The organism is Celeribacter arenosi, assembly GCF_039539485.1.
Lineage (GTDB): Bacteria > Pseudomonadota > Alphaproteobacteria > Rhodobacterales > Rhodobacteraceae > Celeribacter > Celeribacter arenosi.
The window spans coordinates 1,314,998-1,372,054 of sequence record NZ_BAABDF010000007.1 but is presented as its reverse complement, the minus strand read 5'-3'; the positions used below and the strand labels follow the sequence as shown (position 1 = coordinate 1,372,054).

At 60.7% G+C, this 57,057-nt stretch carries 53 protein-coding genes and 1 riboswitch (2 of these 54 only partly in view); of the genes, 21 read left to right on the top strand and 32 right to left on the bottom strand.

Translation table 11 applies throughout. The features are described from left to right. Positions 1 to 919, bottom strand: the 5' portion of a protein-coding gene (locus ABD815_RS14375; protein WP_344848221.1) for a bifunctional 2-C-methyl-D-erythritol 4-phosphate cytidylyltransferase/2-C-methyl-D-erythritol 2,4-cyclodiphosphate synthase. 221 nt of this gene lie to the left of the window's left edge; only the first 919 of its 1,140 coding nucleotides appear in the window; its start codon is at positions 917 to 919; its stop codon lies beyond the left edge, outside the window. A gap of 168 nt (positions 920 to 1,087) precedes the next feature. Between ABD815_RS14375 and dusB the strand changes: the two genes are divergently transcribed. The 9 genes from dusB to hflX all read left to right on the top strand — a co-directional run bounded on the left by dusB (position 1,088) and on the right by hflX (position 13,159). Continuing rightward, entirely contained in the window at positions 1,088 to 2,065 is a 978-nt protein-coding gene (dusB, locus tag ABD815_RS14370; protein ID WP_425549863.1) for a tRNA dihydrouridine synthase DusB, read from the top strand. Beyond that, positions 2,062 to 3,153 (top strand): two-component system sensor histidine kinase NtrB, encoded by a 1,092-nt coding sequence (locus ABD815_RS14365; RefSeq protein ID WP_344848219.1) that lies wholly within the window; start codon positions 2,062 to 2,064, stop codon positions 3,151 to 3,153. The genes dusB and ABD815_RS14365 overlap by 4 nt, the downstream gene beginning before the upstream one ends. A gap of 70 nt (positions 3,154 to 3,223) precedes the next feature. Beyond that, on the top strand, positions 3,224 to 4,600 hold the full coding sequence (locus ABD815_RS14360; RefSeq protein WP_344848217.1) for a response regulator: 1,377 nt from the start codon (positions 3,224 to 3,226) through the stop codon (positions 4,598 to 4,600). 231 nt (positions 4,601 to 4,831) lie between these two features. Then, entirely contained in the window at positions 4,832 to 7,015 is a 2,184-nt protein-coding gene (locus tag ABD815_RS14355) for a sensor histidine kinase NtrY-like (RefSeq protein WP_344848215.1), read from the top strand. Between the two features lie 19 nt (positions 7,016 to 7,034). Beyond that, positions 7,035 to 8,438 (top strand): nitrogen assimilation response regulator NtrX, encoded by a 1,404-nt coding sequence (gene ntrX / locus ABD815_RS14350; protein WP_344848213.1) that lies wholly within the window; start codon positions 7,035 to 7,037, stop codon positions 8,436 to 8,438. A 112-nt stretch (positions 8,439 to 8,550) separates the two neighbouring features. Then, the gene (trkA, locus tag ABD815_RS14345) at positions 8,551 to 9,927 is read left to right on the top strand and encodes a Trk system potassium transporter TrkA (protein ID WP_344848211.1); all 1,377 of its coding nucleotides are present in this window, start codon (positions 8,551 to 8,553) and stop codon (positions 9,925 to 9,927) included. A 17-nt stretch (positions 9,928 to 9,944) separates the two neighbouring features. Further along, positions 9,945 to 11,480: a TrkH family potassium uptake protein gene (locus ABD815_RS14340; protein WP_344848210.1), complete on the top strand. Its 1,536-nt coding sequence runs from the start codon at positions 9,945 to 9,947 to the stop codon at positions 11,478 to 11,480. A 155-nt stretch (positions 11,481 to 11,635) separates the two neighbouring features. Then, complete coding sequence (gene hfq, locus ABD815_RS14335; RefSeq protein WP_319251118.1) at positions 11,636 to 11,872, top strand: RNA chaperone Hfq; 237 nt, start codon at positions 11,636 to 11,638, stop codon at positions 11,870 to 11,872. Next, entirely contained in the window at positions 11,873 to 13,159 is a 1,287-nt protein-coding gene (hflX, locus tag ABD815_RS14330; protein ID WP_344848204.1) for a GTPase HflX, read from the top strand. It abuts the gene before it with no gap. A 6-nt stretch (positions 13,160 to 13,165) separates the two neighbouring features. Here the strand turns inward: hflX and ABD815_RS14325 are convergent, their stop codons facing one another. Next, on the bottom strand, positions 13,166 to 13,693 hold the full coding sequence (locus ABD815_RS14325) for a sugar O-acetyltransferase (protein WP_425549873.1): 528 nt from the start codon (positions 13,691 to 13,693) through the stop codon (positions 13,166 to 13,168). 26 nt (positions 13,694 to 13,719) lie between these two features. Continuing rightward, complete coding sequence (locus ABD815_RS14320; RefSeq protein WP_344848199.1) at positions 13,720 to 14,148, bottom strand: RbsD/FucU family protein; 429 nt, start codon at positions 14,146 to 14,148, stop codon at positions 13,720 to 13,722. A 125-nt stretch (positions 14,149 to 14,273) separates the two neighbouring features. On the opposite strand from ABD815_RS14320, the gene ABD815_RS14315 reads away from it, so the two are divergent. After that, a complete protein-coding gene (locus ABD815_RS14315; protein WP_344848197.1) occupies positions 14,274 to 14,663 on the top strand; it encodes a hypothetical protein in 390 nt (129 codons plus the stop codon). A gap of 42 nt (positions 14,664 to 14,705) precedes the next feature. Here ABD815_RS14315 and ABD815_RS14310 read toward each other — a convergent pair whose 3' ends face one another. Beyond that, positions 14,706 to 17,165: a penicillin acylase family protein gene (locus ABD815_RS14310; RefSeq protein ID WP_344848195.1), complete on the bottom strand. Its 2,460-nt coding sequence runs from the start codon at positions 17,163 to 17,165 to the stop codon at positions 14,706 to 14,708. Positions 17,166 to 17,250: 85 nt separating this feature from the next. Between ABD815_RS14310 and ABD815_RS14305 the strand changes: the two genes are divergently transcribed. The 3 genes from ABD815_RS14305 (at position 17,251) to ABD815_RS14295 (ending at position 19,603) form a co-directional block, all read left to right on the top strand. Beyond that, positions 17,251 to 18,123, top strand: coding sequence for an NAD(P)-dependent oxidoreductase (locus ABD815_RS14305; RefSeq protein ID WP_344848193.1), 873 nt, complete (start codon positions 17,251 to 17,253; stop codon positions 18,121 to 18,123). 205 nt (positions 18,124 to 18,328) lie between these two features. Continuing rightward, positions 18,329 to 19,033, top strand: coding sequence for an RlmE family RNA methyltransferase (locus ABD815_RS14300; protein WP_344848191.1), 705 nt, complete (start codon positions 18,329 to 18,331; stop codon positions 19,031 to 19,033). A 93-nt stretch (positions 19,034 to 19,126) separates the two neighbouring features. Then, positions 19,127 to 19,603 carry an RrF2 family transcriptional regulator gene (locus ABD815_RS14295; RefSeq protein ID WP_344848190.1) on the top strand — a complete coding sequence of 159 codons (477 nt, stop codon included), beginning with the start codon at positions 19,127 to 19,129 and terminating at the stop codon, positions 19,601 to 19,603. 12 nt (positions 19,604 to 19,615) lie between these two features. Here the strand turns inward: ABD815_RS14295 and ABD815_RS14290 are convergent, their stop codons facing one another. Continuing rightward, positions 19,616 to 20,470 (bottom strand): helix-turn-helix domain-containing protein, encoded by an 855-nt coding sequence (locus tag ABD815_RS14290; protein WP_344848188.1) that lies wholly within the window; start codon positions 20,468 to 20,470, stop codon positions 19,616 to 19,618. Between the two features lie 90 nt (positions 20,471 to 20,560). On the opposite strand from ABD815_RS14290, the gene pobA reads away from it, so the two are divergent. Further along, complete coding sequence (gene pobA, locus ABD815_RS14285; RefSeq protein WP_344848185.1) at positions 20,561 to 21,739, top strand: 4-hydroxybenzoate 3-monooxygenase; 1,179 nt, start codon at positions 20,561 to 20,563, stop codon at positions 21,737 to 21,739. Here the strand turns inward: pobA and ABD815_RS14280 are convergent. The 5 genes from ABD815_RS14280 to pcaD all read right to left on the bottom strand — a co-directional run bounded on the left by ABD815_RS14280 (position 21,736) and on the right by pcaD (position 25,339). Continuing rightward, on the bottom strand, positions 21,736 to 22,788 hold the full coding sequence (locus ABD815_RS14280; protein WP_344848183.1) for a 3-carboxy-cis,cis-muconate cycloisomerase: 1,053 nt from the start codon (positions 22,786 to 22,788) through the stop codon (positions 21,736 to 21,738). The two genes, pobA and ABD815_RS14280, sit on opposite strands and share 4 nt — an antisense overlap. A gap of 63 nt (positions 22,789 to 22,851) precedes the next feature. Continuing rightward, the gene (gene pcaG / locus ABD815_RS14275; RefSeq protein WP_344848181.1) at positions 22,852 to 23,451 is read right to left on the bottom strand and encodes a protocatechuate 3,4-dioxygenase subunit alpha; all 600 of its coding nucleotides are present in this window, start codon (positions 23,449 to 23,451) and stop codon (positions 22,852 to 22,854) included. A 1-nt stretch (position 23,452) separates the two neighbouring features. Continuing rightward, positions 23,453 to 24,181, bottom strand: a complete 729-nt coding sequence (pcaH, locus tag ABD815_RS14270) for a protocatechuate 3,4-dioxygenase subunit beta (RefSeq protein WP_344848179.1) — start codon at positions 24,179 to 24,181, stop codon at positions 23,453 to 23,455. Next, positions 24,174 to 24,560, bottom strand: a complete 387-nt coding sequence (gene pcaC / locus ABD815_RS14265; RefSeq protein WP_344848177.1) for a 4-carboxymuconolactone decarboxylase — start codon at positions 24,558 to 24,560, stop codon at positions 24,174 to 24,176. The genes pcaH and pcaC overlap by 8 nt, the downstream gene beginning before the upstream one ends. Further along, on the bottom strand, positions 24,557 to 25,339 hold the full coding sequence (pcaD, locus tag ABD815_RS14260) for a 3-oxoadipate enol-lactonase (protein WP_344848176.1): 783 nt from the start codon (positions 25,337 to 25,339) through the stop codon (positions 24,557 to 24,559). The genes pcaC and pcaD overlap by 4 nt, the downstream gene beginning before the upstream one ends. 74 nt (positions 25,340 to 25,413) lie before the next feature. Between pcaD and ABD815_RS14255 the strand changes: the two genes are divergently transcribed. Then, positions 25,414 to 26,328: a LysR substrate-binding domain-containing protein gene (locus ABD815_RS14255; RefSeq protein WP_344848175.1), complete on the top strand. Its 915-nt coding sequence runs from the start codon at positions 25,414 to 25,416 to the stop codon at positions 26,326 to 26,328. Positions 26,329 to 26,333: 5 nt separating this feature from the next. Here ABD815_RS14255 and pcaF read toward each other — a convergent pair whose 3' ends face one another. The 3 genes from pcaF to ABD815_RS14240 are packed head-to-tail and all read right to left on the bottom strand — an operon-like array spanning position 26,334 to position 28,935. After that, on the bottom strand, positions 26,334 to 27,533 hold the full coding sequence (gene pcaF / locus ABD815_RS14250; RefSeq protein ID WP_344848173.1) for a 3-oxoadipyl-CoA thiolase: 1,200 nt from the start codon (positions 27,531 to 27,533) through the stop codon (positions 26,334 to 26,336). Positions 27,534 to 27,538: 5 nt separating this feature from the next. Beyond that, a complete protein-coding gene (locus tag ABD815_RS14245) occupies positions 27,539 to 28,219 on the bottom strand; it encodes a 3-oxoacid CoA-transferase subunit B (RefSeq protein ID WP_344848171.1) in 681 nt (226 codons plus the stop codon). Further along, positions 28,216 to 28,935, bottom strand: a complete 720-nt coding sequence (locus ABD815_RS14240) for a 3-oxoacid CoA-transferase subunit A (protein ID WP_344848169.1) — start codon at positions 28,933 to 28,935, stop codon at positions 28,216 to 28,218. Before ABD815_RS14240 ends, ABD815_RS14245 begins: the two co-directional genes overlap by 4 nt. A gap of 131 nt (positions 28,936 to 29,066) precedes the next feature. Between ABD815_RS14240 and ABD815_RS14235 the strand changes: the two genes are divergently transcribed. Next, on the top strand, positions 29,067 to 29,825 hold the full coding sequence (locus ABD815_RS14235) for an IclR family transcriptional regulator domain-containing protein (protein ID WP_344848167.1): 759 nt from the start codon (positions 29,067 to 29,069) through the stop codon (positions 29,823 to 29,825). Positions 29,826 to 29,830: 5 nt separating this feature from the next. Here ABD815_RS14235 and ABD815_RS14230 read toward each other — a convergent pair whose 3' ends face one another. From ABD815_RS14230 to ABD815_RS14155, 16 genes are all read right to left on the bottom strand, one after another. Then, positions 29,831 to 30,754 carry an AfsR/SARP family transcriptional regulator gene (locus tag ABD815_RS14230; protein ID WP_344848165.1) on the bottom strand — a complete coding sequence of 308 codons (924 nt, stop codon included), beginning with the start codon at positions 30,752 to 30,754 and terminating at the stop codon, positions 29,831 to 29,833. A 187-nt stretch (positions 30,755 to 30,941) separates the two neighbouring features. Then, positions 30,942 to 31,766, bottom strand: a complete 825-nt coding sequence (locus ABD815_RS14225; RefSeq protein WP_344848163.1) for a hypothetical protein — start codon at positions 31,764 to 31,766, stop codon at positions 30,942 to 30,944. Beyond that, complete coding sequence (locus ABD815_RS14220) at positions 31,763 to 34,642, bottom strand: trypsin-like serine peptidase (protein ID WP_344848160.1); 2,880 nt, start codon at positions 34,640 to 34,642, stop codon at positions 31,763 to 31,765. The genes ABD815_RS14225 and ABD815_RS14220 overlap by 4 nt, the downstream gene beginning before the upstream one ends. Positions 34,643 to 34,702: 60 nt before the next feature. After that, positions 34,703 to 35,971 (bottom strand): hypothetical protein, encoded by a 1,269-nt coding sequence (locus ABD815_RS14215; RefSeq protein ID WP_344848157.1) that lies wholly within the window; start codon positions 35,969 to 35,971, stop codon positions 34,703 to 34,705. Continuing rightward, entirely contained in the window at positions 35,968 to 37,347 is a 1,380-nt protein-coding gene (locus ABD815_RS14210; RefSeq protein WP_344848155.1) for a hypothetical protein, read from the bottom strand. The genes ABD815_RS14215 and ABD815_RS14210 overlap by 4 nt, the downstream gene beginning before the upstream one ends. Then, positions 37,344 to 38,348 carry a hypothetical protein gene (locus ABD815_RS14205; RefSeq protein WP_344848152.1) on the bottom strand — a complete coding sequence of 335 codons (1,005 nt, stop codon included), beginning with the start codon at positions 38,346 to 38,348 and terminating at the stop codon, positions 37,344 to 37,346. The genes ABD815_RS14210 and ABD815_RS14205 overlap by 4 nt, the downstream gene beginning before the upstream one ends. Beyond that, entirely contained in the window at positions 38,345 to 39,610 is a 1,266-nt protein-coding gene (locus tag ABD815_RS14200; protein WP_344848149.1) for a hypothetical protein, read from the bottom strand. The genes ABD815_RS14205 and ABD815_RS14200 overlap by 4 nt, the downstream gene beginning before the upstream one ends. 12 nt (positions 39,611 to 39,622) lie before the next feature. Continuing rightward, a complete protein-coding gene (locus ABD815_RS14195; RefSeq protein WP_344848146.1) occupies positions 39,623 to 40,708 on the bottom strand; it encodes a hypothetical protein in 1,086 nt (361 codons plus the stop codon). A gap of 27 nt (positions 40,709 to 40,735) precedes the next feature. Further along, entirely contained in the window at positions 40,736 to 42,889 is a 2,154-nt protein-coding gene (locus ABD815_RS14190) for a hypothetical protein (protein ID WP_344848143.1), read from the bottom strand. Continuing rightward, positions 42,886 to 44,256 (bottom strand): S8 family peptidase, encoded by a 1,371-nt coding sequence (locus tag ABD815_RS14185; protein ID WP_344848140.1) that lies wholly within the window; start codon positions 44,254 to 44,256, stop codon positions 42,886 to 42,888. The genes ABD815_RS14190 and ABD815_RS14185 overlap by 4 nt, the downstream gene beginning before the upstream one ends. After that, entirely contained in the window at positions 44,253 to 45,212 is a 960-nt protein-coding gene (locus ABD815_RS14180; RefSeq protein WP_344848137.1) for a hypothetical protein, read from the bottom strand. The genes ABD815_RS14185 and ABD815_RS14180 overlap by 4 nt, the downstream gene beginning before the upstream one ends. Before the next feature lie 3 nt (positions 45,213 to 45,215). Then, complete coding sequence (locus ABD815_RS14175) at positions 45,216 to 45,506, bottom strand: hypothetical protein (RefSeq protein WP_344848134.1); 291 nt, start codon at positions 45,504 to 45,506, stop codon at positions 45,216 to 45,218. Beyond that, positions 45,506 to 46,714: a hypothetical protein gene (locus ABD815_RS14170; protein ID WP_344848131.1), complete on the bottom strand. Its 1,209-nt coding sequence runs from the start codon at positions 46,712 to 46,714 to the stop codon at positions 45,506 to 45,508. Before ABD815_RS14170 ends, ABD815_RS14175 begins: the two co-directional genes overlap by 1 nt. A gap of 3 nt (positions 46,715 to 46,717) precedes the next feature. Continuing rightward, on the bottom strand, positions 46,718 to 48,682 hold the full coding sequence (locus tag ABD815_RS14165) for a hypothetical protein (RefSeq protein ID WP_344848129.1): 1,965 nt from the start codon (positions 48,680 to 48,682) through the stop codon (positions 46,718 to 46,720). Then, on the bottom strand, positions 48,679 to 48,945 hold the full coding sequence (locus ABD815_RS14160; protein ID WP_344848126.1) for a hypothetical protein: 267 nt from the start codon (positions 48,943 to 48,945) through the stop codon (positions 48,679 to 48,681). Before ABD815_RS14160 ends, ABD815_RS14165 begins: the two co-directional genes overlap by 4 nt. A 254-nt stretch (positions 48,946 to 49,199) precedes the next feature. Beyond that, positions 49,200 to 49,379, bottom strand: coding sequence for a hypothetical protein (locus ABD815_RS14155; RefSeq protein WP_344848124.1), 180 nt, complete (start codon positions 49,377 to 49,379; stop codon positions 49,200 to 49,202). A gap of 99 nt (positions 49,380 to 49,478) precedes the next feature. On the opposite strand from ABD815_RS14155, the gene ABD815_RS14150 reads away from it, so the two are divergent. The 3 genes from ABD815_RS14150 to ABD815_RS14140 are packed head-to-tail and all read left to right on the top strand — an operon-like array spanning position 49,479 to position 52,655. Next, positions 49,479 to 50,732 (top strand): efflux RND transporter periplasmic adaptor subunit, encoded by a 1,254-nt coding sequence (locus tag ABD815_RS14150; RefSeq protein WP_344848121.1) that lies wholly within the window; start codon positions 49,479 to 49,481, stop codon positions 50,730 to 50,732. A gap of 1 nt (position 50,733) precedes the next feature. Continuing rightward, complete coding sequence (locus ABD815_RS14145) at positions 50,734 to 51,450, top strand: ABC transporter ATP-binding protein (protein ID WP_344848118.1); 717 nt, start codon at positions 50,734 to 50,736, stop codon at positions 51,448 to 51,450. Then, the gene (locus ABD815_RS14140; protein WP_344848115.1) at positions 51,447 to 52,655 is read left to right on the top strand and encodes an ABC transporter permease; all 1,209 of its coding nucleotides are present in this window, start codon (positions 51,447 to 51,449) and stop codon (positions 52,653 to 52,655) included. The genes ABD815_RS14145 and ABD815_RS14140 overlap by 4 nt, the downstream gene beginning before the upstream one ends. A gap of 34 nt (positions 52,656 to 52,689) precedes the next feature. Here the strand turns inward: ABD815_RS14140 and ABD815_RS14135 are convergent, their stop codons facing one another. Both ABD815_RS14135 and ABD815_RS14130 read right to left on the bottom strand, forming a co-directional pair. Beyond that, on the bottom strand, positions 52,690 to 53,124 hold the full coding sequence (locus ABD815_RS14135; RefSeq protein WP_344848112.1) for a c-type cytochrome: 435 nt from the start codon (positions 53,122 to 53,124) through the stop codon (positions 52,690 to 52,692). Between the two features lie 11 nt (positions 53,125 to 53,135). Beyond that, positions 53,136 to 53,567: a c-type cytochrome gene (locus ABD815_RS14130; RefSeq protein ID WP_344848109.1), complete on the bottom strand. Its 432-nt coding sequence runs from the start codon at positions 53,565 to 53,567 to the stop codon at positions 53,136 to 53,138. A gap of 600 nt (positions 53,568 to 54,167) precedes the next feature. On the opposite strand from ABD815_RS14130, the gene ABD815_RS14125 reads away from it, so the two are divergent. Continuing rightward, on the top strand, positions 54,168 to 55,958 hold the full coding sequence (locus ABD815_RS14125; protein ID WP_344848106.1) for an SLC13 family permease: 1,791 nt from the start codon (positions 54,168 to 54,170) through the stop codon (positions 55,956 to 55,958). 113 nt (positions 55,959 to 56,071) lie between these two features. Here the strand turns inward: ABD815_RS14125 and ABD815_RS14120 are convergent, their stop codons facing one another. Further along, positions 56,072 to 56,293 (bottom strand): hypothetical protein, encoded by a 222-nt coding sequence (locus ABD815_RS14120; RefSeq protein ID WP_344848677.1) that lies wholly within the window; start codon positions 56,291 to 56,293, stop codon positions 56,072 to 56,074. A gap of 186 nt (positions 56,294 to 56,479) precedes the next feature. After that, a riboswitch (guanidine-I (ykkC/yxkD leader) is annotated at positions 56,480 to 56,591 on the top strand. Between the two features lie 93 nt (positions 56,592 to 56,684). Here ABD815_RS14120 and ABD815_RS14115 point away from each other — a divergent pair. After that, positions 56,685 to 57,057, top strand: partial view of a putative urea ABC transporter substrate-binding protein gene (locus tag ABD815_RS14115; protein ID WP_344848103.1) — the 5' portion only. It continues 695 nt past the right edge of the window; only the first 373 of its 1,068 coding nucleotides appear in the window; it begins with the start codon at positions 56,685 to 56,687; its stop codon lies beyond the right edge, outside the window.

Below are 57,057 nucleotides of genomic sequence, written 5' to 3'. Positions count from 1 at the left end.
CATTGTCTCGCGCCAATTCGATGGCATGGCGCAGAAAGATATGGCTTTGCGCGCCTTTCCATTGCGGATCCGAGGGCGGGAAGTGTTGACCGATGTCGCCCATGGCCAGCGCGCCATAGATGGCATCGCTCAGGGCATGCATGCCAACATCGGCGTCGGAATGCCCCTGAAGCGTGCGCCCAAAGGGGATTTTGACCCCACAAAGCCAAAGGTGATCGCCGGGTCCAAATCGGTGAACATCGTACCCGTTGCCAATCCTAATTTTCATGGCGTCCTTTCCCCTCTGCAGATGCGCAGTTGCGCGCGTAAAGTCATCTGCATGTGTAATCTTGAAATTCTCTTCGGCGCCCTTGGTGATTGCCACCTCGATGCCTGCAGCGCGTGCAACCTCGACATCATCGGCGGCCTCACCGTCGAAGGCGGCATGGGCGGCCGTAATCGCGGGCAGGGCAAAACCCTGTGGCGTCTGGGCGCGAAACAAACCGTCCCGTTTCGCTGTGCCACTCACGTGACCGTCGGAAGTGGTCCAGAGCGCATCCGTCACCGCGAGGCCGGGTGCGGCCCCGTCATGGGATTCGAGCGCGTGGATCACATCGTCGATGACGTGGGGCGGGCAAAGTGCGCGCGCCGCATCATGGATCAGGACATGTGTGATATCCGGGGCGAGCGCGTCGAGTCCGGCTCTGACCGATGCGCTACGTGTGCTGCATCCATGGACGAGCACAACATCATCGAGGTCGCAGCAGAACTCCGCGTCATCGGGATGATGCACGACGACGATCTGACAGGCCTTGTCGCGAAAGGCGGCGATGGCGTGGTCAATCACCCTTTTGGTGCCAAGGGGACGCCATTGTTTGGGCAATCCTTCCCCTGCGCGGGTTCCGCGTCCTGCGGCGACGATGAGGGCTGCGACTTTCATGACGCATCCGATAGACTCTGAAGCGCGCCCTGGCAACGGGGGCGTGGCCTCCAAAGTAGCGCCTAATTTATGGGCATTGCGCATTTTGCGCCCCTTTTTTGCGCCGAACCCTTTGCAGCTACCGCTCTAGGCCGCTAGGCATGGCCTATATGCACAAGGATTAATCGCTTGCCCGTTCAACTGGCAGATACCTTTTTGGACCCACCTGTCTTTCTCGCACCGATGGCCGGAATCACCGATTTGCCGTTTCGCAATCTGGTGTCGTCTTTTGGCGCGGGCCTGGTGGTGAGCGAAATGGTGGCGAGCCATGACATGTTGAACGCGCGCCCCGGGAGCCGCGAGAAGGCAGAGCTCGGGTTCGGTGTCGAAAACACCGCCGTTCAATTGGCGGGCCGCGAAGCGGGGCCGATGGGCGAAGCGGCGAAAATGGCCGAAGGCAATGGCGCGCGGATTATCGACATCAATATGGGTTGTCCGGCGAAAAAGGTTGTGTCGGGCTACTCCGGTTCTGCGCTGATGCGCGATCTCGACCATGCGCTGACCCTCATCGATGCGGTTGTGGGGGCCGTTGATCTGCCTGTGACGCTGAAAACCCGATTGGGCTGGGACGACAATCTGATGAATGCACCCGAGTTGGCGCGCCGCGCACAGGACGCGGGCATTCAAATGATTACCATTCATGGTCGTACGCGGTGCCAGTTCTACAAAGGCCGCGCCGACTGGGCCGCCATTCGCGCGGTGAAGGATGCGGTCGATATTCCGGTGATCGCCAATGGAGACATTGTTAGCGCGCAGGCCGCGCGTGAGGCCCTGACGGCCTCGGGCGCCGATGGCGTGATGATCGGTCGCGGGGCGCAGGGGCGGCCATGGATTTTGTCCCAAATCGCCGCGAACCTCGTCGGCGCACCCGTGCCTCAGGCGCCTTCCACGGCAGAGTTCGCCGCGATGGTCGGGGCGCATTATGAGGCGGGCCTATCGTTTTACGGCGTCGATCTCGGCGCGCGCGTGATGCGAAAACATCTAGGCTGGTACATGGATGTCGCCGATACCCCCGCAGAGTTGCGCCGTGTCGTTCTCACCGAACGCACACCTGCCGGCGTTCTGGACCGTCTAACCGAGGCCCTGTCGGGAAAGGTCGCCGCATGAGTGACAGCACTCTCTTTGATGCCCTTTGGCCATCCCTGCCGATCCCGTCGCTCATTATCGGGCCTGACGATCGGATCGACTCAATCAACCCCTCCGCGGAGACATTCCTCAACGCGTCGTCGAAATCCCTCGCGGGTGTGCCGGTTTTCGACAAACTCGCCATCGACGCTCCGCTGGAAGAAGCCTTTGCTCGGGTCCGTCGTGATTTATCCGCGATGTTTATCAACAACGTCGACGTATCGGGCGGCAACGCGCCGCCGGTTCAGTGCAACATCCAGATTGGCCCGATTCAGGGGCATGACGGATGGCTGGTGCTGATGATGGAAGCGCGCGAAATCGCCGACCGTCTGGGCCGCGCGCAGCAGGTTAAATCATCGGCACGCTCTGCGATCGGGATGGCGGAAATGCTCGCCCATGAGATCAAGAACCCTTTGGCGGGCATCACCGGCGCGGCGCAGTTGCTGTCGATGAACCTCTCGCCCGAGGACCTCGAGCTGACCGATCTGATCGTTGTCGAAAGCCGGCGCATCGTGGCGCTTCTCGAACAGGTCGAACAATTCGGCAACCTGCGTCCACCTGCGAAGCGGGCGATCAATATTCACGATCTTCTGGACCGCGCACGCAAATCGGCCGAGCTTTCCTATGCCGCGTCCATGCAGTTTATAGAGGAATTCGATCCCTCGCTGCCTGCGACCTATGTGGACGGTGACCAGATTTTGCAGGTGTTTTTGAACCTGTTGAAAAACGCGTCCGAGGCCGCCGTCGGGGGCAGGGGGACGATCCGCATTCGCACATTCTATGACCTGAAACTGCGCCTGCGCCGCAGGGATGGCACGGGCGCGCCGCTGCCGCTACAGGTCGAGATTATCGACGACGGACCGGGTTTGCCGACAGAAATTGCCGGGGACGTGTTCGAGCCCTTTGTGTCGGGGCGTGAAAACGGCACCGGTCTTGGACTGGCGCTCGTGTCAAAAATTATTTCGGATCACGAAGGTTGGATTTCCGTGGATTCCGTGCCCGGACGCACGGTGTTTCGCATCTCGCTACCCGTGGTGCCCAAGGAATTGCGTGTTTTGGATGACGGTTGAACCGTCACGTAACTGTTTAAATTGTCAGGCATGGCAAATGCCTAACGGCCGATGATGAAGGAGAAAAATGATGGATGGGACGATTTTGGTCGCGGACGACGACCGCACGATCCGCACGGTTCTCACGCAGGCGCTCACGCGCGCCGGTTGTAAGGTTCATGCGACCTCGTCGCTGGTGACGTTGATGCGCTGGGTTGCTGAAGGTAAGGGTGATCTGGTGATTTCCGACGTGATGATGCCGGATGGAAACGGGCTCGAGACCCTGCCCAAGATTGCCGAACAGCGCCCCGGTCTGCCAGTCATCGTGATCTCTGCGCAAAACACCATTATGACCGCGATTCAGGCGGCAGAGGCGGAAGCCTTCGACTACCTTCCCAAACCCTTCGATTTGCCCGATCTGATGAAACGCGCGGCCAAAGCCCTCGAGGTGAAACGCCGCGCAAATCCGGCCCCTTCGACTGCGAAGGTGCCGTCCGATCTCGGGCAGGACGAATTGCCGATGGTCGGGCGCACGCCTGCGATGCAGAACCTCTATCGTCTCGTCGCGCGCGTCATGAATACCGATCTTCCGGTTCTGATCACGGGCGAAAGCGGGACGGGAAAGAGCCTGATTGCGCGCGCAATCCATGATTTCTCCGATCGACGGTCTTTGCCCTTTGTGGTCGTGTCGGCCTCGGATCTGGCGACCATGGAGGGGCCTGCGACGGTCATTTCCAAGGCGCGCAACGGGTCGATCCTGTTTGACGAGGTCGGTGACCTTGATGAAGACGCCCAAGCGCGCATCGTGCGCATGCTCGACAGTTTTACCGACAATGCCCCGCGGATTATGGCCACGTCGCAGGCCAATCTGAGCGCCAAGATGGAAAATGGCGCCTTTCGCCAAGACCTCTTTTACCGTCTCGGCGGTGTAACGGTCGCTGTGCCGTCCCTGCGTGAGCGGGTAGACGACATTCCGCTGCTGGCCGAGTTCTTTTTGGGCAAGGCCGCGCGCGAAGGAGCCTCCCAGCGTCGCTTTACCAGTGAGGCGCTCGATCTGGTGCGCGCCTATAGTTGGCCCGGCAACGTGCGTCAGTTGGAAAACACCATCCGCCGTTTGATCGTCACCTCCGCCGAAGAGGAAATGACGCGCGCCGAGGTCGAGGCGGTTCTGGGCAACCAACCCGCGATCGAGCCTCTGAAAGGCGGCGGGGACGGGGAAAAGCTGTCGGCCTCTGTCGCCAAGCATTTGCGCCGATACTTTGATCTGCACGGCGGGGTTTTGCCGCCTCCGGGACTCTATCAGCGGATTTTGCGCGAAGTTGAGCAGCCTTTGATCGAAATCGCGCTCGATGCGGTGGGCGGTAATCAGGCAAAATGTGCCGATCTGCTTGGCATCAACCGCAATACCTTGCGTAAAAAGATCAATGACCTCGATATTCAGGTGACACGGCGTCGTAAGCTGATGTAAAAAGGCCACATCGCGTGGTCTAAACATCGCAGTGACAGCCAAAGCACGGCTCTGCGACCTTTCTGCCACGACGGTGCCGGTGCCTGAAATAAGCGCCGCGCGGGGAAAAGGGGGCCGGTCAACGGCCTCGCTTCGGGAGGTCTGGACGGGGTGAAGCGACCGGTCGGCAGAGAAAGCTGGAACAGGCTCTTGCGTCTTCGACGCCAGCGCCGGTTGCAGAATGCTGCGACCATGGCGGTGTTCATTCTCGGGCCCATTCTCGCGATCGCGACGTTTCTGGTGCTTGGCCCCTTCGACCATGGCCTCGTCTCGCGCGCCTTGCGGTGGATTCTCCTTCTCGACCTTGTCTATGTCCTCGTTGTTGCCGGTCTGATCGCGCAGCGCATTGCCCGCATCATCGCAGAGCGGCGCGCGCATTCTGCAGGCTCGCGGTTGCACCTGCGCCTGACGGGCGTCTTTGTGCTCTTGGCGCTCATTCCGACCGTGACGGTGGCTGTGTTTGCCGTCGTGACACTGAATTTCGGCCTTGAGGGGTGGTTTTCGGATCGGGTCCGCAATGTGGTTGGCTCGTCATTGGCCGCGGCTAATGCCTATGAGACCGAACACAGTGATGGCCTCGCCGAGGACACCCGCGCGCTGGCCAGTTTCATCACCGAGCGGCGTCGCACCATGACGGTGTTGCCGGACGGCGCATTGCGTCAGGTGCTCAACCAGGGGCAGGTGCAAATTCAGCGCGGATTGCGTGAAGCCTATGTAATCGACCGCGCCGGTGAAATTCGTGCCCGTGGTGAACGCTCCTATCTGTTCGATTACGAACGCCCGAGTGACGCCGAACTGGCGCGGGCTGAAACCGGCGAGTTGGTTCTGATCGATGACTGGGACCACAATGAAAGCCGCGCCTTGCAGCGCCTTGCGGGTTTTGCCGACCGGTACCTTTATGTGACGCGCGATGTGGATGGTGAAATCCTGAACCTGCTTGATGAGACGCAGGATTCGATCACACTCTACAATCAGCTCGAGAGCGAGCGGGGGCGGTTGTTGTTCGAATTCGCTCTCATCTATCTCGGCTTCGCGCTTCTTCTGATCCTCGCGGCGACCTTCCTCGGGCTTTGGTTTGCCGAGCGCCTTGCGCGGCCTGTGGGCCGGTTGGCGGGTGCCGCGCAGCGTGTTGGTGAAGGGGATCTCGACGTTCGGGTGATCGAAGAAGAGGGCGATGATGAAATCGCGACTTTGGGGCGTGTTTTCAACCAGATGACGGGGCAACTTAAAGTTCAGCGCGAAACCCTTTTGGAACGTTCGGAGCAAATTGACCGCCGCCGCCGCCTGTTTGACAACGTGCTCTCGTCCGTGACCGCAGGTGTGATCGCGCTGGACCCGCAGGGGCGTGTGACGCTCACCAATGCGTCGGCGCGTGCGTTGCTGTCCTTGGGCGACGAAGATGTTTCGGACCAATATCTGTCGGTGGTGGCGCCCGAAATCGGCCCCTTGTTCGAGGCCTTGCGCGGACAGACCCGCGATGTGGCGCAGGAAGAAATTCGTCTGATCCGTTCTGGCGCGCAGGAAAGCCTGCTCGTGCGGATTGCGACGCGGCGTGAACTGGACGGAAAGATTGAAGGCTATGTGGTCGCATTCGATGACGTCACCGATCTGGTCAGCGCGCAACGGATGGCCGCATGGGGAGATGTCGCGCGTCGGATCGCCCATGAGATCAAGAACCCGCTAACGCCGATCCAATTGTCGGCCGAACGTATCCTGCGCAAGTTCGGCAAAGGGATGAGCGAAGAGAGCCGCGCCGACCTCGAACAATACACGTCCGTGATTGTCCGCCAGACGGGCGATTTGCGGCGCATTGTTGATGAGTTCTCCAAATTCGCGCGGATGCCGTCGCCCGAGCGGCGTGAACATGACCTCGTCGATCTGGTGCGGGGCGCGGTTCTATTGCAGCAGAATGCACAGGCCGATGTCGATGTTCTGGCGGAGATTGAACCCGCGACTGCATGGGCGGAGGTCGATGCGACGATGATTGGTCAGGCGCTGACCAATATTATCAAGAATGCGGCGGAAGCGATTGAAAATCTTTATGAAAATGGTGAAGTTCCGGAAGGCTATGTGCCCCGCGTGCGTGTGCGGCTTACGCTAGAGGGTGAGGAAGCGGTCATAAAGGTGACTGATAACGGCATTGGCCTGCCGCAGGATCGTTCGCGCCTGTTCGAGCCCTATGTAACGACGCGCGAAAACGGCACCGGTCTCGGTCTGCCGATTGTGAAGAAGATTATCGAAGAACACGGCGGCAGTCTCACGCTCACCGATGGCGAGCCTTTGGATGCGACCGGCCGGATTGGTGCCTGTGCGACCATTCGTTTGGAATTGGCGCACGCGCAGAATGATGAACAAAAACAAAAGATAGCAGTGTGATGAAAGAAGAGGGTTGGATATGACGGATGTGCTAATTGTCGACGATGAACGCGATATCCGTGAGTTGATCGGGGATATCTTGCGTGACGAAGGGTTCGATACCCGTTTGGCCGCGTCTTCCGACGAATGCATGGCACAGATCGACGCCGCGGTGCCGGCGCTGATGATCCTGGATATCTGGCTGAAAGACAGCGACATGGACGGGATCGACATCCTCAAACATGTCAAACGTGAACACCCTCAGGTGCCGATCATCATTATCTCTGGTCACGGTAATATCGAGATTGCGGTCGCGGCGATCAAACAGGGCGCTTACGATTTTATCGAAAAGCCTTTCAACATCGATCAATTGATGGTCGTGATCGGGCGCGCGATGGAAACCTCGCGGCTGCGGCGAGAGAATGCGACGCTGAAACGGGCCGGAGGCGGCGCGGTTGAAATGATCGGGGTTTCCAATGCATTCAAACAGTTGAAGGCCAACCTTGATAAGGTGACAAAATCCAACGGTCGGGTGATGCTCACCGGTCCAGCGGGTGTCGGTAAAGAAGTCGCGGCGCGCTTTATCCACACGCATTCGGACCGCCGCGATGCGCCCTTCGTGACGGTGTCTTCGGCGACGATTGAACCCGACCGGATGGAGGATGTGCTGTTTGGGCGAGAGACTGCGGAGCGGGGTATCGAAAAAGGTCTGCTCGAAGAGGCCAATGGCGGCGTGATCTATTTTGACGAAGTTGCCGATATGCCCTCGGGCACCCAATCCAAAATCCTGCGCGTGTTGGTGGATCAGGAGTTTTCGCGCGTCGGGGGCAGCACAAAGGTCTCTGTCGATCTGCGCGTGATTTCGTCGACCAGTCGCGATTTGCTCGAAGAGATCGAGGCGGGCCGGTTCCGTGAAGAACTCTATCATCGTCTCAACGTGGTGCCGGTTGAGGTGCCAGCCCTCGAAAAACGGCGCGAGGACATTCCAGAGCTTGCACGCCATTTCATTTCCGCGCTGAACCGAACACAGGGTTTGCCACTTCGCACCCTGTCAGAGGATGCAGCCGCCATGTTGCAGACCATGCCGTGGCCCGGAAATGTCCGCCAGCTTAAGAACGTGATCGAGCGTGTGCTGATCCTCGGGGATGGCGCGGGCGATATCGAGGTCGCTGAATTGCCGGTGCAAGCGCACAACGACGAAGAAAGCGGCGGGGCAGTTCTGTCGCCCGCGATTGCAACGCTGCCGCTGCGCGAGGCGCGCGAAGTGTTCGAGCGCGAATATCTTCTCACCCAGATCAACCGGTTTGGCGGCAATATTTCCCGCACGGCGACCTTCGTGGGGATGGAGCGTTCAGCGCTGCATCGCAAACTCAAATCGCTTGGCGTTGTGACGGGCAATAAATCGGGTGGGCGGATCGCCTACGTGTCCGAAGACGCGGAGTAGGGCGCATCATGGTCGCGGGGCGGGATCGAAAATCGGGTCGCGAAAAGCGGGACGCGTTGACGGTTGCGTCCGTTAATGCCATGCCAAGGCGAAACAGGTCAGGGATGATGCAATGAAAGTCATCATTTGCGGCGCGGGTCAGGTCGGCTGGCAGATTGCGCGGCAGCTTTCGGGCGAGAAAAACGATGTCACGGTCGTTGATAACAACCCCGCGCTTGTGCGACGGGCGACTGATACATTGGATGTGCAGGGGATCGAGGGGTTTGCTTCCTATCCTGATGTGCTGGAAAAAGCGGGCGCGCGCGATGCCGATATGGTGATTGCGGCGACCCATTCCGACGAGGTCAATATGGTGACCTGTCAGGTGGCCCATTCGGTCTTCAACGTGCCGCGCAAGATCGCTCGTCTGCGTGCGCAGAGTTATCTCACGGCGATCTATTCCGACCTCTACCGGCGCGATCACATGCCGATCGACGTGGTCATCAGCCCCGAACGCGAGGTGGCCGAGGCCGCTTTGCGCCGTTTGGCGGCCCCTGCGGCGTTCGACACGCAGGCCTTTTTGGCGGGCCGTGTGCAACTGTTGGGCATCCATCTGGGTGACTCTTGTCCGGTTCTGAACACGGCGCTACGCGAGCTGTCGGAGTTGTTTTCTACCCTGCGCGTCACGGTGGTGGGCATTCGTCGCGATGGCCGCCTCTATGCGCCAGAGCCGGAGGACCAACTATTTGCCGGTGACGAAGTCTACTGCTTTGTCCATTCCGATGACATCACCCGCACGCTCGAGGTTTTCGGCAAATCCCAGGCCAAGTTGAACCGCGTTGTGATTTTGGGCGGTGGCAACGTTGGTTTGGGCGTTGCGATGGCGCTTGAGGCGCGCACGGATCGTGTGCGCGCGAAGGTCATCGAAAAAGATCGCCGCGTGGCAGAGCGGGCCGCGGATGCTCTGGAGCGGACCATCGTGTTGAACGGTGATGCGCTGGACCGCGAGTTGTTGTCGGAGGCAGGCATTGCACGGGCAGATGCGGTTCTCTGTGTCACCGACGACGACAAGGTGAACATGCTGTCTGCTGTGCGCGCGAAACAGGCGGGCTGCGCGATGTCTATCTGTCTGGTCAACGATCCGTCGCTGGTGCCGATCCTGTCGGCCCTCGATATCGATGCCCATATCAACCCTCGGGCCACGACCGTGTCCTCGATTTTGCGCCACGTGCGCCACGGCCGCGTGCGCAACGTCTATTCCGTTGGCGATGGCGAGGCTGAGGTGATCGAGGCACAGGTTCTTTCGACCTCGCCGATTTCCGGCAAACGAATTCGCGACATCGATTTTCCCGAAGGTGTTTTGGTTGGCGCGCTTCTCAAAGGCGACAAATATATACGCCCGTCGGGTGAAACGCGCATCGATGAGGGCGACGTGATCACGATCTTCTCGCTGGCCGCTGATGTTCCCGAGGTCGAGCGTCTGTTGCAAGTGTCGATCGACTTTTTCTAATGAACCGTTTCGCGAGCATGTCCTTTTTCGTCCAGCTTATGCTGGTCGGATGTGCGTCGATGATGGCACCTGCTGCCTACGGGCTGGTGGTTCAGGATTTTGCCTCTGCGCGGTCGTTTTTCTACACCGGGGTGCTCTTTGCCACGGTGGCGCTTTTCATCGCGCTTGCGCGCTATCGCCCCGAAAAGGAAGTTCCCGACGCATTGCGGGCCCGTGACACGGACCGCGAGGGGCGCAATCTCCTTTTGACCCTGCTTGCCACCTATTTCCTCGGACCTTTGCTTTTGGCCGTGCCGATCGCGGAGGCCGGTGCGGGCGTGCCGTATATGGACGCCTATTTCGAAATGATCTCCGCGCTCACAACGACGGGGGCCACGCTGTTTTCGGGCCCCGACGAGGCACTGCCGCGCACAATTGAATTCTGGCGCGCGATTGTCGGCTGGCTCGGCGGTCTGTTCGCCTGGGTGACGGCGGTGGCGGTGCTTGCGCCGATGAACCTCGGCGGGTTCGAAGTTATCTCTGCCCGTCAGGCAGGACAGGGGCAATCGGGCATTTCCCAGATTACCCGCATCGCGGCGGGTCCTGAACGCATCGCCCGTTTCGCAGCGCGTCTTTTCCCGATCTATTTCGCTTTGACGCTGGCGTTGTGGTTTGCGCTCGCCATGATCGGGGCGACACCCTTTGTGGCGCTGTGCCATGCGATGTCGGTTATGGCGACCTCTGGCATTTCGCCGGTCGGGGGGCTTTCGGGGTCCGGTGCGGGATTTGGCGGCGAAGTTGTCGTCTTCGCTTTTCTGATCCTCGCCTTGTCGCGCAAAACATTTACCGCCGACACACCGCGCCCTGACGCGGCCCCTCTCTACCGCGACCCGGAAATGCGGATCGCCTTGGCGGTGCTGACATTCGTGCCGGTATTCCTGTTCATGCGCCATTGGGTGGGGGTGATCGAAGTCTCCGGCGAGTTCGGGTTTCTGCGCGCGCTGCAGGCCTATTGGGGCGGGCTCTTCATGGTTATGTCCTTCCTGACGACCGCCGGTTTTGAAAGCGCATTCTGGGAGCAATCACGTTTCTGGTCCGGCCTGCAGGCGCCGGGTGTGTTGCTCATGGGGTTGACCATTTTCGGCGGCGGCGTGGCGACAACGGCGGGCGGGGTGAAGCTGCTGCGCCTTTACGCATTGGTGCGTCATGGCGAGCGCGAGATCGAAAAGCTGATTTCACCCTCGTCCGTGGGCGGCGCGGGCGCGGCGGCGCGGCGCATCCGGCGCGAAGGGGCCTATGTGGCGTGGGTCTATTTTATGGTTTTCGCCTTCACGATTGCTGCCGTGATGATCCTGATGTCGCTCTTCGGGCATGATTTCGAGGCAGCGACCGTGTTTACCCTTTCGGCTCTTACAACCACCGGACCACTGGTTGACGTAGCGGGAGAGAACCCGCTGTCCTACGCCGATCTGGGGCATCCGGAGCGGTTGATCCTCGGCGCGACGATGGTTTTGGGGCGGCTCGAATTGCTCGCGATTATCGCGCTGATCAACCCCGAATTCTGGCGCAGATGATATGCCAATTTGACGCAAATTTGCCCGCCTTTCCGACCAAGTGGCTGAAACGAAGGCCCTAATCTTGACATTCGCGGGAAACTTGGGCGAGGTGGGGCAAAGTGCTGTCGCCCGAGGGACAGTTCGCATCAAAAGCGCAAGAAAAGGCAAGGATAATGGCTGCCGACAAGCAAAACCTGCAAGACGCCTTCCTCAATCACGTCCGGAAGACAAAAGTTCCTGTTACGATATTTTTGATCAACGGGGTTAAGCTGCAAGGCGTAATTACCTGGTTTGATAATTTCTGTGTTCTGCTGCGCCGCGATGGTCAATCGCAACTGGTGTACAAGCACGCAATTTCGACTATTATGCCGGCTCAACCCATCAATCTTTACGACGGCGAAGAGTCCTAATTGCTCGAACACGAGACCCGACCCACGCGCGCGTGGGTCCTCCATCCCGATATCACTTCCAACCGCACGCGCCGTGATGCGACGAGCGGGCTGGAAGAAGCTGTGGCGCTTGCGGCCGCGCTCCCCAATCTCGAGGTTGTGGGAAGTGAAATCGTGCGACTTCCGAAAATCCAGCCGGGCCATTTGTTTGGCAAGGGCAAGATCGAGGAACTGAGGCAACGCCTTCAGGATGCCGACGTCGAGCTCGTGCTCGTGGACGGGCCTGTGACGCCCGTTCAACAGCGCAACCTCGAGAAGGTGTGGAAGGTCAAATTGCTCGACCGCACGGGTCTCATTCTCGAAATCTTTTCCGATCGCGCACGGACCCGCGAGGGCGTGTTGCAGGTCGAAATGGCCGCTCTGTCCTATCAGCGCACGCGTCTGGTGCGGGCGTGGACCCACCTTGAACGCCAGCGTGGTGGTCTCGGGTTTGTCGGTGGTCCCGGTGAGACGCAGATCGAAGCGGACCGTCGTGCCATTGATGAACAACTCGGCAGCCTGAAACGTCAGCTCGACAAAGTGGCCAAGACCCGCGAATTGCACCGTGCCTCGCGCGCGAAGGTGCCGTTCCCGATTGTCGCGCTCGTCGGGTATACAAACGCGGGAAAATCTACATTTTTCAATAAGGTAACGGGCGCGGACGTCTTTGCCAAAGACATGCTTTTTGCTACGCTGGATCCGACGATGCGGTCACTGGTTTTGGAAACCGCGCATGGCGGTGATCGCGAGATCATTCTGTCCGACACTGTGGGGTTCATTTCCAACCTGCCGACCCAACTCGTGGCCGCGTTCCGCGCGACACTCGAGGAGGTGTTGGACGCGGACCTGATCCTGCATGTGCGCGACATTTCCCATCACCAAACAGATGAGCAGGCGGCAGACGTGCTCAAGATCCTTTCCGATCTAGGCATCAAAGAAAACGCGCCGATGTTCGAGGTCTGGAACAAGATCGACCTGCTCCCAGATGAAGCCCGGGAAGCACGGCTCGCACGGGCGGGCGAAGAGGACGATAAGTTCGCCATCTCCGCTGTGACGGGCGAAGGGATCGATGATCTTCTGGCGGCGGTTTCAGCCTACTTCGAAGACGACAAGATCGAGCGCGCGTTCGTTGTGCCCTATGCGCAGGGCAAAAAGCGCGCGTGGCTCTTTGAGGAGGGCGTGGTTTTGTCCGAAGAAGCGGGGGAGGACGGCTATGCGATGCGCGTGCTGTGGACCCCGCGTCAGGAAAAAGAGTTCCGCGATATCTGATCGGGTTTAGCCGATCACGCGGGCCGGATTGCCAGCAACCTTGGCATCGGCAGGCACATCTTTGGTCACTACAGAACCCGCGCCGACAATTGCCCGATCGCCAATGCTCACGCCCGGCAGGATGATCGCGCCGCCCCCGATCCAGACATCTGCCCCGATGCGAACCGGCAAAGCGCGTTCGATCAGCTGCCCGCGTTTGACGGGATCGCGGTGGTGGTCGGCGCAATAGATTTGCACATTTGGGCCGAGCATTGAGCGTGCACCAATCTCCACGCGCGCGGAGTCCAGAACCACGCAGCCCACGTTCATGAACGCCTCTGTTTCCATGTGGATGTTGAAGCCGTAGGTGCAATGGAACTGGCCCTCAATCAATGCGTTTGGCGCGAATGTGCCAAGGAGGGCGGCCAGTTTGGGCCCGGCACCTTGGCGCGCGGCGGGATGGAGGGTGTTGTGTTCATGCACGGCATCAAAGGCGGTTTGGCGCAGGGCTTCGATTTCAGGGTCGAGACAGCAATACCAATCCCCCGCCAGCATTTTGGCACGCTCGGTCAGGGGCGCGCTCACGCAATGACGCCTTTTTTGAGAATGATATTTCCATAGAGGCGTTTCTCACCGGTTTGCACGACGACGAAGGCCTTGCGGGCGATGTCGTAGAAGTCGAACCGATCCACCGTCGCGATCTTAGCGGGGTTATCCGCCGTATTATCGATGATGGTTTGGAATTCATTGACCACATCGGGAATGCTGCCTGGTTGTCCAACGACGGCCATGACGCGCGCGGCATCGTCCACAAAGGTATCGAGCGGCAAGAGCGTCAACACGGCTTCGAGGATGTCGGTCGCGCTCATTCCATCGCAGCGCACGACCCGTTGTCCCATGCTTTGCGCCGGAAAATTGGCATCGGCAATGACGACGTCGTCGCCATGCCCCATGGCCGCGAGCGCGTGCAGGAGATCGGGCGGCAGGATCGGGGGGATATTGTGCAACATGAGGTGGCTCCTTTCATCGGGACTGTAGGCGCGAAAGCGGGTGGCTGGCTAGAACCCACGGTGAATTCTTGCGCGTGATCATTTGGTGGCTTCCCACACAGGTTCTTTGGTCGCTACAAAGGCGCATGGGACAGTCATTTTCAAAATACACTTTGGCGTTGGGTTTGGCGGCTCTGGGGCATGTTGCGCCAGCGATCGCGCAGGATGTGGTGCGCTGCGGCGCGTTGGTCACGGTTCACGATGTCACCATCGCGATCGTTCGCCCCTGTGAAACCGGCGAGAGTTATTCGGTTGCCTCTGATGACTTCACGCTGACCCTGACACCGGGGCCGAAAGGGGCCACGCTCGAAATTGCGCCGCGCAAATACGTCTTTTTGAACGGCGAAAACGAGGCGTTGGTGCCATTGCCGTCCGAGGGCGCGCGATTGGGCATTTTCGACAGTTTCAGCGCGTCATACGTGGCCGAGGGCGAAAACGATCCGATCGGCTATGTCACGGGGTGGAGCGGACAGTAGGTCGACATCACGCTGCGCGATCCATCGCAGTCGCCACGCAGGCTAAGGTGCCGGGTTGAGGTGGGTGACACCGACCCCCGCAGCGCGTGCCAGTTCGGGGTCGAGCGACATCGGAACATATTCACCGCGCCGCCATAGCTCGCCCAGATCGTCGTAATAGCGCGACAGGGGATGGCCGGATTGTCCGGTTGGAACCACAAAAACAGAACTGTCGGGGTCGGCAAAGTCATAAACGCCGCGATAGGCGGCAGCGTGCACATTGGCAAAGGGTTCGGGCCCTTCGCCTGCCGTGACACCGCGCATCAGGGTGTGATCGCCACCGGATGTGGATTGGCGGATGTTCACGACCCATTTGAGGAATGGCGTATTGCCCAGAACGGGATGGTCGAATTTGGCCACATGCGCATCGCCCCACCGCAGTGATTCCAACGCCGTGCCATAGTTCTCACCAATCCAGACCAGCGCATCGTCTAGCGCGAGGCGGGCCACATCGGCGCAGCTTTCGACCGCAGCCGATTGGATCACATTGCACCACACCGAGGCGCCGCCGATGTCGCGGTAGACCCGTTCGATGAACAGCGGCTCGATATGGGTAAAGGCATGCGACAGTGGCCCAAGTTCGTCACGGATCAACCGGTCCTGTAGCGCGCGCATCCATGCCGAGTAGATCAGGGGTTCGGGGAGATGTTCGTTCATTTCCCCGTTCCATTCCGCAAGCAAGGACAAAGCGGTCTGGCGTTGGCGTTCGGGCGTGCCCTCGGGCGCGGCTTCGCCATTGAACCACAATTCAGCGCCGACCAGCGGCAGGACCGAACGCGCGGAGAATGACACAATGTCCGTCTGCGCCTCGATGAAGCTTTCGCGGGTGTGGACTTCGCGGCTCTGCATCAGCCTGCGCCATCTCTGAATGCGCTGGGTGTCGCCCCAGTGGAATGACAGGTGGTCAGGGAAGGGGGCGTCGATGACTTTGTTGTTCGTGTTCCCCAACAGGCCGTCGTTGCCCCCCCGAAACAGGGGCATTTGCGACGGCAGTCTCCAACCAGTCCACCGGTTTGTGGCGATCCAGCCGGGCGAGGGGATGCGGCCCTGACTTTGGTGGTCTGCGTCGCGACGCGGTGCGCGACCGATCATCGTCATGGCAACTGCGTCAGGTTCGCTCAGCACGAGGTTCAGCGCAGGGGCGGTGAAATCTTTGGAGACGTTCAGGGCTTTTGCAATGCCACCGGATGTCATCAGGCCGATCAGGGCCGTCAGTGACCGGTCATCGCGCGCGGTCGCGGTCCATGCCACGCTGACCACATGCCCGGGCGGTGTGATGGTTGCGACGTTATAGGCCGCAGGCGGGAGGACAGGACCATTTTCGGTCCATCGTAGCGTGAGCGTTTCAGGTGGCGCGTCTTTCACCTGAATGATCGAGGCCTTGGTTTTGAACGGTGCAAACCCGTCGGGGGTGGCGTAGCGGTCGGGATTTTCTGGATCGAGTTTTTCGATGTAGAGATCTGCATCATCCAGATAGGCCGCAGTGACACCCCAGCCAAAGTCTTCGGACCGTCCCGAGACGATGCCGGGGATGCCGGGAATGGACGCCCCGATGACACCACCGGTCGAGAGTTCGAGGCGCGCCAGATACCAAGCACCGGGGGCCGAGAGCGACATATGGGGATCATTCGCCATGAGCGAGGCACCTGACGCAGAGCGACCGGGGGCTGCCGCCCAGACGTTGGAGGCCCCGCCAAAGGGCGCGGACGCGAGGCCTGCGAAATCAAATTGCGTGGGGCTGTCGGGTGTGAAGGCGGGCACATCGGGGAACAACGCCGCGTAGTCGGGGAGGAGGGCCACACCGGTACCCGGCGCATCGGGCAGGATGTCTGCGACCCGCTCAGGGGGCAGGATGAGGGAGGTGCGCGCCCGCAAAACTTCCGCAGAGACCTGCGTGGACATCTGCACGGCTGCGAGTTTCAGGATCGCGATGGAATCCACGGGCCGCCAATAGGCGATTTCTGTTGGAAAGAGGAAGAACTCCGGCGCACCACGCCCGCGGGCGCCATCGTTCACCTGTGTGATCCATGCATTCACGCCGCGCGCATAAGCCTCTAGCGCGGCGCTCGCCTCGGGCGATTGGAGCGGGGCAGAGGCCTCGGCCGCATCATAGAGCGCCAGTCGACGCATCAATTCATCGGTGGGCAGCGTGCGTTTGCCAAAGACCGCCGAGAGTTTTCCCTGCGCGGTGCGCCGCATCAGCATCATCTGGAACAGACGGTCCTGCGCATGGGCGAATCCGAGGCCGAAATAGACGTCTTCGTCGGAAGCGCCAAAGATATGGGGCACATTTGCATTGTCGCGCGCGATCTCGACGGGGGCAGTGATTCCATCGACGTTCAGCGTCGCGTCGTAGTCAGGGAGCGAGCGCGAGGCGAGCCAATAGACCATCCATAGCACAATCCCGAGCAGGATCAGGCCGGCGGTCACGAGACGAAGCAAAATGCGAAAGGCGCGGGCCATGATTGGGAATGCTGTTGACGTTGGAAAAGAGGCGTTTACGGTTCTGGCCTCGTCTTAAACCACATCGCATGAGCGGGGGAAAGCCATGGCAAAGGTCGCATTCTTGGGTCTGGGAGTAATGGGGTATCCCATGGCCGGACACCTCGAAACCGCAGGGTATTCGGTTACAGTTTACAACCGCACCGCAGCCAAGGCCGACGGCTGGGCTGCGAAACACTCGGGAAATATGGCGCAGACACCGCGCGAGGCCGCGCAGGGTTGTGATTTCGTGATGGCCTGCGTGGGCAACGACGATGATCTGCGCTCTGTCTGCATGGGGCCGGATGGTGCCTTTGCGGGCATGGCGGAGGGCGCAGTATTTGTGGATCACACTACGGTGTCGGCGCAGGTGACGCGCGAATTGGCGGCCATCGCGGCGCAAAGTGGCATCGGCTACGTCGACGCGCCTGTGTCGGGCGGACAAGCGGGGGCGGAAAACGGTCAGCTTGCGGTGATGTGCGGTGGGGCGGAGGATGATTACGCGCGCGCCGAGCCTGTCATGCAATCCTACGGCAAGGTCGTGAAGCGGCTGGGTGAGGTCGGTGCCGGTCAATTGACCAAAATGTGCAACCAGATCGCCATCGCCGGATTGGTGCAGGGGCTTTCGGAGGCATTGCATATGGCCGAGCAGGCGGGTCTCGACGGGGAGGCCGTGGTCGATGTGATTTCGGGCGGTGCCGCGGGATCGTGGCAAATGGTCAACCGGCATAAAACCATGCTCGCCGATGAATTCGAACACGGGTTTGCCGTGGACTGGATGCGCAAGGATCTCGCCATCTGCCTCAAAACCGCCGACGATGTGGGGGCTTCTCTTCCAGTGACCGCATTGGTCGATCAGTTCTACAAAGATGTGCAAAAAATGGGCGGCGGACGGTGGGATACATCGAGCCTGATCAAACGGCTGCGCGTCGAGAAATAGCGGTAAGGGGCGACGCCTGCCCATTGTCAGCCCTGACGAGGACGAGGCGCTTCTGCGGGACGCAGGATTCGACGATGTTCGTCTTTTTTACGCCGGATTTACATTTCGTGGCTGGGTTAGCTATGTTACCTGATCGCGATGCTCGGAAGGCTCGTTGACTATCCATCCGTCTTTGCCTGTGCTCGATAAGAAAGGATCTCACCCCATGCCGCCTAAAAAATCGTCCGGTCGTGGTGCGCGTGATCTTCGTGTGAAGGTAAAATCCGCGCGCGGCCGCAAACTCAGCTCGACGCTCTGGCTCGAACGCCAATTGAACGACCCCTACGTGAAACGCGCGCAGGCGGACGGCTATCGCGGGCGTGCAGCGTATAAAATTCTCGAGATTGACGACAAATACCGCTTTCTCGTGCCCGGCGCGCGGATTGTCGATCTCGGCTGTGCGCCGGGCGGATGGTGTCAGGTTGCGGTGAAGCGTGTCAACGCCCTCGGCGAGAAGACCGACAAACGCGTTGGCACTGTTCTGGGCGTCGACCTGCAGGAAGTCGAAACCATTGCCGGCGCAGAAATCCACCAACTCGACTTCATGGAAGATGATGCGGACGACAAGGTGAAGGAATGGCTCGGCGGGCAGGCGGATGTCGTCATGTCCGATATGGCGGCGGCTTCTTCGGGTCACAAACAGACCGACCACCTGCGGATCATCGCGTTGTGCGAAGCAGCGGCGTATTTCGCCTTTGACGTTCTCAGCCCCGGTGGCACCTTCGTGGCCAAGGTCCTCGCAGGCGGCGCGGAGGGCGATTTGCAAAAGCTGCTCAAGCAGAAGTTCGAAAAGGTGTCGAACATGAAACCACCCGCGTCGCGCTCCGATAGTTCGGAGAAATTCGTCGTGGCGACGGGTTTTCGCGGCTAAAGCGTCCACTACGGGGCGTTTCCTGATTCAGATCAACGTGATCCTGCCTGAGGCATGGCTTTTTGGGGAAACCTCGTCAGGGAGCCCCGATCCATGCGTTTGACTATGCGTACAAATCTCGCCATGCGCGTCTTGATGGCCTGCGCGGTCAACGATAGGCATATGGTGCGCCGTGCCGATATTGCCCGCGTGGCGGGTGCGTCGGAGAACCATTTGGCACAGGTCGTCCATCACCTGTCCCTGCACGGGTTTGTTGATACGATCCGGGGGCGCTCGGGCGGAATGTCTTTGGCCAGACCCGCCGAGGAGATTTCGATCGGGCAGGTGTTCCGCCAATTCGAAGATGTCGTGCCTTTTGCGGAATGCTTCTCGCGTGGTGAAAACACATGTCCGCTGGCGGGGGCCTGTCGTTTACGCGTCGCCCTCAAATCCGCACTGGATGCGTTTTACAGCGAGTTGGACGGCATCTCTCTGGCCGATCTGGTGTGTGATAATGCGGCTTTGGAGGCACTGCTCGCCTTGCCCCAAACCGCGCCGCGGTTTGCGATGGAATGTGCGCCAAGGCATTAATGTGGGGTGTTCTTAGCTGGTTTCACCCGACACGCGCGCGCGATACTGGCTCGGCGTTTCGCCAATGCGTGCGCGAAAGCGGCGCGAAAAATACGGTGGATCCATGTAGCCAAGCCTATAGCCCACTTCGCCAATCGGCAGGCGGGTGAAGGCGATCTGGCGGCAGGCCTCTGTCATCACCGCAGTTTCGAGATAGGCCGTAAGGCTCATCCCGCGCGCCGTACGAACAAGGCGGTTCAGGTGTCCGGCGGTCATTGAAAGTTCGCTCGCATAGTCGCGCGCGCACCATCCGTCCGTGACATGATCCGCGATGAGGGCATCCAGGCGCATCACCTGGGTGCTTGCGGGGCTACGCGCGGGCGTTGTGGCGCTGTCATCGGCCAGGTTTGCGAGAATGGCGTGGGTCAGCGAGACCAGTCGCGGTGCGCGAAATGTGCCAGCACGGGAGAATGCGTCGTTCAGGCAGGACAGGAGTTGAGCCGTGTCCGTTCCCATTGACCCGCGCTGCGGGGTGGCGAGCCACTCGGTCAGGGCAGCACTGCGCGGCCCGAGTCGCGACACAACCGGCGAGGGCACGGATAACACAACGCCTTCGGTGCCCGTCGCAAAGGTGAATCCATGCACGATACGGGGCGGAATATATAGGAAAACGCCTGATTTTAGGGTGGTTTTGCGCCCGTCGAGCGTGACCTCGGCGTGTCCGTTTTCAATGTGGAAAATCTGCGCCATCTGGCTGTGTCGGTGTGGTGTGATTGTCCATCCGTGCGGTCCGGCTCGGTCGTGAATTCGTTCGACATGGACTACGTCCGGAAAGGAAGTGGTTTCTCCGAATAGATTGAAGTTGGGCACGTTCTGCGGCTGTGTCATGCCCGAAAAATACCATCGAAGGCCGCATGCGTCCATTCGAAACGCGACGTGCGGCTGATAGGTTGGGTGCAATCCGAAAAGGAAACGCACATGACCCATTTCAAAACCCAAGTCGCCATTATCGGCGGTGGCCCATCGGGCCTGCTGCTGTCCCAACTGCTCAATAAAGCCGGCATCGACACGGTGGTTCTGGAGCGATCCAGCAGGGCGCATGTGTTGTCGCGTATTCGCGCAGGTATTCTCGAATGGGGCACGGTCGATTTGCTGCGCGAGGCCGGTGTCGGCGCGCGGATGGATGCAGAGGGCTATCCGCACGACGGGTGTTACCTGTCGGATGATGACCTGATGGTGCATATCGATTTTCGCGACCTGACCGGCAAACAGGTGATGGTCTATGGCCAAACCGAGGTGACGACGGACCTCTACGCCGCGCAGGACGCTATGGGCACTACGATCCTTCATGGAGTCGAGGATGTGAGCATCCACGACCTCGAACAGGCGCAATCCTTCGTCGAGTTCACCCATGACGGTGCGCGCAAGCGCGTCGATTGTCTCTATGTGGCGGGCTGTGACGGGTTCCATGGGGTGTCACGCAACACAATCCCCGAAGAAAAGCGGCGCGCGTTCGAGCGGGTCTACCCCTTTGGATGGCTCGGCATTCTGTCCGAAGTGCCGCCCGTCAATGATGAGCTGATCTATTCGAATTCGCGCCATGGCTTTGCTTTGGCCTCGATGCGCAACGAAAATCTCGTGCGCTATTACGTTCAGGTGCCGCTCACGGACAAGGTTGAGGATTGGTCGGATCAGCGGTTCTGGGATGCCTTTACACAGAGAATTCCGGCCGAGGCTGCCGCGCGCCTCATTACCGGTCCGTCGATTGAGAAATCGATCGCGCCGCTGCGCAGTTTTGTGTCCGAGCCGCTGCGGTGGGGCAATCTGTTCCTCGTTGGGGATAGTGCCCATATCGTGCCGCCAACCGGTGCAAAGGGGCTTAATCTCGCGGTGTCGGATGTCTACTATCTTCACCGCGCGCTGATCGAGGTGCTCACAGGGCAGGGTGCGGCTGGAATTGATGACTATTCCAATCGCGCGTTGGCGCGGATTTGGAAGGCGATGCGGTTCAGTTGGCAAATGACGACGATGTTGCACCAGTTTGATGGCGAGGACGCCTTTGCCGCGCAAATGCGCAAGGCCACGCTGAGCCATTTGGCAAACTCGCAAACGGCGCGGCGTGAACTGGCCGAAAATTACATCGGGTTGCCGTTCTAACGCGTTCCGATACGGTCGATTTTCTGCGTCATGTCGATAGCCACGGACAGAGCGCGTGCGGTGGTCATCAACATCTGTGGCAGCACCATCCACTCCAACGTCCAAGCGGTGCCCGAGCGTTCCTGTTCATGGATCACGGCGTGATGCATGGCGGACACCTGCACGGCATTGAACCGTGCCAGTGTGACGAGGAGTTCGGCGGAGATCGGGTTCTGTTTATGTGGCATCGCCGACGAACCACCGCCGCCCGACAGCGCGATTTCGTCGATCCCCTGTTGCGCCATCAGCGTCACATCCAGACCCATCTTGCCCAATGTCCCGGTGATGAGGGACAGGAAGGACGCGTATCCCGCGATCCCGTGACGCATGGCATGCCACGCCTTGTCGGTGGCCGCGAGGTCGAGTTCCTTGGCCACGTGGTCCACGACCGCTGCGGCTTTGTCCCCGAGCGCTTTTCGATCCCCCGATGCGCCGCCAATCTGCACCTTTTCAACGTCGCGGCGCTTTTGGTTCAACGTGATGAGGTGGTCGGCGATGGGCAGGCGCCATTCCAGAACGCGCTCGCGCACGGCCATGGTGGTCGCCGCCTGCATCCGCGTGCGCCCCATCATGTTATTGTCGCCGAACCGCACCTCAAGGTCGCGCAGGTGACGTTCCAATTCCTCGAGTCGATCAGAGATCAGGATTGAGGCCTCACGCAGGGACAGAACCAGTGCCGTGTCCACAACGTCCTGCGAAGTCGCGCCTTTATGCACGGCATTCGCTGGCGCGATTGTTTTGAGGTGTTGCACGAGGGCAGGGACAGGCACACCGTCGCTCGCCATGCCCCGTTCCAGTATAGCGGGGTCGATCGTCGCGTTCTCAATCGCCTCGGCGGCCTGCGCGGCGTCATCGGCATCAAACAATCCCGCAGCCCCGCAGGCACGGCTCCACGCCGCCTCAAAGGCGAGCATATGGGCCAACTGGCGCTCGGGCGCGAGGACCGCCGCCATTTGCGCGTCGCCAAAGAGGCCTTTGAGCCAGGGGTGTTCGAACACGGATGTCGTCATCTTGCGAAGTGCCTTTTGCGGCCCGTCACCACGATCACGTGTCGCAGCCGCCCGGTTGTGAGTTCACAGATCAAGAAACACCGTTTCACCGGCCCCTTGCAAGCGGATGTCAAAACGATAGCTACCATCGCCGGTCTTCTTGGCAATGAGCGTGTCAACGCGCGGGCGTTGTTCGATCCGCGACAGGATTGGGTCGTTTTCGTTGTCCTCATCGTCGAAATAGATGCGGGTGTTGAGACCGATGTTGATCCCTCGCGCGGCGATCCAAAGCGAGATATGCGGGGCCTGCATGCGGCCATCGCGCATCGGTGTCGCGCCCGGTTTGATGGTGCGCAGTGTGAAAAGCCCGCTAACCGCATCGGCGGCAAAGCGGCAAAGGCCACTCACATGCGGGTCTGCGCCTTTTTGCCCCGGGTATTTGCCATTTGCATCCGCCTGCCAGCTTTCCAAGAGCGCATCGCGCAGCGCCCAACCGGTGCCATCGATGACCTCGCCGGTGATTTCGATCACCTGACCCTTTGCGCCATCCGAAATGGGGGAGGCGGCGATCTCTTCATCATAGGTCGCGGGATTGCCCGCATAGGTCGGCATCAACCCGATGTGAACGTAGGGGCCGGCCGTTTGAGACGGGGTTTCCTGCAAAACATCCAGTTTCTGCACCATGTTACAGGCCCTCCAGTTTGTTCTCGAACATCGTCTGGCGGCGGCCGCGCAGCACGATATCGAATTTATACGCGAGATAGTCGAGAGGTCGCGATTTTGAGAAATCCAGCGGGGCGACGAGCCGGTCGAGGTGGCTGCGATCCTTGATCGTCGCGGCGATGGGGCAGTGGTCGATGAGCGGATCGCCCTCGAAATACATCTGGGTGATGAGTCGTTGCCCAAAGCTATGGCCGTAGACCGAGATATGGATGTGCATCGGGCGCCAGTCATTGCCACGGTTCGGCCATGGGTAGGCGCCGGGGCGGATGGTTAGAAACTCGTAGTAGCCGTTTTCATCCGTGATCGTGCGACCGCAGCCGCCAAAATTGGGGTCGAGCGGGGCGAAATAGGTGTCCTTTTTATGCCGATACCGCCCGCCTGCGTTGGCCTGCCAGATTTCGACCAGCGTATGCGGCACAGGACGGCCACGTTCATCGAGGACGCGACCATGCATCAGAATGCGTTCACCCACAGCAGGGGCTTCACCTTTGGAAAAGTTGAGGATCAGATTGTTGTCGAGCGGCCCGAGTTTGGTGTGGCCAAAGGTCGGACCGGTTTCCTCCGAGATCGTGCTTTCCAACGACAGCAAGGCTTGATGAGGCGCGCGGGGAACCGATGTTTTATAGTCGGGGTCGTATGGAACAGGATGGATCGCGCGGTTTCGCGGGATCAGGGGACCCAGATCAGTCATTTTCACGTTCCTCCATCTCGGCGTAGGTTTGTTTAGCGAGTTTTAAGGCATGGTTGGCCTTGGGCACACCTGCGTAGATTGCCACATGCTGTAATGCCTCGGTGACGTCTTCCTTGGAAGCGCCGGTGCGTTCGGTGGCGCGAATGTGCATCGGGATTTCTTCAAAATTTCCCGTCGCGGCGAGGAGCGCGATGGTGAGCATCGAGCGTTCGCGGCGCGAAATGGCGTCTGAGGCCCAGACAGTTCCCCATGCGCTTTCGGTTATAAGGGTCTGAAATGGCAGGTCGATTGCCGTTTTGGCGGCTTCGGCGCGATCCACATGGGCATCGCCCAAGACTTCGCGGCGTGTCTTCATGCCTCTCTCAAATGTGTCGCTCACGATTGGGTCCTTTCGACAAATCCGGTGAGGGCTGCGGTAAAGGCCTCGGGGGCTTCTACCGCGGGCAGGTGTCCTGTCGTCTCGAAAATGATCAGGTCGCTGGCGGGCAGAATTTCGGCCAGCGCACGAACCACATTGGGGGGCGTTGCGAGATCATATGCGCCCCCGATCACGAGAGCCGGTTGGGTGATGTCCTGCATACGCTCGGTGATATCGGTGCCCGCAATCGCATCGCAGGTGGCGGTGTAGCCGTCGACATCACAATGGGCGAGCATGGTGCGCCACAGTGTCGCCTCCGGTCGGGCGAGAAAGTCGGGGCCAAACCAGCGCGGCAGGATTTTATCGGCCATGTCGGCCATGCCGTTCGCTCTGATTGCGTCGATCCGGTCCTGCCATGCCTCTGCTGTGCCCAGAACCGACGACGTGTTCGACAGGACAAGCGAGACGACGCGCGCTGGTGCGATCAGGGCAATATGTTGGGCGATGAGCCCGCCAATGGAGCAACCCACGATGATCGCGCGTTCAATACCCGCATGATCCATCGCCGCGATCACATCGTTTGCCAGATCGGGGATCGTGTAGCCTTCAGGCGCGGTCGAGCTGAGGCCATGGCCACGTTTGTCCATGCGCAGGGTGGCCCAGTCATGGGGCAGGCGTGAAATGACATCGTCCCACATCCGCAGGTCAGTGCCCAATGAGTTCACGAACACGAGCGCGGGGCCCGTGCCCTGCGAGCGCTCAAGATTCATGACGCCCCAATTTGTGGTTAATGCTTCCATGGGTCTCCTCACCGACATGATGGCATAACTTTTCTCTTTGTATGCATACTAATTCATGCCAAAACCATAACCAAATGAATATACCAAATGGCATGAAGCTGCGCCACATCGAGGCGTTTCTGGCAGTGGCGCGCTCCGGCACGATCACGGCGGCGGCTCAGGCGCGTCATGTGTCCCAGCCTGCGCTTTCCAAAACCCTGTCGGAACTCGAAACACTGCTCGCCACCAAATTGTTCGATCGCACGGGGCGTCGCGCGGTTCTGACACCTGCGGGCGAGAGTTTTCGCGCGCATTCCATGGTTGCGATTCAGAGCCTCGAAAAGGGCGTGCGCGACATTGGCGGCGAGGGACCGGGGGATCTGGTTAAGGTCGGCGTGTTGCCAACCGTCGCGGGGGGCATCTTCCCGTCTGTGGCTTTGGAAATGGCGCGACTGCGGCCCGAAGTCCGCATCGGGGTGATGACTGGACCGAACGCCTATCTGATTGACCTTTTGCGGGCGGGGAAGATCGATTTGATGGTCGGTCGTATGCCGCGCGCATCCGATATGCCGGGTCTGTCGTTCGAACATCTCTATGACGAACCGATTGTGATGGTGGGTCGCGCAGGGCACCCCGCGATGGGCATGGATGCGCGTCAGGCGATTGCGAAATACCCGCTCATCCTGCCGAACCCGGGCGCGATTATCCGCAAAACGGTGGACCAGTATATCGCGGCTATGGGGGCCACGGATGTCAGGCCCGCGTTCGAAACCGTTGCTTTGCCGGTCGCTCTCACGCTCCTCGAAAGCTCGGACATGCTGTGGTTTATCTCGCGCGGTGTCGTCGCACGCGAGATTGGGAACGGTGCTCTTGTCACCCTCGACTTGAAAGCCGACTACATGGCGGGGGCCGTGGGGATCACGCGCAAATTTGCCTTTGGCGGTGACAGTCCGGCGGACCTGCTGGCGCGGCTATTGCACCGCAAGGCGGCGCAATCCGACGCAATTTAGTGACTTCACACCGCTTCCAGCGCGATCGCGATGCCTTGGCCCACGCCGATGCACATGGTCGAGAGTGATTTTTCGCCCGGTTTCAAATCCAACATGGCCGTACCTGTGATGCGTGCGCCCGACATACCGAGCGGGTGACCCAATGCAATGGCGCCCCCGTTCGGATTTACCCGCGGGTCGTCATCGGCGATCCCGAGCGCGCGCAGGGTGGCGAGCCCTTGGGAGGCGAAGGCTTCGTTGAGTTCGATGACGGAAAAGGCGTCCTGTGTCAGGCCGAGCCGCGCGAGCAGTTTTTGCGACGCGGGGGCAGGGCCGAACCCCATGATGCGCGGCGCCACACCGGCGGTCGCGCCGCCGAGGACTTTCGCGATTGGTGTAAGCCCGTGGTGCTTGACCGCCGCCGCAGAGGCGAGGACCAGCGCCGCTGCGCCATCATTGACACCGGATGCATTGCCGGCCGTCACGGTCCCGTCGGCTTTGACAAAGGTTTTGAGGTTTTGCAGGTCTTCCAGCGTCGTCTGCGGGCGCGGGTGTTCATCGCTATCCACAACTGTCACCGCACCTTTGCGCCCTTTGATTTCGATGGGTGTAATTTCGCGCGCAAGGCGGCCATTGGCCATGGCGATGCCGGCCTTTTGTTGAGAGCGCCACGCAAATGCATCCTGATCCGCGCGGGAAATACCGAAGTCTTCTGCCACGTTCTCGGCCGTTTCCGGCATGGAATCGACGCCGTACTGTGCCTTCATCAGTGGGTTCACAAAGCGCCAGCCGATGGTGGTGTCATGGACTTCGTTGCTGCGCGAAAAGGCAGCGGTGGCTTTGGGCATCACGAAGGGCGCGCGCGACATGCTTTCGACGCCGCCGGCGATGATCAGATCGGCCTCGCCGGATTTGATCGCGCGGGCCGCCGTAATGACCGCATCCATGCCCGACCCGCACAGGCGGTTCATCGTGGTGCCCGGCACGCTATCGGGCAGGCCGGCCAGAAGCAAAGACATGCGTGCGACGTTGCGGTTGTCTTCGCCCGCCTGATTGGCGCAGCCAAAGATCACCTCGTCGATGGCCGCCGGATCCATGGTCGGATTGCGCTCCATGATCGCGCGCAACGGGATCGCGCCAAGATCATCGGCGCGCACCGAAGACAGAGCGCCGCCGTAGCGACCGATTGGCGTGCGGATGTAGTCGCAAATGAAAACGTCGGCCATGGTGGTTACTCCAGTTCGGGGGCGCAGAGGTCGGCGACATCGCCGTCCACAAAGAGCGGCGCATCGGTGAGCGCCTCCAATTCGTCAAACGAAATCGACGCCAGCTTTTCACGCAAGACAAAGCGTGCATCGACGATGTCGATCACCGCAAGCGATGTATAGACCCGCGATACACAGGCTACGCCCGTCAAAGGAAATGTGCAGGCGCTGACGAGTTTCGGTTTGCCATCTTTTGTAACGTGATCGGTCACAACGGCGACGCGTTTTGCCCCATGTACGAGATCCATCGCACCACCGACCGCCGGCACCCCTTTGGAGCCGACGCGCCAATTGGCGAGGTCGCCGTTCTGGGCCACCTGATAGGCCCCGAGCACCGCGAGATCGAGGTGGCCGCCGCGCACCATCGCAAAGCTGTCGGCGTGGTGGAAAAAGGACGCGCCGGGATCAAGCGTGATCGCCTTTTTGCCCGCGTTGATAAGGTCCCAGTCCTCTTCGCCCGGCTCGGGTGCCTTGCCAAACCCCAAGACGCCGTTTTCTGTGTGATAGGTAACGTCACGGCCCTCGGGCTGAAACTTGGCGATCATTTCGGGAAAGCCGATGCCGAGGTTCACGTAGGATCCGTCTTCAATATCCTGCGCGGCGCGCCATGCGATCTGGGCATTGGAAAGTTTTTGAATCGACGTCAATGGACCACTCCTGCGCGCACGAGCACTTCTTCTTGTTGGGGGGTAGGTACTTCGACCACGGCGTCGACGAAGATGCCGGGTGTGATGACCTGTTCGGGGTGAATGTCGCCGGGACTGACCAAACGGGAGACCTGCGCGATGGTTCTGTTCGCGGCCATGGCCATGAGCGGATTGAAGTTGCGCCCTGCGAGGCGGTAGGTCAGGTTGCCCACCGTGTCGCCGGTCTCGCCCTTGATGAGTGCGACATCGGCCTTTAGCCAGAGTTCGCGCACATACATTTTCCCGTCGAATTCCTCGGTCGGCTTGCCGATCGCGAGGTCGGTGCCGTAGCTCGACGGGGTGAAGAAGGCCGGGATGCCAGCACCGGCGGCACGGATGCGTTCGGCCAGCGTTCCCTGAGGAACGAGCTCCAGGTCGATCTCGCCGGCAAGGTATTTTTCGTTGAAGGCCTCCGCGTTCGAGGAGCGCGGGAAAGAGCAGATCATTTTGGCGACCATGCCTGCCTTGATCATCGCCGCGATGCCAATGCCGCCGTTTCCGGCGTTGTTGTTGATCACGGTCAGGCGTGCGGGGCTGCCGGTCGCGCGAAATCGGTCGATCAAGGCGTGGATCAACTCGACAGGGGCGCCAGAGCCGCCAAAGCCGCCGATCATCACCGTCGCGCCATCTTCAATGTCGGCAATCGCATTCTCAAGCGAGGGGAGAGTTTTATCCATTTGGGGCTCCGTTTTGGGCGCCGTATCGGGCTGAGTGAAATTTTAAGGTGTTCTAGATCAGCGAGCGTGCCCTGCGGAGTCATTTTGTGCGCATGTTGACATTTGTTCATCTGTAGCGCCAATCTGTGCGCATGTTGAACAAATCCACCGATAGAATTGCATCCCTCGAAAAGGGACTTCGGGTTCTTGAATGTTTTGGCGATCAAACGCCACGGCTGACCATCACCGACGTCGCTCATCAAACGGGACTGGATCGCGCGACGGCGCGTCGGTGCCTTTTGACGCTGCATGGGGCGGGATATGCGGATTACGATGGCAAGTTTTTCACGCTCACGCCGCGAGTTCTGCGCCTCGGGATGAATGCGATTTCCGCGCTGCCTTTGCCGCAGATCGTGCAGCCGTGGCTGGATCAGTTGACCGAACAAATCGGCCAGAGCTGTTCGGTCGCTCTGCTCGATGGGACGGAAATTGTCTATATCGCCCGGGCGGCGCAAAAGCGGGTGATGTCGATCGGGTTGATGCCGGGATCGCGCCTGCCGGCACATTGTACGTCCTTGGGGCGGGTTCTGTTGGCCGCGTTGCCCCGTGAAGCGGCTTTGCGGGTCGTGGAGGCCTCTGATCTCACGCCACGCACGCCCTTCAGTATCACCACGCTCGACGGGGTCATGGAGAGTATCGATGACGCGCGCACGCATGGCTATGCCTTCATCGATCAGGAGGTGGAGGTCGGGCTGCGTTCGCTTGCCGTTCCGCTGCGCGATACGCGCGGTGCGACGGTCGCGGCGCTCAACACCGGGATGGCTTTTACGCCTGAAAGCAGTGAAGAGGTGATCGCAGCCTTTCTGCCAAAGCTACTGACAGTTCAGGCAGGTCTGGAACGGTCGATCTAAGCCGCTCAATCCGGATCGGGGATACGCCGCAAATCGCCACTCACCCCTTCGAGCCAATTCCGCGCGGTGTTGATATTGGACAGCGCGAGGTCGACCTTTTGCGCGGTGGTGTGTCGCCCGACTGGGCGGGGGATCGAGGTGGCCGCCAGTTTTTCGCTATGCGCGCGAGAGACCTCGGGATTGACCGCCAGAATTGTCTCCTGCACGCGCCGCGTTTCATCCATCGGCGCGACGCCGAGTTCCTCGCGCAGCAATTGCTCACACAGTGCGTATTGGCGCAGCGCCAAGGCGCGGTTGCCGTTGTGGAAATGGCAGCGCATCACAGCGCGGTGCACGTTTTCCATGAGCGGGTCGAGCGCCAGAAGATCGCGCGCATAGCCCAAGGCCCCGCTCCATTCTTTGCGCGCCATGGTCGCCCGCAACATGAACTCCAACGCAGCGGTGTGTTTGGCGCGCAGGTTTTCACGCCACAGCAAACACCAATCGGAATAGACGCTTTCGAGCAGGTCGCCTTTGTACCGTTTGATCGCGTGTACCACGGTGGTGCAATGTTCATCCTTCGCGCCATCGGGTGACACCGAGTTGACGACATTCATAGCGGCACTCAAATCATCCACATCAAAATGGTGGTCAGGTTGGCGCACGTATCCGATCTCGCGCTGGGATCGTTTGATCGACGCACCGACATCCATGCCGACGGCCTCCAATGCACGGCACAATCGCCAGAGTTCAGTGTTCAAAGCTCGCCGGCCGCGGCTTTCGGGGAGATGTGGCCAAAAGCTCTCGGCGAGTTGGGCGCGCGGAAACTGTCGACCCGCTTCCAAAAAGAGAAAAACGAGGAGCTCTTCGCCCCGCTGGGTTCGAATATCCGCTTTACGCCCATGAACGCCGGTGACGCTCATCGAGCCGAGTATTGAAACATTGATCATGTGCGTTCCAGCCTTGGTTGGGCCGATGAACGCGGGTTGGTTCCCCCCAGCACCGCGCCAGGGAAGGGTCGGTGCAGGGACGATTCGTTGCAACGTGCGAAAACCTTACCTTGCAGGTTACGCGGTAATTCGCTTACCTTACGTCACTTTTGGCGCTTTCGCCGCTCTTATCGTGCGGGGGTGTTTGCTACGGCTTGCGCATCGAGAACGCCATTTTGTGCTCCTGCCTGCTCTCCCCTTCACCCACGGCGACCGAATAGCCTGCATTGTCGATGTCGTAGCCTTGCGACATCGCGAAGAGCAGGACCGTGCCAAAGGTGATCAATCCCAAAGCGACACAGGCAGCGGCGATCAGGGCGAGCGAAACACCGAGGGCCAGGGCCGCTTCACCGACCCCGCCGCCGACAGCAAAAGGTCGTGTGCCAGAGTGGTAAGCGTCCTCAGCGCCGATGATTTGCCCGCCCCGTTGGATCACCTGTTCGTAGAAAGCCTCCGCCAGCGGACCGTCGATGGCAAAGTCTACCGGCGCGCCTTGTTCGACCAAGGCGCGCATCCTCTTGTCCGCACCGGCCTCGGAAATCGGCACGACGATCACCGGCGGGGTTGCGTCTGCGGAGGCATAGATACGGAGCTGGAACGTGACTTTTCCCATCGGTTTGGGATGCGACCAACGCACGGTGACGCGCGCCGATCCTGTGGCGCCGATTGCGGGCTTTGCATCGATTTCGGCACCCGCAAGCGCAGAGGCTTCGGTGATGGCGAGATCACAAAGCGACAGTTGCAGCCCCTCTGGAATGTCGAACAGGAATTCTTCGGTGCCATCTTCGATACCGGGCATCTGCAGGAAACCGCCTGTGTCCTCAAAGCTGCGGGTGGCTTCAAAGATCACTCGGTTTTCTCCCGCGTCGGGAGTCTGTTGTTCGGGACCGGCCTCGGTTCCCGTCCCGCTGTTGTCGAGCGTGAGCGCGCGGATCGTGCGCTCACCGGCGGGACGGGGCGAAACCGCCGTCAAAAAAGGCGGTTGGCAAAGGCCTCCGCCTGTTGCGGGGTCGCGCCACTGGCGATTGCCTGCTCAATGAGCGCCTGTCTCGCGCCGGTCAGGCCGGTGGGCTCCGGCGCGGACATCATGCGCCCGTAGCGGCGCGATCGGGTGCCGAGCGCCAGTGTGGTCGTGGTGTCGATGTTCTGCACATACCCTTCGACGAGAGAGGCCACGGGGATGCCGACCGATACGCCGACTTCGAAGGTCATGCCGATCACACTGCCTTGGGTATTCAGGATCACATGCGCCCCGATGGGGACATCCACGAGACCTTCGTCGAACCAGCCGACTGTCGCCACGGAGCCGCCGATGGAGGATGACTGGCCGCCAAAGTTTTCCGGACCACCGGAAACGACGGTGAGTTGGGCACTGACACCCGCCGACCAGATCCATCCCATGATTTCCGAGGTTGAGCCATAGAACCCGATCCGGTTGCCGGGGGCGAAAACGATGCCAAAGCCCGCCGACCCGCCACCGCCACCACTGAGCGCGGTGAGGCCCCCCGAGAGGGCAGGGCCGACGCCGACCGTGACATTGAATTGGTCACAGAGTTCCAGAATGCCATGCAGCCCGGCGAATTGGGCGAGGAAAACGCCAGAGGCAGCAGGGCCTGCGGCGGCGCTCAGAGCGGCGCTGATACCGGCCATGAATGCCTCGGCTTCCCACCCCGATAGAATCTCGGCCCCCGGTAGGTGCACAGACGTTCCGCCGAGGCTGTCACCCAGATCAAGCGGTCGAGTAACCGTGCGGTTCATCCAGCCATGGGACGGGCGGGATGTGGAGAGCGAAAAGGAACCGACCCGCCCGCGCCGTTGCAGTCCGGAGGCGTCGAGCGGCGGGTTCACGGCGAGTTGGTCTTCGAACAAATGCAACATATTCCCTGACAATCCACCCGCCGATGCACGTCCATTGTCGGTGAGCAGGGGCGAGGTCGCATTGCGGCTCATGCCCGCGACCCGACCCAGATCCGTCGAGCCGGCGGACATCAGATGGCCCGCACCACTGTGTTGGACAAAGTTTCCCATTGTGAAGTGGCCCGTTTCATGGGCCGCGATGTAGCCGATTGTGCGACCCCAAGCGCGCGCGATCATATCCATGTCGCTGGCCGCGATACCTCCGGCGGCAATAGCGCTATCGAGGGCGGCAAGGTCAGGGAAGGCCGGATCAAACCGGTTGATCAGGATGCGGGTGAGCGCGTGATTTTCCAGCGGTGGATCCATTTCCCCGATCGCATGATTGCGGCCCAAGGCGCCTGCGGGATAGGGCGAATCAACCCCGTCGATGCGCGATTGTTCGGGATCAGTGACCTCGCGGCCCACGATTTCCGCGTAATAGACATAGGGTTGCACCTCGACCCCGCCGGGATAATCCATGGAGGACGACAGCCCCAGATGCAGGGGCAGGCTGTCACCGGGAAAGACAAAACGGATGTTCACGTTGCGATAGAGGTGACGCATCATTTCCTTGGCTTCGGCGTAGATCGCGGCTTTGCGCGACCCCAATCCGATCGAGGTCAGAAAGGCGTCCGTTGAAGGATCAATCGAGACGAGAATGAACTGCGGCGAGATCACCATGTATTTGTTGCTCTCGACCGTTGTGCCCGAGGCATCCTTGACGCTCACATCAATCGCGGCGGGCCCGGGTTCATAACATTGCAGCGTCACCGAGGTGCCGCGCGCCGAGTGGCTCGTCCCCGTGCCGGTCTTGATTTTGATCTTCGATTTGTCGAGGTCGTGGGGGATGTTCCAATGCACCGACCCGCCTTGCGGCATATTGGGCACGCGCACGGAGAGGGTGGTTTCCCCCGAGAGGTCAAAGGAGGGATGCCCGAAGGTCCGTTTTGCCACGCTCATCCCGCCGGTGGCGGTTTCATCCACCACGATCCATGATCGCGACAACGCGCGCGACATGGTTGCGCTGGTGCCACGGCGTACCAATGGCAATCCGCCGACAACGTCGCGCGGGCGCGACACGATGGGCAAACCATCCGGTCCGACGCGTGTCAGAGGGCGCGATGTGCGCCGCGACAGGCCTTGCGCCAAGGACATGCGACCACCGCCTTCCGCCCAGTCGATTTTCTCGGGCGTGAGCAAAACGGCGCGGTTGTGCGTGTCATCCGAGGCAGAGATGTGGATACCCATCACCAAAAGGTCGCTGGGCGAATAGCCGCCCGAGCGGTTGTTGGAGAAATCGACAAAGGCAGGCGAGCCGGAGTTCCCTCCGAGTGTTTGCAGATTGTACTCCACAACCTCGCCGTTCATGGCGAGCCGACGGATGCGGTCGATGTCGAGGTGTTGGCGATCCGCCGCTGCCGCGCCGCCAAAACCGTAACCGCACACGGCGAGCGGGGTTTCGGGGACGGGTGAATAGTTGATGAGTTGGAAATACTGGCCGTTCGGGGGCGGCGTCGTGACGTGAATAACGCCCATATCAAAGGCCCCATCTTCGGTGGCCATGTAGTTCGGATGAACCTCCATATCGTCGCGCGTCGCCGAAAATGAGCCCAGGGTCGTGGACCCGTGCCGGCCCGGTTCGATGGTCAGCGTTCTGGCCTTTGCGCCCGAGTCCCATAGGTTGTGACCGCAGGTGAGGATCAGATCAGGCGCGATGTAGAACCCCGTTCCCTGATAGGTGTCGGGATCGCCGTCATAGGTCATCTCGAGCCGGCAGATTGCGGAAAACGGAAAGTATCCGGTCTCGTTTATGCCGGCCGTGAAGGATTCCCTTCGCTTCATGAATTCGATGATCTGGCCGATGACGCCAGAGACAGAAGTCGCGTCCACGATGGGGCCGACCTGTGCAAAGGGACGGGTGCGATAGCCGTTACGGAAATGATCGAGTGCCATGATGAGGCTCCTTTCGTCTGTTGGATCGGACGCTCTGCCCGACATTTGATGCGTCACGGGTCAGCTTTGTGCAGCGCCACCACCCGGCGCGCCCGTGATCGGTTTGTTGGCGCCCGGATTGGGCGTGTTTTGTTGGATTTGCGCGATGACGGCGGTGTCGGCGAACCGCTCGAGCGGGAAGTAATCGGACTTGAAACTCAGATCGACTTCGCCGGTCAGATCGGCGGAGACATCGATCTCGGACTCCGATGATTTCTTGGACGAGGACACGTAGGACACCGTTGTCTTCATCGATGCTTTGACGGGGGACAGGAACCAGCCGTAGGAGGCCTTTTGTTCGTGTTGCGTGTCGAATTTGGAGGCGTGCTCCGAGCGGCTTGTGTCCGTGGTGTCGATACGGAACCCCATGGCCGCCTTGATCCGTCCGCGTGTCACCACGATCCGGTTCATGCCCATGAGAACCATGGTCGCGAGGGTTTGTTGGCGGCTCTGCGCGATTTTCCGGCGCGCGGCCGGCACGAGGATTGCTTCGATCTGGTCGCTGTCTTGTCCGACATCTTCGGCAACGTTGAGGTCCTGTCGGTAGTTCGGCTGCGCCGCCTCGTCGGCGGTGTCGGTGGGCACGAGGCGTGGCTGGCCTTGGCTCGTGTCGAGGCGAATGACCTGCGGATAGGCCCCGGCGAGGTAGTCGCGGGCGTTATTGTCGGTGATGTTGTCGGCCATGAATTCGTCGACCGTCTTGGCGACGTTCGACAGCAGCTCTGCATAGGCTTCCATTTGCTGGATAGAGCTGTCGACGATGGCCTGAAACGTTCCCTTGATCAGATCTGCGACGAAAGTAGGGAACGCTATAGCATTCAACGTGTCTTCGGTAATACGGGCGACAGAGGAGGCCGCGACGGGGTTGAATTCGCCGTCCTCGCCGGGCTGGAAACCTTCGGCCAATGTGCGGGCCTGAACGCCCTGTGCACGTGAGGGGGCGGTATTGGGGGGCTGGGGCGCACTTTGTTGGCTCATCTCCCCTTCGATCACACGGCTTTCGCGGATCACCGGTTTTTGGCCGATCTTTTCGGATTGCGTCCAATCGTCGTGGATGAGCGTTGCCGTATAGGTTGAAATCTTCTCCAGGTCGTCCTTGAGTTTCGACTGGGTTTCGCCGGGCAATTGGTAGAACGATGGCGCGCTTTCAAGGATCGCTTTGACCTGTCCGGCGGCCAGAGCGGCCACGGCAGGCGGTGTGTGCATCTCGCTGCCTTGTGCTTCGCCAAACGGGCCGGGGAGAGGCGTGTCGCCGGTCGGGTCGGGGGAATAGTTTACCTTCGCGGTCATGAACCTGCTCCTGAAATTGCGCTACCTACGGCCGAGCCGATGACATCTGTCACGGCCCCTGTGGCCGCGCTACCGGCACTGCTCGCCGCGTCGATCAGCCCGTCTGCGATGCTGGGCGCGGGGGCATCGGCATGGGCACGCGCGCGGTCGGAGACGGTTTGTGCCGCCGTTGGACCGCCGGTCTGGCGAGCCGTCATTCCGGCGGCGGCGTTCACAGGGTGATTGCCTTCGGGATTGGGGGTGTTCTGGCGGATACGCTCGATACTCTCGGCGCGAGCAAGCCGGTTGAGGGGCAGATAATCGCTCTCGAACGTCAGATCGACCTCACCGGTCAGGTCGGCCTGAACGTTGATCGCGCTGTCGCTGTCGGATTGTTGGGAGGACACATAGGCCACCGAGGTGCGCGCGGAGAAGGCGACATAGAACATGCCTTGGACGGAGTTCTGGTGCGCGAAGTCGAATGTCGATGCTTCTTCGGCGTGGGCGCGGTCGGAGGCGTCTATGTGAAATCCCATGGTTGCGCGAATGCGCCCGTGGCGAATGACAATGCGCTGGAGGCCGAGCATCACCATGGAGGAGAGCATTTGCAGGCGTGACTGTGCGAGTTTGCGTCGCGCAGCCGGGACCAGACGTTCCTCGATCATCTCCTCGTCGAGGTCGCTGACAGGATCAGGCAGGCCGAGTTGTGCCTGCATGCCCGCCAAGGTTTCTGTCGACGGGTCTTCGCCGCCCTCCGTGAGGGCCATGCGGGGCGCGTCGCCGGAGGTATCGACCTGCATCAGACCCGGATAGGCCTGCACGAGGTAGTCCCGCGCCTGATTGTCGGAAACATTGTCGCGCATGAACTCGTCCAGTGTTTTAGACACATTGGCGAGCAGCTCCTGAAAGGCCTGCATCTGTTTGATGGTCGCGCCGATGATGGCGTCAAAGGTTCCATTAATCAGGTCAGCCACGAAGGTAGGGAATGCGATAGCCCTCAAAGTCGATTGGGTGATGTCGGCTACCTGGCTCGTGGCGGAGGTGCGCAGGTCCGCGCGGGCCGCCTGCGTGGTGGCAAGCGCCTGTTGGTGCGCAGGGGCTTTTGGGGCGTTGGCGGGCCGATAGGTCTTTTCCTGTTTGATCAGGGGGGTTTGGCCGAGCCTTTTCGACTGGGACCAGTCATCGCGCACCAGTTCGGCGGCATAGGCACCGATACGGGTGAGTTGGTCGCGCATCTGTTTCCGTTCGCTTTGCGGGAGGGCATAGAAACTGGGTGTCTGGCCCAAAAGCGCGTCGATCTGGCTCGCCACGAGGGAGACAGTTTCGCGGCGCGGCGCAATGCCGTCCGCAGCAGGGGCGGCATTGTAGGGTGCGGGGAGGATGTCGGGCGCACTCATGGGGCATACCCCGCAGCACTCGGCGCGCCGGACGCGCCGTAATAGGGGGATTGGAGGGCCCCGTGGCCACTACCGTAGGGGGCCTGTGCGTAGCCCGATTGGGTGGGCTGAGCCTGTTGCGACAGGCCAGAGGCGTCGAGCCAGAGCGCCGCCCAGTCACCGACCTGGGGTTGCGCCGCGATACGTGCGGAAATCGTGGCGCTGTCGCCGGAATGCAGAGCGGGTGCAGCCTCGGCGAGCCACGCCATGATCCGCATGCCTGTCTGCGCGCGTGTCACATGGCCCGACAGGTTTGGCAGATCCTGACCTAATACGCCGCGCACAACGTCCCATGCCGTGCGACCCATAAAGAGGCGCGCCAGACCGGGTGCATTCAGGGTGTCGACGGCCAGCTGAAGCTGGGTGGTAAGCCGTTCGGCGACGATGAGGGTGTTGCCTTGAAGTTTTGGCGCAAGAACGCCGGATAACGCGCTGAAAGACATGGATAGTATCGCAGTGGTTCCAGATGAAGACGATTGATATGGTGGCCCGATTGCGGCCTGTACGAAGGCTTGGCAAAGGCGGGCGAAGTTTGGTTCAAACGCGTGGTTGACGATCCCCTCGCCAAGGTTGGCGTCAGGGTAGCCGACGCCGAAAACGCGGGCGAAAATCTGGTTGCGCAGCGTGCGGTCGACCCATTCGCGGCGCATGGCGGCGGCAAACTCTTCCAGTCGCCGTGCGGCGTCGACGTCGTCGAGATTGAGCGTGAAACGCGCGCCGGCCAGTTCCTCTGCGACGGCGAGCAGGTATGTGCCCTCGATTTCGGCGTTGAAGTACAGGGATGCCAGCGTGCGCAAAGCGTTCGTGTCAATGCGCGCGCCGAGGCCACCATGATAGTCGGGCAGATCAATGATAAACGGGCTGCCATTGGAAAACGCGGCCCCCAACCCCGCATGCGGGCGGGCGCGATCCAAGAGGGATCGTGCCAGCGCGAGCGAGGAAGAGAGCGGCGCGTCGGTCATGCGCCACCCATTCCGGGGAGCGGCGGCAATGGCGGTGGTGTCATGGCCTGAGTTTGTTGGGCCTGTTGCGGGGTGGGCTGTTGGGCGGTCTGGGTGATGACCGTTTCATTGGTGCCCAACATGTCGAGCATCTTTTCAAGCGGGAAGTAGTCGGACTTAAACCGCAGGTCGACATTGCCGGTGAGTTTGGCTTTGAGGTTGGTTTTGCTCTCGCTCTCATCGGTCTGGTTGGTGTCGACATTCGTCGTCACGTTGAGGCGGGCACGGTCGGTGGTTTTGGATTTTGTGAAGATCCAGAATCCTTCGCGCGACTTGGTTTTATGGCGCCGGTTGTAGTCCTGTTCGAAGGATGTATTGACCTCGTTGTTGCGGCGCAGGACGTCTTTGGTATCGATATCGAAGACCACGGAGGCCTGGATTTTGCCATCGGTGACAACGATCCGGTTGATCCCCATCAGAACCATCGTGGCCAGTAGTTTCTGACGATCCATCGCCATGCTTTTACGCATTGCGGGCACGACTTCCTGTTTGATCGTTTCCGGCTCTGACGCATCCAGATCGAAGGGTAGGCCAAGACTTTGCAGGAACCCGCCCATCTGGTCGGGATTGGCGTCCTGTCGGGGGGCAACATGGGCCTCGTCGCCGGAAAAATCCTGCTCAAAGAGGTCGGGTTGGGCGGAGACGAGATTGTCCATCGCCTGCGCCTCGGACACGTTGTCCTGCATGTATTGGTCGACCGATTTCGACACATTGGCCACCATCGCCGCGTAGGCTTCCATCTGTTGGATGGAGGTCTGGACGATGGCGTTGAAAACGCCCTCGATGAGGCCTGCGACAAAGTCGGGGAAATTTACGGCCGAAACGAGGGACGCCATTTGGTCGCCCGCAGCATTCGCGGCGGCGGGGTTATAGTCCTGGCCTGCGTTGCTAAAGTCTCGTTGTTGCGTGTCCGGAGCAGTCGGTTCGTTCGGGAGGGGCGCGAATTGGCGCGCGGGGGCCGACATCTGTTGGGCGGCGGGGTTGTTGATGATGGCCGCAAAGGGCGTGCCGGCGGTTTCCCCGCCCGCGTCGGTGATGTAGCGGGCGCATTTGACGGTGTCGCGTGCGACCTGTTGTTGGGTCGCCAATGGAAGCGCGTTGAAGGACGGCGATCGCGTCAGGACGCGTTGCACATTGGCGCGCACGAGGTCGAGTGTTGCATCATTGGGACCAGCCTTGGCGGCGGGGTCGCGGTGGTGCGGCGAAGGGGCGGCATGGTTCATAGCGCGGCCCCCTCAGTGGACGTGGGGCTGTTGGCCCCAGCTTTGCGATGTTGCAGGCGGTGTCGGTGCGGGGTTGCCATCGGCGGCGCGCAGGTTGCCGGCGTCATCCATTGAGACAGGGCGCAGGTAGAGCGCCAATCGCGCCGGCATGGATGGTTTCACGCGCACAGAAAGAACCGTCACCGAACCGGGGCCGTAGTAGCCGTCCGGCGTCATCGCAGTCATCCACCGGTCCAGCGCGGCGAGGTTTTGGGGTCGCTCTGTCATCGGTAGGCGCATGAGGGGCAGGAGTTGTTCGGGGACATCGGGCAGCGCGTCGATATTGACGTCGAGGCGCATTTCGGGGCCCTGTTGCGAATTGAGCAGGGTCAGTGTCGCCACATTTGCGGGGAGCGAAAACCGCGCCCCGAGCACAAAGGCCAGAAGGGTCATGAACCCGCCATGCCTATTGCCCATGCCCAAGGCCTCCATCAGCGGGCGAAAAGCGTCGAGCGAGGTTTCCGTGGGAATGTCGAAGGAAATCTGCTGCCCGCCGGACATGCGCGATGTGCGCACGGTGGTCGCAAAGGGCGACAGGGAGGGCATGTGGTCGAGTACGGTTCGGGCCAGTGTCATCACTTGTGCAGGCAGGACGTCCCAAACCGAGGGACCCCATTCGTAATGCGCCGCAACCTCGCGCAACCCTTCATTGTCCAGACCGAGCGAGTAGCGCGCGCCCAGACCCGCCGAGACCCCGAAGCGTGATCGCACGCCTTCGGTGCGTCCGTCATACCAGCGCAGCGGCTCGGCGCCGAAGTGCGAATAGATCAGGCTGCGCGCCGTGCCATCGGTAATCTCGCGTTGATCGGCGGGGGAGAACCCGTGCCCCGATGGCTGCACCTGAAACGACAGGGCGCGGCCATCGTTTTCGGCAAATGTTGGTTCGAACGAACGTCCCGTGCTCGGATCGCGGGTGCGTTGATCCAGCGTCCAGTCCAGCGATTGGTCGAGCGCGCGGCTCACGGTGCCGTCGGTCGTCGGATCGGCGGTCATCATGCGCCGCGCGGCGCTATGCAGGAGCGTCTTTGCCGCATCGGCGGCTCTGGGATAACGGTTCATTTTGTCCACTCCCTTTTCAGGCCGCGATCAATTCATGGTGCGCAGGAGCGCCATGACTTGATCGGGGTCGGTGGTGCCGGAATTGGCCATTTGTTGAAGCTGCGCGACAGCGTCCATATTCACGCCGGGCACGGATCCCCCCATGCCGCCGCCCATCCCGCCGATGTCGGGCAGGCTCGGAACGGCTGTGGCCGCTTCGGGTTCGGAGAACTCGGAGAGTTGCGCATCGCCGAGGCCCGTGACGGCGCGGAAATGTTGGCTCGCAACCATGAGTTCATGGGTGGCCTGCATGGACAAATCACCCTCGCCATCCTGTCCGATCGAGAACAGCGGTTTGCCCAAGGGACTGCCGGACCAGACGGTGTGGTTGTCGGCAATGATGCGCATGATGTTTTGGGTTTCGACGGCGAGGGTGCGGTGCAACACAGTGTTGACCGTGATCCCGAATTCACGCTGTGAGACCCGTTCCACAACCTGCCACGGCGTGGTGACGCCAAAGGCGGTTTTGACAGCAGGAAGATTGAGCACCTTCATCACGGCCTTGATGTGGTCGGACAGACGTTCGGCGGTGAATGCCGTTCCCGCCCAACCGCGCAAGGACGCATTGGCGGCAAAGTCGCGGATCGCCTTGCGAACGAACTCGCCGCTGGTGACCTGAAAACGGACCCCGCGTGCGGCATTGTCGAAATGGGTGATGATGTTCTGCTCGCGCTCGAACTCGGCCACAGCAGACACCACACGCATCAGGAGCATGTTGAACTCCGCGTTGGGTTGTTGGTCGAACGCGATCTGTCCCCCCGGTGCGCCGAGCACACGCGCCTGCACAGAGCGGCGTGCAGATTCGTCGAGGAAATCATCGCGGTTCCACGCCAGATCATCTATCGCGCGCACATTGCTTTCGGAGGCCGCGATGGGCAGCAGTCCGGCGGTGAAGAGGTCGACGATCCGCATGCACGCCTTGATCATGAACTCGAGTTGATGGGAGACGTAGATGGTGGAAACCGCGCGGATGTTGTCCGGCTCGATCTCGTCGTTGTATCCGTTGGGATCGTGCAACGGCGGGAGTTCGACGTTGGCCACACCTTCGTTGGAGCCGCCGCCAGAGGCCACGGAAACATGCGTGTCATAGGCCGCAGCGGCCAGTGAGCCCATGTGTTCCACATCGCCGCCATGGTCATCATACCGGTCGATCATTTTGCGCGATGTCGATGCGAGGGATTGGAGGAAGAGTTTATCCCGCCTTCCGCCTTTTTCACGTAGCGCGGTTTCGGTTTTGAAGAACACCGCGATTTTTTGGGTATTGGCCTTGTCGGGGGCGAACATATTGACCCCGTGACCGTCGATTTCCACCGAATTGGTTTCGACGGCACTGCCGGAAAGTTCGGCAACCGCCTTTTGCACTTTCTGGAAAAAACGCCCATCGCGGGGATCGTAATGCCCGTCGAGGAGCAAAAGACCCGCGGTCGCGCTCGACCAGACCATCGCTTCGAGGTTGTCGTCGGGTTCTCCGTCGGGGACAGGTTCATGTCCGAGCAGGGCGACCGATTGGATCACCGCATCGAGGAAAATTTTCTGGTTTTCGATATTGCGCAGGGACGCGGGCAATCCGGCCAGATTGAATTTGAAGCGGGTAAGGATGGCCTCCCGCAGATTGGTTGGGTCCAGCATAACAGGATCCTCCTTTTCGCTATGGTTTGGGGTTGTTTCGGGCTCACGCCCGGGTTGGTTTTCGCCCGTCGTTCCCGCAATCGCGGATGCCAGGGCGTGGTCGTAAATCTTGCGTTGGTGCTCGTCTGCGAGACCTGCTTCGCTCATCCAGATCGCGCGGGCGCGGTGGACGGTGGAGGAATGCGCGGAGATATTGTTGGAAATCCATTTGCGCTGTTCTTCCTGCAATGAGGTGCCGGTTTGCTTTTGGACGCGGGTGCGCAGCATGCCGCGCGCCACAAGGGCCGCCACGGATTCACAGGCTTGTTCGCGGTCGCCCTCTTCAGTTGAGGCGGTGATACTGGCGAGTTCGCTTTCGAGGTCTGTCTGTGCGACCTGACCCTCGGCCAATCCACCAGCGCGCCACAGGGCGTCGCGCTCACTCTTGGTGGCGAGGCGATGGAGCAAAAACCGCGCGAGTAGTTTGAGTTCGGCGCGATGCGCATCCTCGTCTAGAAAGGTTGGCGTTGTCATGGACGGGCCTCCTGTGCGTCGTCGAATGTCATTGTGTCGAGGTGGGCGAGCGCGGCAGGCACGTCGAGCATGCCCCATCCGGTCGCGGTGTCGGGATCGCCCATGCGGCGGGCCGATAGGCAGAGCGCCTCGCGCGCCTCGCCAGTTGTGAGATGGTGCCCGCGCCGTTCTGCACGTGCCGCGAGCAGGGCGACCGCTGCGGAGACAAACGGTGCGGCGTGGGATGTGCCGGTGGAGTGGCGATACCCCGTCAGTCCTGCCGACAGGATGTCTTCGCCGGGCGCGCAGAGCGCGATATGGGCCCCCATGGTCGAAAATTCGGAATGCGCCCCGTTCAGGCCGACAGAGCCCACGGCGATACACCCGGGTAGGGCGGCGGGGTAATAGTCTTCCTCAGCGCCGGAGTTTCCGATCGCGGCCACGGGGATCACACCGCGCGCGTTTGCGTAGTCGATGACGTCTGAATGGGGCGGAGGGGCGTGTTCATCCACTTCGGAGCGGGCTGTGCCAAAGGACATGTTGAGGACGCGGGCGCCCATGTCGACGGCGACTTTGATGGCCGCGTCGATGTCGGAAAGCCCGCCGACGCCAAAGACCGGCCCGTCGCCGGATTTCGCCGCCGCCAGAGCGCGCACAGGGATCAGGGGTGAGTGTCCCGCCAGCCCATGGGGCATCGACAGACCACGCGCGCCGATGATGCCGGCGACATGTGTGCCATGCCCGGTCTCGTCACGCGCACAGAAATCGCGCCCCATACTGTCGCCGACGAGAGAGACATCGCCGGACACCCGCCCGATGCCGAGGTCCACCGTGTCATAGCCGACCCGCAGGCGACCGGCGAATTCGGCATGGTCGAGCGCGACGCCGGTATCAATCACCGCCACAGGGATGGTGCGTGAACCGGGTTCGATGGCCAGAGCCTGCGGCGCGCCGATCAAGGCGAAAGCGTCGCGCAGGGAATGGGGGCGTGCCTTGGACATCGACGAAGCGGCGCGCAACGGCGCCGCAGCGAGCGGTTCTACAAGCGCCCAGTCAACCGCGCCGAGGTCCTGCAACTCACGTACCAGATTATGCGTCGCATCGGTATCGGCGATCTCGATTGAAAGCACGCGATCCAGCCCGAGGGTCATTTCGACATTATCATAGCAGGTGTGGCGCGCCCCGACGTGCGACAGGCTATCGTGGGCATGAAAACATCTCCGGCACCGCACCGCAGAGGTATGGGCCGCAATGACGCGATCGATGCGGCCCGACCCGTCGACAGAGATCGCGGGCCTTTTGATCCCGTCGAGGACATCCAGATGGGCCGGTGCCCGGGTTTCATGCCCGTCGGCCAGTTTCAGCAGGATATGGCCCTCACGGATCATTGTCCGTCCTCCCGGTGGATGTCGTATTCGGTGATCGTGCCATCGGGCAGCTCAACAGCGAGGGTTCCGGCCCGAACATCCTCGGGAATGCCAAATGCGACGGCGCTTTGTGTGGCCGACAAAGTGGGCAGGGTGCGCCCGTCGAGACGCGCAACGGGCGTGCGACCGGCCTCGATCAGGTTCGCGCCGTTGAGACGGATGTCCTTTGCGCCCTTGGCGAGTTTCAGGCGCGACTTTGCGTTGGGGGTCTGGGGCGGGGTTTTGAGGCGATCGCGTAACCGGTCCGTTAGGTTCTGGGGCGCGAGGCCGGACGTGTCGGGCGCTATGGGCCTCGGCTCGCGCGGCGGAGCGGGTGTCAGGGTGGGTGTCGGGGCGGGCATCGGAGAGGTGTCCACCCATGGCGATGCACCTGTTGGCGGTTGGATAGGGGGCCGTGTCGGTGCGGGCGCCGCACCGCCAATGTCGGGCGAGATTTCGTCGAGACGGGGGCGTGCGAGGTTCAAAGCACTGCGCAATTTGGCGATGTCCACGCCGGTGTGGCGCGACATGGTATCTTCGCCTGCAGAGCGCTGGAAATTCTTCAACTGGGCCGCATTGCGCACCCCGATCTTGGCGAGCCGGCGTGAATCCTCGCGTTCGAGGCCGAGTTCGTCCAAGCCCGGCGCCTGCGCCATTTCCATCGAAATGGTGTTCTCTTCGATCATGGGCCGCGTGATGGTTGTAAAACCGATGGTCACTGTGCTGGCTCCTTCCTCGTTTGGCGCGGCGGGGCGGAATGTCACCCGACCGTTGGCGTCCATTTCGACAAAGACCTTCAGATCGACGTTGAAATCCTTCAGCGCGAATGTGAGCGGACGGTTGACGGCCTTGAGCCGGAGCGCGTCCTGGGTCTGGTCGAGCTGGGCGGTGATCGCCTCGAGAAACTCCTCGATTGGATAGCCATTTGTCGGCGGCATGGATTACTCCGCGCCGGTGTCCGGCAGGCTGTCAGGTTGCGGTTGATCCGCCCCGTCGGGGGCGGCGGCGATGGTTTCAACGCGCAGGGATGCGCGATGGGTGACAGGTTCAAACCCGCTGTGGAAAATCGAAAACGGCGGTGTGGCCGTGAAAACCGGACCTGTGGGCCCATGTTCCATGCGCACGATCAGGGGTAGGTCGATATGGGCCTCCTGCACCGTCAATCCGTCATGGCCGGGGGTGACCCCGTCGATGAGCGCGGTGAGCGTTTGGGAGAGGGATGTCCGGGTCATCATGTGCCTCCTGAACCAACGGTGTCACCGGGGCCCGGTGGCGGTAGCGCGCCTGTACCGCCTGTGCCGCCTTGGGCGTTCTGGCCATTCTGCGTGCCCGCGGCGGCTGGTTCGCGACGTGGCTCGGGAACTTTGGAGTGTTGATTGATGAGCTGGATCGCCGCGGAATCGGCGAACCGTTCGAGCGGGAAATAGTCCGACCGGAACCGGACGCGGACTTCGCCGGTCAGGCTGGCGTCGATGTTTATGCCCGACTGGGCGTTGATATTTGTGGTGTTGACCAGAATGCCCGATGCGCCGAAACCGTTTTGACCCAGTTGACCTGCCATCGTCCAACTGGTGGGTTTTTCGGTGTTGAAGGTCAGGGACGAGCTTTCGTTGGCATCCACGTGAAAGATCAGTTTGGCGTTGATTTCACCATCCGACACGACGATCCGGTTGATCCCCATCATCACCATCGTCGCCAGAGATTGGTGGCGCATTTCGGCGAGCGTTTTGCGGGTCTGCGGGATCACTACCTCTTCGACCGCGCGCTGGTCGATATCCGCGGGGCTGTCAAAGCCAAGGTCGCGCAGGAAGGAGGGCAGGGAGCCTGCGCCTACCGCCTCGGTGGAGACCGCCATTTGGGGGCGCCCGCTCGAGATGTCCTTTTGGAAAATATCACCGTAATTCGTCGTCAGGTGATCCTTCGCCATATCCTCGGAGATGTTGTCGTCCATAAAGGTGTCGACGGTCTTGGCGGTCTCGGCGAGGAGGTTGGAGTAGGCTTCCATCTGCTGGATGGAGCTGTCGACGATCGCTTGAAATGTGCCTTGGATCAGGGAGGCGGCAAAGTCGGGAAATCCGATTGCGCCGAGCGTTTCTTTGGCTGCGGAGGCCGCGTTGCGGAAGGTGGAGGAGCCGCTATCGGCCGGTGTCGCCTGATCGGCGGGCGAGCCGGGTTGTTGGGTCGTCTGTCCGGGTTGGGTGCCGTATCCGCCCTGTGTGCCGCCCGTATTGCCCAAATCGCCGCGCAACCCGTCGAGGTCATTGGGGCCGAAGGGGTGGGTAGAGGGCGCATTGCGGTTTGGCGCGTCGCCGATATAGCCAAACACCTTTGACATTGTCGCGGTCAGTTCGCGTTGTTTCTCCGGCGGCAGTGATCGATAGGCGGGGCTTTCGGAAAGGGCCGCATTCAACATTGACGGATCGAGCGGGCTTTGCGTCATTGCCTAGACCTCCCCATCGGCCAGCGCCGTATCGGTGCGCAGTTTCAAGAGGGCATCGCCCAAAGCACCGGGGGGCTGGGACGTGATCAGGAGGTCCTTTGCGGCTTCGCGGTCAGGTACGGCTACCGGGCTGTCGGGGCCAAGAGCGCGTAGATCCGCGATGAGGGCGAAATGGGTCGCTTCGTCGATGTTGTCCGAGGTTGGCAGGCCCTTGGCGCGTTGGTAGCCATCCAGGCTCGCATGTCCGAGTGCTTCCAAAGCTGCGGCGGTCTTTGCGGGTGCGTCAAACGGGTTGATCGCGTGTCGAACGGCGCGGCGGGTGCCTTCCACGCCGAGGTGGAGCGCGAGCATGAGAAGCATGGCGCGGCCTTGGGTATCTGTCAGCCCGAGCGCCTCACCGATAGGCGCGACGGGTTCCCACCGCCGTGTAATGATCTGCGCGCGCATCGCGGATTGGAAAGGGGGGTGCTGGCCGGCCTCGCGGAACCGCGACGCCCATGGGTCCTCCCAGATATCATGGCCCGCAATGGGTTGCACCCGCGCGGAACGTCCGCCGGGCACGTCGTGGCTCGCCGGACCAGCAGCGGTCGTCATCGTGATGAGCGCTTCACTCTCGGCCCCGAAAATCCGGTCGAAACTGGCGGGATCGGCTTCGCGCATGAGTGACAAAAGCTCACCCAATTCGCCGCTGTCCTGACTGGCCTGATGGGGCCCGAAGCGCAGTCCTTCATGCGCGGTGTGATAGTAGGGGTGATCGGTGCCAAAGCGGCCCCGGAATGCACCGTCGAGATTAAGCGCATCATAGCGGTTTCCTGCACCACGCTGGATGGCGAGTTCCACAAGCGCCTCTGCGCCGTCGCCCGATGCCGGTGCCTGGGAGGGCGGCGGAGCGGTCGGGGACGGCGCGGGCGTGGCGTGAGGCACAGTGTCAGGCACGGGGTCAGGCACAGTGTTAGGCACAGGGTCGAGGGGCGGGATCGGCGTTTCATCCGTTTCTTGTGCGGAAAACGACATCGCGCCAAAGCCATCGTCGTATGGGACAGTCGCGGAAGGTGCCGGTGATGCATCGAGATCGCGAAATCCGGACCCGTCGGTCTGGCTTTCGCCTGCGCCGTTGCCGTAGGCCGTGTCTTCATCGACGAAATCTGCAGCGGGGGCTGTTGGCATGCGCGCGGGTGTATCTGACGCCACTGGCGGGTGTGGCGGGTGTGGCGGGTGTGGCGGTTCCGGTAGCACCGGCTTTGGAGGGGTGTCTTCCACGGGTGCTTTGGCCGAATTCTGGATCGGCGCGGGCACAGGTTGTGATGTGATTGGAGCGGGGGAGGGCGCGGGCGCGGGATCACTAGGTGGGGTCGCGATCTGGCGCACAGGCGATGAGCGTCGCGAAATTGGTAAGCCACCGATCATGCGGGGCATCTCCACCGATTGCGCATCCTGCATCGGGCGAACGACGCGACCCGAACGCCCCAAAAGCCCCAATTGTTCGACCCTCACACCCAACACATGGCTGAGACTTGCCGCCGACAGGCTTTCAGACAGGATCACGGAAGGCGCGGTGTCGAGGTGATCAAGCGCGGTTGAATACACCGGATCGCGCCCTGTGTCGTCTGCGTACCCAATGGCCAGATAGAACAGCCGCGTTGGGCGGGGGTCGAGGGAAATGACATCGCGCAAAAAGGCGCGCGGCAGCATGTAGAACCCCGTTTCAATCTCAATCGCCTCGCCTTCGAAATCCTGCCGGGAGATGCGGAAATTCTTGGCCGTCCGCCGGTGTGCGGCAGTTGGGGCAAATAGGGCGGGGTCGGTTGCGATCACGACGTCGAAATATTGCGAAGCCGGCGCGGAGATTTGGAATGAAAGCGAGGGTTCGCGTTGATCGACCATGGCGCGCGAAGCATTCACCCTGATGGTGCGGTGGGCAGAAAGATGGGGCTGGGCGCTGGGGGCAGTCGTGTGCGGCGTGATCATTCTTTGGGTCTCCTGCGGCTGGTCTTGCCTTGGGTGGACGCGGGCGGCGGGTCCGAGCGCTCGATAAGCGTTTCGATATGTCTTGGCAGGTCGGTCAAATCGCGAAAGTCGATCCGATCGGGTTTCTGGCGGTCCATTTCGCGCTGGCGTGGATCCGGTATGCGTTCGATCCATCCCCGCCAAATCGTTGCCGCACCGTGGATTTCACGGTTCTCTGCGCGGTAGACCACGACGAAACGATGAGATGGGTTCAGTCCGCTCAAAGGGTTTGCACTCCCATGCATCGGGATGATTCCTCTGCATCTGACCATGCGCGCCACACCGCAAAGTCTCGGTGGCGTCACCGCAGGGTCACAGGGAGAATGACGTTAAACCAGTTACTTACCCGGCCCGTCACAGAGGTTTGTGATAGGAGCGTGTGAGGTGAGGACCTGTTGGGGCGTTTCTGTGAGGGGGCGGGCGGTTGCATGCGCCACTCGCGATTGTGCGCTAATTGGGTCGCGATCGCGCTACACCGCTAGGCGCCAGTCGTCCCATTCGCTTTGGCCAAGGTCGCGCGTGTGTCCGCATGGGTTTTCTTGAGCCGCTCGGTCGTCGTCCGCGTGTCCGCGTTCAGCATCCAAACCTCAACCTCGACGGGACTATCGCGCAGGTAGGTCACAGACGTCGGATTTGAATGGGCGATGGTCCCGTTCATGATCGAAATCCACCGTTGTTACCTTCGCTTGAGGTGTATCAATGCAGACACCTGACGTTTCGGTGTTTGTTGCCAACAGGCAGGTAGTGGAGCGTGATCATGGCTGACAAGCAACGCGAAATAGAAGCGACACTCGGCGTGGGCAAATCGCACCATCGGGTGCCGCGCTGGGTTTACTATGTTTTGGCGGCCTGCGTGATCGCGGGTGGGTATTACTGGTGGACCTCTGCTGGCGAAACCCGCCACGCGGTGACCTATGAAACCGCAGCCGTCAGCCGCGCCGATTTGCATGTGACCGTGACTGCCACGGGGACGATCGAACCAACCAACCTTGTCGAGATATCGTCGGAGTTGTCTGGCACCGTGACCGATGTGCTGGTCGATTTCAACGACACGGTGAGCGCGGGGCAGGTTCTCGCGCAGCTCGACACGACGCAACTCGAGGCGCAGCTGTCGGTGCAGGTCGCCTCGCATAGTGTTGCACAGGCACAGGTTGCCAATGCCGAGGCCAGTCTGGTCGAAGCGCAATTGAATTACGAAACCGTCAAACAGCTGGACGAGCGCGGTGTGACCACGCGATCCAACCTGACGGCGGCCGAGGCCGGTCTGGCGCGCGCAAAGGCAAATCTTTCGAGTGCCGAGGCCAACCTCGAATTGACCCAGGCACAGTTGGAAGCGCAACAGGCGGAACTGGCCAAGGCCTGCATCTGTTCGCCTATCAACGGGATGGTGCTGCGGCGCGATGTCGACAAAGGGCAGATCGTGGCCGCAACCCTTTCTGCGCCGGTGCTGTTTACCATCGCCGAAGACCTGTCGAACATGGAGCTGCAGGTAGACGTATCGGAGGCCGATATCGGCCGTATCAAGGCGGGCGATCTGGCGACGTTCAGCGTCGATGCCTATGACGACATGACCTTCCCTGCCGTCATTTCCATGGTTCGCTTTGCCTCTGAAACCATCGACGGGTTGGTCACCTACAAAGCGCTGCTGTCGACCGAAAACGAAGCCATGTTGTTGCGCCCCGGCATGACGGCGACGGCGGAAATAACAGTGGCAGAGTTCAATGATGTTTTAGTCGTGCCCAATGCCGCGCTGCGGTTCGCCCCGCCGCAGGTGGTTGAGGACGTCGAGGAAGACGCCGGCAGTGGCGGGCTATTGGGCCTATTGATTCCTGCCAGAACGGGTGAAGATGACAGGGAGTTGTCTTTGAAAACGGTCTGGGTCCTGCGCGATGGTATCGCCATCGAGGTGCCGGTCGAAAAGGGCGATACGGACGGGCAGAACACGCAAATACAGTCGGGTGAGATCGCGGAAGGTGATCTGGTCATCGTCGACATGATTGAGGGCAACTGACGTGGGCCAGCAAACGCCCCTGATCGAGTTTCGCGATGTGTCCAAAGTCTACGGACAGGGTGAGGCCGAGGTGCGCGCATTGGATAAGGCGAATTTTCAAATCGCGACGGGGGATTTCGTCGCGATCATGGGGCCGTCGGGGTCGGGAAAATCGACCGCTATGAACCTGATCGGGTGCCTCGATAGCCCCACGTCAGGAGAATACATTTTCAACGGTGTGCAGGTCTCCAGCCTTGATCGCGACCAACGTGCGCTGCTGCGCAGGAACTACCTCGGGTTTGTGTTTCAGGGATACAATCTGCTGGCGCGCACCTCGGCTCTCGACAATGTCGAACTGCCGATGATCTACAAAGGTGTGGATCGTGGAGAGCGGCGTCAGAGGGCGCTGGAAGCTTTGGCGAAGGTTGGACTGGCGGGGCGTGAGTATCATGACCCGTCCGAACTCTCCGGTGGTCAACAGCAAAGGGTTGCCATTGCACGGGCGCTGGTGGGCCATCCTGACCTCATTCTGGCAGATGAGCCGACCGGGAACCTCGACACCAGGATGTCACGTGAAATCATGGAGCTGCTCACTGCCCTGAATAAAGACGACGGCATCACCATCGTCATGGTGACCCATGAAGAGGACATGGCCGAATATGCGCATAGGTTGATCTGGATGGTCGATGGCAAGGTCGAAAGGGACGGCAAGCCTGCGGGCGGAGGGTCACGGCGATGATTTGGGAAACAGTCCGACTGGCCGTGCAGGCGATTTTTCGCAACACCATGCGCTCTGTTCTGACGGTTTTGGGTATCGTGATCGGTGTGGCCGCGGTGATCGCGATGGTGACAGTGGGGCAGGGATCGACCGATCAGGTAACGGCAGATGTCGAAAAGCTCGGCACCAATATCCTCATGGTGACGCCGGGCGGGCCCGACCGCTCCCCGGGGGCAGGGTCGATTGCCGAACCCTTCACGCTTCAGGATGTGGATGCGATTATCGACCAGATCAGTTCCGTCGAAACCGCGGCACCCTACGGGCAAACGGCAACGACGGCGATCTACGGCGCACAAAGTGCCAAGACCTCAGTTGTGGGGACAGACAACCGGTATCTTGAAGCCGTGGATTGGCCTGTTGTGATGGGGCGCGCGTTTTTGAGCAGCGAGGTGACCTCCGGCAAACCGGTCTGCATTCTGGGAGAAACCGTGCGTCAGAACCTGTTTGGGAACACTGATCCGATTGGCGAAACCATCCGGCTGAACGCGCTGTCTTGTGAAGTCGTGGGCCTGCTCGAGGCGAAGGGGGCATCGTCGTTTGGAACCGATCAGGACGATGTGATTGGCCTGCCGATGAAAACATTCCAGCGCCGTGTGAGCGGGAACAGCGATGTGGGAATGATTTTCGTTTCGGTGAGCGATGGTCTGTCGACCGAACGCGCCATGTCCCAAATCGAGGCGCTCATGCGCGAACGCCGGCGCATCAGCGAAGGCGAGGATGACGATTTTTCCATTATGGATATGAAGGAGATCGCCTCCATGCTGACAGGGATCACCAATGTGCTCACGGGCCTTTTGTCGGCGGTGGCCGCGGTCAGTCTTTTGGTCGGGGGCATCGGCATCATGAACATAATGCTGGTCTCGGTCACAGAGCGCACGCGGGAAATCGGCATACGCCTCGCGGTCGGTGCCCAAACCAGTCAGGTTTTGATGCAGTTTCTTGTCGAAGCCATTGTTTTGTCGATGATTGGCGGCTTGGTAGGGATCGTTCTGGGGCTGGTGCTTGCGGGATTGGCGTCCAACATGATGGCAATCCCCTTTGCGCCAAATTTCGTGGTTGTCGCTGGTGCTTTCGTGTTTTCAGCGGCGGTGGGCGTGATTTTCGGCTATTTTCCGGCGCGCCGCGCAGCAAAGCTCGACCCGATTGAGGCGTTGCGACATCAGTAGTCGTGCCTTGCCCAGCAAACGCGGCGGCTCACAGTTATTCGCGATACTTGCTGTGGCAGGATTTGCATGTCTGGCCGAGTTGTCGCACGGCCGGCGCGAGATCTGCTTTGCTCTCGATCACCAGCGTCGCGCCCAATGTTTCTAATGCCTCGGCTTCTTGCGAAAACGCGCTGAATTCGTCCCAGATGAGAGGACGCGCCTCGGACATCGGGTCCTCTGCGGGAACCTCGAAAGTTTCGGGCGTCTCATTGGCAAGGGTTTCGATACGTTCAAGCGCGGTTTGAGCCGTGTCCGGATCGAATTGGGTGACGCCCTTGGACATTTGGCCCAAGAGCTTCATCTGTTTTTGCATCGCGACCATCGTCTCCATGCGCGCCATCACAGTGGCATCCATCACCCCCGAATGGGCCAGCGCGCCGCCTGCGATCAGCGCTATGAATACGCCTCTGGTCACAGCTTTCGATAGCATTTGCGTCTCCCTCAATTGATGCCGTTGGCGCGCTGAACCGCGCGCACATAGGCAATTATGGTAGCAACATCGGCGCGGCTCAGGCCGGTCTGTGCGGGCATGTTGCCAAACCGCCAATGATGGGCGCGCACGCCGTTTTCGGCCGCAAGATAAAAGCTCATGTCACCGTGATGGGAGGGTTCATATATTTTATGAACGAGAGGCGGCCCCACCCCGTCGCGACCCGCGGCATTCACGCCGTGGCATGCTGCGCAAACCGCGTCAAAGGCGCGTTTGCCGATTTGTTCCTGATCAGACAGGCTGTCGGGAAGGCTGACTTGGACGAGCGCGTCGTTTTGTGATGCCACGACGGCAACTGGTTCTTGGGGTTTCTGGGCGAATGTCAGCCAGCCAGCCAGACCGGCTACAACTGCTGCGCCGACGATTAGAAATTTGGATTTCATGTTTATCTCCGAAGGTATGAGGAATGATGCTGATGAAAAGCATCACGCCCGCGGAGGAGGTGGATCCTGCATTGGAGGAGCAATGTTGTTGTGAGGTGATGTGCTTAGGGGCGCATCGGCGAGCGACAACGAAAAAGCGGTTACAAAATCTCGTTCGGCCAGCGGCACCACCCCGATACAGGTCCCGCATTCGCGCGCCATGTCATTTCCGCATGACGCCTCGGGTGCACAGTCATGGGCCATCTGATTGCACGCGGTTCTCGCCTCTGCCACCGGAGTGAGCAGGGCGAATGCCAGTGAAACGAGTGACATCGCGAGAAAGAGACGGCGCAGTAACCTCATCCCTGCGACCCTAACCGCGATCGCTCTGATCGAAAAGCCCGCTTGGATCACTTCGTTCTGCCATAAGGGGGTGTGTGCTTTGAGCGTGTTCGTTTCCAATGCGCCATGTGGACGTGTGAAGGCGAGAAACGTCGTAGATGACATTTGTTGTCTGATTCACGTCTGCGAAATCAGGTATGGTGCGCGCGGCCGGTTGCAAATCGATTCTCGAATGCCCGATACCAAACCGTCGGCGGCCCCATGGAGTCTCGTGACATAATGATGTTCGACCTCGTAGCATTGGCACCATTCGCCGCTGTGATTTTGTTTGTTGGGGTTTTTGCGGCCTTCGTGCTGGAACTGCGCGCGCCGGATGTGATTGCATTTTGTGGGGCGGCGGCCGCGCTGGCCATGGGTCTGGTTGCGCCTTCCGATGTGCTTGCCGCGCTCTCCAATCCCGCGCCGGCCACGATCGGTGCGATGTTCATTCTGAGTGCAGCCCTGGTGCGCACCGGTGTGCTCGAGTCCCTCAGCAATGTGCTAGGCCGCCATGCCGCGACCCGTCCGCAGCTGACGCTCGCGCTGTTCTTTATCTCTGCCGCGGGGGCGTCGGTGTTTATGAACAACACGCCTGTGGTCATCGTGCTCATCCCGGTGGTGATCACTCTGGCGCGTCAGATGAAGATGTCCGCCTCCCACCTTTTGATCCCGCTGTCCTACATGGTCATTCTAGGAGGGACCTGTTCGCTGATCGGGACGTCGACCAACCTGCTGATCGACGGTATCACGCAGGATCTCGGGATGGTGCCTTTTGGTCTGTTCGAAATTGCCCCTGTCGGGCTTGTTGTGGCGATTGTTGGCGGGGCGTTTCTGGCCTTTGCGGCCCCCCGTTTGCTGCCCGACCGGCAGACAGTCGGGGATGTGCAATCAAAGCGGGCAGAGCGGACTTGGCTGATCGAGTTGTTCATTCCCGCAGGCTCGCCCCTGATTGGCAAGACCGTGTTGGAGGTGGATGTTTTCAAAACCGCCCCGAGCCGTGTCGTCGACCTCGTCAGTGGTGGGGTTTCACGGCGTGAATCCCTTTCCTCGGCACCTATGCAGGTGGGCGACATCGTGGTCGTCAAGACCACGGACACCGAGATCATGGGGTTTCGCGATGGCGCGGTAATGGGCAATGCCGTCTTGGGGGTCGAGCCTTCGAGCGCGCGACGCACGTCTGTGGTCGAGGTTCTGATCGGCCCCAATTCCAAGTCGCTTTACCGACTGATCGGACGTTTGCATTGGCGGCGGCGGTTCGGCGTTTATCCGATTGCCTTGCATCGAAAAGGCACGGCTGTCGACATGAGACTATCTGCGGCAAAACTGGCGGTCGGAGATACGCTGCTGCTTGATGGTGCGCCTGACGATATCGCACGCCTTGTCGAGGAGGAGCAGTTGATCGAGCTTTCACCCATGACATCGCGCGGCTTTCGTCGCCACAAAGCCCCCGTGGCCGTTGCAACCATGGTCGGTGTTGTGGCGCTCGCCGCGCTAAATGTGGCTCCGATCCTGACGCTGGCGCTGATCGGTGTGGCGGTCGTTCTGCTGACAAATTGCATTGACGCGGGTGAGGGGTTCGGGGCGATTGATGGCCGTCTCCTGCTGCTGATCGTCTCGATGCTGACCATGGGGAGTGCGCTGGATAATTCCGGTGCTTTGTCGATGATCATATCCGAGGTCTCGCCCCTCCTATCAACCGTCCAACCGCTCATCGCGCTTGCGCTGGTCTATGCCTTGACATCGATCCTGACGGAGTTGGTCACCAATAACGCCGTCGCGGTGTTGCTCGCGCCCATCGCTGCGGGGGTGGCAGCGCAATTGGGACTCGATCCGCGCCCCTTCATCGTGGCCGTGATGTTCGGTGCGAGCGCGAGTTTTGCCACGCCAATCGGCTATCAAACCAATACCTTGATCTACAACGCCGGGGGGTACAGGTTCACCGATTTTCTGAGGATCGGATTGCCGATGAACATCATTGTGGGGGCCGTGACGGTCCTGATGATCCCGCTCATCTGGCCGTTGGAGATGTAGCAATGGAATTGTGCGCGGCTCGGGGCCCGGAGTTAGGTTGTCGTCTCATCCGATGCCCTCTGGCCCGCGCGCCTAGACTGCCGTCGAAGACTGCACCACCGATCCGGGGCGGGTTAACCAGCCTGCGAGCTGCCCAGCAAATCGCGCGCGATGCGTTCAAAGATTGCGCTGCCGATCGGGATCAGATCATCGGGGAAGTCATAGTCCGGATTGTGCAACGCCGCATGGTCTGCTCTGTTTTCGAGTTCGCGTTGTGCCTTTTCAAAATGAAACCGTGATCGATAGCCACCCCACTGGCCACCACAACCCGTGAACATGTGGGAAACGGGTGCCAAGGTGCCTGTCCGATTTAGGGCGAGGCTGCCCCGGGGGGCGCCCAATACCGCCAAAAGAATCGCATTGGGGGTCGATTTCTGTGCGTTGGGCGGGAAAACACGCACATAAATTCAGCGCCGCGCCACAACGAACGGGGGTTCCGTGGAAAAGGATTGAAATGAATGTGACGCTTTTCCTTACTTGAGGGGCAGGGTGCTTAGGGTTCCGATTGGTTGAAAGATCAATGACTGGTCCGAGAAGTGCCACCTGGGCGGCAAACTCCGTTTGGGCACACGGCGGGGCAAAATCCCGGGAGGTTACTGCGCAGGCTTCGTCCGCGCTCCTACCTCTTGTTCCGCCAGCGTGGGAAAGCCGTGTTCAAAACTGGCGGGACGCACAACGGGGAAAGTCATGACACTCAGGAACATTCTATCCGCTGCGGCGCTCTCAGCAGGTCTTGCGACGGCAGTGGCCGTGCCCGCCGTGGCCCAGGAAAAAACGGACTTCAAACTTGCATGGTCCATTTATGTAGGCTGGATGCCATGGGGCTATCTCGAAGACAGTGGCATCATGGACAAATGGGCCGACAAATACGGCATCACGGTCGATATCGTTCAAATCAACGACTACGTGGAATCCATCAACCAATACACGGCAGGCGCCTTTGACGGGGTCTCTGCGACCAATATGGATACGCTGTCCATTCCCTCAGGTGGTGGTGTTGATACCACTGCGCTGATCATCGGGGACTATTCCAATGGCAATGATGCCGTGATTTTGAAGG

Coding starts and splice junctions, on each gene's coding strand:
- pcaF (WP_344848173.1), bottom strand. CDS start 27,533: ATGGCCGACGTTTTCATTTGCGACTACATCCGCACGCCAATCGGTCGC.
- ABD815_RS14190 (WP_344848143.1), bottom strand. CDS start 42,889: ATGACAACGCCAACCTTTCTAGACGAGGATGCGCATCGCGCCGAACTC.
- ABD815_RS14175 (WP_344848134.1), bottom strand. CDS start 45,506: ATGACCCGGACATCCCTCTCCCAAACGCTCACCGCGCTCATCGACGGG.
- ABD815_RS14315 (WP_344848197.1), top strand. CDS start 14,274: ATGGGACAGTCATTTTCAAAATACACTTTGGCGTTGGGTTTGGCGGCT.
- ABD815_RS14230 (WP_344848165.1), bottom strand. CDS start 30,754: ATGATCAATGTTTCAATACTCGGCTCGATGAGCGTCACCGGCGTTCAT.
- ABD815_RS14130 (WP_344848109.1), bottom strand. CDS start 53,567: ATGAAATCCAAATTTCTAATCGTCGGCGCAGCAGTTGTAGCCGGTCTG.
- ABD815_RS14320 (WP_344848199.1), bottom strand. CDS start 14,148: ATGTTGCACAATATCCCCCCGATCCTGCCGCCCGATCTCCTGCACGCG.
- ABD815_RS14295 (WP_344848190.1), top strand. CDS start 19,127: ATGCGTTTGACTATGCGTACAAATCTCGCCATGCGCGTCTTGATGGCC.
- ntrX (WP_344848213.1), top strand. CDS start 7,035: ATGACGGATGTGCTAATTGTCGACGATGAACGCGATATCCGTGAGTTG.
- trkA (WP_344848211.1), top strand. CDS start 8,551: ATGAAAGTCATCATTTGCGGCGCGGGTCAGGTCGGCTGGCAGATTGCG.
- ABD815_RS14205 (WP_344848152.1), bottom strand. CDS start 38,348: ATGACCGACGCGCCGCTCTCTTCCTCGCTCGCGCTGGCACGATCCCTC.
- ABD815_RS14300 (WP_344848191.1), top strand. CDS start 18,329: ATGCCGCCTAAAAAATCGTCCGGTCGTGGTGCGCGTGATCTTCGTGTG.
- ABD815_RS14280 (WP_344848183.1), bottom strand. CDS start 22,788: ATGACGACATCCGTGTTCGAACACCCCTGGCTCAAAGGCCTCTTTGGC.
- pobA (WP_344848185.1), top strand. CDS start 20,561: ATGACCCATTTCAAAACCCAAGTCGCCATTATCGGCGGTGGCCCATCG.
- ABD815_RS14325 (WP_425549873.1), bottom strand. CDS start 13,693: ATGCTGGCGGGGGATTGGTATTGCTGTCTCGACCCTGAAATCGAAGCC.
- ABD815_RS14235 (WP_344848167.1), top strand. CDS start 29,067: ATGTTGAACAAATCCACCGATAGAATTGCATCCCTCGAAAAGGGACTT.
- ABD815_RS14360 (WP_344848217.1), top strand. CDS start 3,224: ATGGATGGGACGATTTTGGTCGCGGACGACGACCGCACGATCCGCACG.
- ABD815_RS14355 (WP_344848215.1), top strand. CDS start 4,832: ATGGCGGTGTTCATTCTCGGGCCCATTCTCGCGATCGCGACGTTTCTG.
- pcaH (WP_344848179.1), bottom strand. CDS start 24,181: ATGACTGATCTGGGTCCCCTGATCCCGCGAAACCGCGCGATCCATCCT.
- ABD815_RS14305 (WP_344848193.1), top strand. CDS start 17,251: ATGGCAAAGGTCGCATTCTTGGGTCTGGGAGTAATGGGGTATCCCATG.
- ABD815_RS14195 (WP_344848146.1), bottom strand. CDS start 40,708: ATGAACCGTTATCCCAGAGCCGCCGATGCGGCAAAGACGCTCCTGCAT.
- ABD815_RS14240 (WP_344848169.1), bottom strand. CDS start 28,935: ATGGATAAAACTCTCCCCTCGCTTGAGAATGCGATTGCCGACATTGAA.
- ABD815_RS14340 (WP_344848210.1), top strand. CDS start 9,945: ATGTCCTTTTTCGTCCAGCTTATGCTGGTCGGATGTGCGTCGATGATG.
- ABD815_RS14135 (WP_344848112.1), bottom strand. CDS start 53,124: ATGCTATCGAAAGCTGTGACCAGAGGCGTATTCATAGCGCTGATCGCA.
- ABD815_RS14185 (WP_344848140.1), bottom strand. CDS start 44,256: ATGATCCGTGAGGGCCATATCCTGCTGAAACTGGCCGACGGGCATGAA.
- ABD815_RS14165 (WP_344848129.1), bottom strand. CDS start 48,682: ATGATCACGCCGCACACGACTGCCCCCAGCGCCCAGCCCCATCTTTCT.
- ABD815_RS14290 (WP_344848188.1), bottom strand. CDS start 20,470: ATGACACAGCCGCAGAACGTGCCCAACTTCAATCTATTCGGAGAAACC.
- ABD815_RS14125 (WP_344848106.1), top strand. CDS start 54,168: ATGATGTTCGACCTCGTAGCATTGGCACCATTCGCCGCTGTGATTTTG.
- ABD815_RS14365 (WP_344848219.1), top strand. CDS start 2,062: ATGAGTGACAGCACTCTCTTTGATGCCCTTTGGCCATCCCTGCCGATC.
- hfq (WP_319251118.1), top strand. CDS start 11,636: ATGGCTGCCGACAAGCAAAACCTGCAAGACGCCTTCCTCAATCACGTC.
- ABD815_RS14215 (WP_344848157.1), bottom strand. CDS start 35,971: ATGACCGCGAAGGTAAACTATTCCCCCGACCCGACCGGCGACACGCCT.
- pcaG (WP_344848181.1), bottom strand. CDS start 23,451: ATGGTGCAGAAACTGGATGTTTTGCAGGAAACCCCGTCTCAAACGGCC.
- ABD815_RS14200 (WP_344848149.1), bottom strand. CDS start 39,610: ATGAACCATGCCGCCCCTTCGCCGCACCACCGCGACCCCGCCGCCAAG.
- ABD815_RS14180 (WP_344848137.1), bottom strand. CDS start 45,212: ATGCCGCCGACAAATGGCTATCCAATCGAGGAGTTTCTCGAGGCGATC.
- pcaD (WP_344848176.1), bottom strand. CDS start 25,339: ATGGAAGCATTAACCACAAATTGGGGCGTCATGAATCTTGAGCGCTCG.
- ABD815_RS14150 (WP_344848121.1), top strand. CDS start 49,479: ATGGCTGACAAGCAACGCGAAATAGAAGCGACACTCGGCGTGGGCAAA.
- ABD815_RS14210 (WP_344848155.1), bottom strand. CDS start 37,347: ATGAGTGCGCCCGACATCCTCCCCGCACCCTACAATGCCGCCCCTGCT.
- ABD815_RS14220 (WP_344848160.1), bottom strand. CDS start 34,642: ATGGCACTCGATCATTTCCGTAACGGCTATCGCACCCGTCCCTTTGCA.
- ABD815_RS14155 (WP_344848124.1), bottom strand. CDS start 49,379: ATGAACGGGACCATCGCCCATTCAAATCCGACGTCTGTGACCTACCTG.
- ABD815_RS14140 (WP_344848115.1), top strand. CDS start 51,447: ATGATTTGGGAAACAGTCCGACTGGCCGTGCAGGCGATTTTTCGCAAC.
- ABD815_RS14255 (WP_344848175.1), top strand. CDS start 25,414: ATGAATATACCAAATGGCATGAAGCTGCGCCACATCGAGGCGTTTCTG.
- ABD815_RS14310 (WP_344848195.1), bottom strand. CDS start 17,165: ATGGCCCGCGCCTTTCGCATTTTGCTTCGTCTCGTGACCGCCGGCCTG.
- ABD815_RS14170 (WP_344848131.1), bottom strand. CDS start 46,714: ATGACGCAAAGCCCGCTCGATCCGTCAATGTTGAATGCGGCCCTTTCC.